Origin of the sequence: Clostridium carboxidivorans P7 (genome assembly GCF_001038625.1) — a bacterium.
Lineage (GTDB): Bacteria > Bacillota > Clostridia > Clostridiales > Clostridiaceae > Clostridium_AM > Clostridium_AM carboxidivorans.
The window spans coordinates 2,191,519-2,249,189 of sequence record NZ_CP011803.1; the positions used below are offsets into that span (position 1 = coordinate 2,191,519).

Here is a 57,671-nt window from a genome sequence, read left to right on the forward strand (position 1 = left end):
TACACACCCAATGCTTTAACGATCCAGTCTCCAGTTGGCTGCAAAACCAGTTTTAGCTTCTAAGGCTCTATCTACATCATAAAGTATCTCACTAAAAAATCTTTCTGGTACCTTTGATGGTAAAATAGTGTTTTCTTCTGTTACTTCATCATAAACATAACTTCCTCTTTCCACTGTACTAGCTTTGTAAAAAATCAATTCATAAATCGTAGTTTCTTCATTTTCATATCCAACACCAAGATAATTAAATTCAAGTTCTACTCCAATACCCACTTTTTCATCTTCTTTATAAAACTGATAATAACATCCTCCATCTTGCACAGAACCCCTATACCATCCCATTTTAGTAAGCTTGCCAACTAATGAGAGCCCATTAATTTTAGTACCTGCAAAACGTTCTACAACCTTCATTTTCTTTTCTTCTTCAGTTACTTTATAAGTCTTTCTTTGAAGCTGTGGAAAAGGTTGTACTATTTCATAATCTTCAAATTGTTGTTTCCAGTCTTCTAAAGCTTCTTTATCCATTTCTAAAGGGTGTACAAGTCCTATGTAGACTTCTTCTAACAATTCATATTCTTCTTCATCCTTTGTATTAAAACTGCCATCTTCCATATATCTAAAAGTATTTTTTAACTTTCCATCTTCATAAACTCCCCATACTAAACCAAGAGAAAAATTATGCATAATTGGATTTCTAACAAATAACTTTTCCCAAGCTTTTTTACTCCACAACCTATTTGAAGAAAGAGCCATTTCTAATCTTAAAGTTTGAGTTGAAACTACAGTTTTAATTTGTTTTTTCACTGCTTTAAACTCTGATAAAGCCTCACTAGATTTCAATTCATCATCAGCTTTACCTGGCTTTGGTAATGTCTTCATTGTTTTTCCATTGTTATCTTCAATTTTTAATGAAAAGTCCACTCCTAAGGTTACTGTAAAACTTCTACTTCCATAGTCAAATACTCTTTCCCCTCTTACATTAAAATCCAAATCAGGTATTATTCTATCTGCTAAATCCTCTTCTGTTAATTTAAGCATCTTTGCTGCAGAAATAAAGGCTTCTCCTGCTGCTTTTTTAATTTGCTTATGCTTAAACTTTCTTGATATAGTATCTAAAATCATTAAAGCTTCATCACTACCATTTAATGCCAAAGCTTTTATAGCCTCACAAGCAATTGCACCTCTAGCACTTTTAGACCAAATGTCTATTTGATCTTTTAAAGCATTTACTACATTGAATCCTCCTACAGCTGAAATTAAGGATAAAATCCACTTCTTTTTCGTGTCTGCACCAGCACTAACCCAATTATTCAAAATTTCCAATCCCATTGCATCTAAATCCTGTTTGTTACACTTTTCAATTACCCTTTCAGCAACAAGGTTTTTCTCAACAATATTTTCCAGGGAATATTTGCTTATTAAATAAATTAATACATCCTTTGATATTATTTTTCCATCTTCATACCTTACCTCTGGAAATGTGCTTACCGAAATCCACTCTGGAGAATTATAAGCAGTTTTTTTCAATCTTTCACTGCAATAATTGCTTATACTTTTTGCATTTTCAAGTATTTTATCATCTAAATAGTCTCTATTTATAATATTTAATATCAATACCTTGATTTTTTCATTTTTCTCTTTCTCTGCAAATTTTTTAAGCTCATCTGTAAAATTTCTCATATCAAAGTTTATTAAAATTCTTGCAGCAGCCTCCCTTACTGGAGTTTTTCTACTTTTAAAATTGTTTAATACCATTTCTTTGCAACCTTCATAAGTACTAAGAAGGTTAACTGCTTTATCTCTAATAAGCTTTGAATCATCTGATAAACTTTTTACTAAAATTTCAGAATACTTTCCCTTATCTGCATTAAATAAACCTTCAAGTACAAACTCTTTTGCAACACTTAAACTATCTATAGTATTTATAAGTTCTGTATTTCCCTCATTACATAGCTTTCTTAAATATTCCTTAGCTTTTGTGTTTGAACTTATATCTGCAGCAAGGATTAAATGTCTTTCATTTATACCTATATCTAAAAGTTTTTCAGCAAAGCTTATATAACTCATGGATTGGCTTTCTACTACATTAAATATTACTGAAGAAGCTAAACCATATTTTTCAGTATTAAGTACTAAGTATAAAAATCTATGTATAATTTCTTTAGTTTCGTCTAAAGAATAAATTAGTTTAAAGCAAATATTGTGGTAACGCCATATTGATTCCCCAATTGTTGCTTTTCCCACTTTAGAAATATAATTATCTATAACGTCCTTATTTTCACCATTCATTACATATTGTAAAGTTTTAGCTCTCTCTTTGCGTAGTGCTACATCAAAACCTTTAAAGCTAGCTATATATCCATTTAAAATATTTTCTATGAATTTCTTAGCTTGATTTAAATCTTCATCTTCCTTTGAATTTTTATATATAACTAAAGCAAGGGTAAGAGCTTCAACATCTTGAAAATTAGTCTTACCCATTCTTCTTTTAGTAACAAATTCCAAGCTTTCTCTAAAAACTGATGGCATTTCTTTTATTCTCTGTTCTATCTCTTTAAATACTTTATTATTTTCTTCTTCAATATATAAATTTATTAACCTAAGTACATATAATTTCTTATCAATATCAAACTCTCTTGCAATGTCATAACTTTTAATCTTATTATCATAAGAAGAGATAAAATCCACTAATTCATCAAAAATCATTCTTCTATTAGTACTGTTATTAACTGCATCCCTAACAACTTCTCGTAATATCTCACTCTTACTACGTACATAAGCTAAAATCTGAATTATAGCTGTTTGTTTGTCTCTTAAATATTTATTTATATCATCTGCATTTTCTAAATGATGCTTTATAAATTCTTCTCCATCTTCAGGAAGCTCGCAAGAATTTTTAATAGCAAAAGCAGCTAAAACTACCTTCACAAAGCCATCTTCTGTTTCTAAAAAAGCCTTTGAAAGTATTTCTCTATCTTCATTTATCATTTCTTCAACAATTGGTATTATTATATCAATAGAATTTGGACAAGTTCTTATAAGCCATACTAATATTCTTTCTTTGTTATCCATAGGTTTTAAATAATCAACAAACTTAGGAATAGAAAAGAATCTATTATATACTATTTTAAAGAAGCTTTCCTGTCCTATTGCCCAAAACACCTTTAAAATTCTCTTAAAGACTTCTTCATTATCCATAAATCCATCTACTAATTTCCAAAAATCTTTTCTTATATTGTAGTTTCCTCTAAATGTATTTTCTATGTTATACTTATGAATTTTATTTAAATCTAAATTATCATCACCATTTTCAATATATTCCTTAAGTTTAATTATTTCTTCCTTTTCTAAAGTACAATTACAAAGTTTAACTCTTAATAAATTTAATAATTCTTCCATATGTATTCACCTTTCCTATTTGGGTTTATTCCCATATGTAAATATTTTAATTATATTTTACCAAAAATGCCACACTTTTTTAATATTTAAATTAATTTAATTAAAATATTTAATAACTTTTTAAACAATCTAAATTTTTTTTGATGTTCACAAGTATATGTTTAGACATAAAAAAATAGATAGACTCAAAAGCCTATCCATTAAACAACAACTTCAAATATATTCTTATCTGATGATTCAACCCATTTCTATGAACTTTTTATCCATGCCAGATTTTAAATCGCTCTAATATATCTTTTAATTCATAATCCACTGAATACGCTGACAATCAATAAACCTGGTACTTTTACCTGTTTCCATATCCATAATATAAGTTTTACCAACCTTCCCTTTAATAAGTCCCTCTATCAAAGTTCCAATGGGAGTTAGATGCTCCATAGAAAAATATACAAGATACTTTCCATTTGGAGAAAAACCAATGGGTGAATAACCTGTAAACTTTTCATCATACATACCATTAAATTTTAGTAAACATTTTTCTTGTCCATCTTTCTCTATATAAATAGAACCCTTCTTTTTAATAGCCTTTACATCAGCAACTTCATTTTTTATATAATCAGTGTCAATCCTTGTTAACTGCTTAGAACTTTCCAAACCTAATTTGCTTATATACTTAACATCCTTATCACCATTTTTAATAGAAAATAAACTCCAATCACCATTATTCATAGCTTCAAAACTTATATTCCCACTTTTTATGTCATAGTAAAAATCATTGATATTATCATTATATCCTCCATCAGTGAGCTTACCTCTACCTTTATGGCTATATACAAGTTGCTCTTTTTGTGAATTGGTATCAAATTTATACAAGTTTAATATTCCATCTACTCTTTTTGTGTAATAAATTTGTCCTGTTAACTTTGTAATTATATCTGAATTAACTTTGTCTTTTAAACTTATGTAAATTTTATTTCCAAAAAAAATAAGCATTATTATGGTTGTAAAAATCAATAATTTCTTTTTCAATTTTGAAATCATTCTACTTTTCACCTATACAACAAAGCCAATTTTTCTCTTCCACCAAATCTATTTTTATATTGCTGTAACCAGCCATTTCTACTATATCTTTAAGTTCCTCAGGTGTATATATTTTCATATTCGATACAGAAACAAATTCATCGTTTCTCTCTTTAAATTTTTCACTCCAATACATTTCACATATTATAACAAGCTTTCCTGAAGGCTTTAAAACTCTTTTTACTTCTTTAAGATTTTGAAGCAAATCAGGCCAAAAATAAATAGTTTCCACTGCAGATATAACATCAAATTTATTATCTTCAAAAGGAATTTTTTCTACACTAGCATTAATAATTTCTACTCTGCCATCCTTTATCAATTCTTCATTATAATCTTTTGACCATTTTACACAATCCATTGAATAATCTATACCAAAAACTTTGCCTTCTTTTGCTATAGCAGCCAATCTATTTACTGTTCTTCCTCCGCCGCAGCCAATATCCAATATAGTATCCTTAGGATTTATATTTATCTTTTCAAGACCCCATCCAGTTAATTCAAAATGTGATTTATTCATATCATCTGCTACAATCTTTCCTAATTCACCATTAGGCTTCATGCATTGATTTAATCTTTTTGCAATTTCACTCATAATATTCCACCTTTCCATAATAATCATATGTTCATTATACACTTTTCTTAATGCAATATCTTCTTTTGTTTTAATCTGATATACTTTTTAAATATCTGCATAGTACCTTAACCGTTTCATTTAAAATACGTTCTCTTTCAATAAAATGCAATTACACTTGACTTCGCTTTGATGATAAAGAAAAAACTACAAAAAACCAAACAACATTTACAATTAATGATGTAATACAAATAGCTCCTATTAACGGATATAATGAACTTTTAGTAAGTGAGTTGGAAATAAGTACTATTATTGAAAAATCTGCTAACATTCCAACAACTAAAAAAGCTGCTATTACAAATTTCATTACATCTACTCCTAATGCATAAACAATCAAAGGTAATATATAAAGTAATGAAATAATACCTATAGCTGACCACATACCAATAGAATTAAATTTATTAGCATTAGGTCCAGAGTTAGCAAGTGGTGAAATAGAGCTTATACCTACTAGTAAACAAAAAAGTGCTGTAGATACTAATGTTATAAGTATAATTTTACACTTGTTTTTTTGTTTTATCATTATATTAACTTCCCTTCTTCATTCTATATTCATCTTATTCCACCAGAAAACAAATTGTCAATTTTATTATATTATTTATGATACAATGGAAAGATAAATGACATTGCTTTGAGAGGTGTATCAAATGTACAATATAATGATAATTGAAGATGATAAAAAACTGGACAATCTTATAAGAAATCACCTGCAAAAGTATGGATATAAAACTTATTCTGTAGATGACTTTTCTAATATAAAAAATGAGTTTATAAAAAACAATCCTCATCTTGTTCTCATGGACATTAACTTGCCTTTATATGATGGCTTTTACTGGTGCAGAGATATAAGAACAATATCAAATGTTCCTATAATATTTCTTTCAGCTAGAAATTCTGATATGGATCAAGTTATGGCTATTGAAAATGGAGGGGATGATTATATAACCAAGCCTTTTTCCTATGATGTGCTCATTGCAAAGATAAAAGGAGTTATAAGAAGAGTTTATGGAAGTTACTCAGAAAATAGCCTTAGTGAAGTGTTTGAATCAAATGGACTTTTTTTATATTTAAATCAAAATGTAGTAGAATATAAAAGTAAAAAAGTAGAGCTTAGTAAAAAAGAATTCCAACTTCTATATTCTCTTCTTAAAAATGAAAATAAAATTGTTTCCAGAGAAAGCTTACTGGAGATTTTATGGAATGATGTAGATTTTGTTGATGACAATACCCTGTCTGTTAACATGACTCGCGTAAGAAAAAGACTTGAGGAAATTGGAATTACCAATGTAATTGAAACCAAACGTGGACAAGGTTATAAAATAGTATCAAATTGGTAAAACAAAGCAGGTGAAATAAATGAATTTCAAACACTTTCTTAAGGATAAGATACCTTTTGCAGTGGTTTATTTTTTAGCTACTGCTGCAGTTATAGTTGTAATGTATCTTACTTTAATTATAAACAAAATTGAACTTATAAATAATAACATAATTTATGCCTGGTTAATTTCAATAATCTTTTTCATATTATTTTTGATATATGATTATTTAAAAAATAGAGATTTTTATAATCAACTTAACATAATGTTAAATTCAAAAGAAGACTTAGATAACATACTTAACATAGGAAGTTGCAGTACTCATGAGCAGGAAATATTTAAAAAGCTCCTACTTAAAACTTATAAAATATGCAGTGAAAGAACTATAAAATATGAAGAAACACACAAAGAATATATAAATTTTATAAATAAATGGGTACATCAAATGAAAACTCCTGTATCTGTTATAAACCTTATACTTCAAGATGAAATAAATGAAGATAATAGAGCTGTATTTGACAGTATATTAGAAGAAAATGAAAAGTTATCTCATGGTCTTGATATGATGCTTTGTAATGCAAGAGTTAATGAATTTAACTTAGATTTTAATGTAGAAAGCTTAAACATTATATCTATTGTTAGAAATGTTTTAAATGACAATAAGAAATCTCTCATAAGGAGCCATGTATTTCCTAAAATAACAGCTGATGAAGCTATAACAGTGGAAACAGATAAAAAATGGATTTATTTCGTAATAAATCAAATAGTTATAAATGCTATAAAATATTCAAAGCTGAAAATTCAGGACAACAAGTATATTATCTTTAAAATCAAAGATGAAAATTCAAAAATTATCTTATCCATAAGTGATGAAGGAATAGGTATACCAAAAGAGGATTTAAATAGAGTATTTAATGCTTTTTTTACAGGTAAAAACGGAAGAAAAAGCGATGAATCTACGGGCATGGGAATGTATCTTGCAAAGAAAATATGTGATAAACTTGGTCATGAAATTCTTTTAGAATCAAAAGAAGGCAAAGGTTCCACCTTTTCTATTGTATTTTTCAAGGGTAAAAACTTGTTTAAATTTTAATCTTTCAATATTGTAAGATTAAAATTGTATTTGAAAGAGAAATCGATACATTGATTTCTCTAATTTTTTTATAATATATACATAAAGTTCAATATATTTCTTATCTAAAAGAATGATAATATTATGGACATCAGCCATGAAATTAATAGATGAAAGGAATGATAATATGTCAGTATTAAAAGCTGAAAATATAAGTAAAATTTATGGTGATAAAAAAGGAAGCTTACAGGTAAAAGCCCTTGATAAATTTAATATTAGCATAGATGAAGGAGAATTTGTTGGAGTCATGGGGCCTTCGGGAAGTGGAAAGAGTACCCTTTTAAATATTCTTGCAACAATAGATACTCCAACTTCAGGGGAGCTTTTCATAAACGGAGTTAATCCAGAAAAACTTGATGAAAAAAAATCTGCACTATTTAGGAGAAAGGAACTTGGATTCATATTTCAAGACTTCAATTTACTAGATTCCCTATCAATAAAGGAAAATATAATACTTCCACTAGTACTGAACAAAACTAATACTCATGAAATAGAAAAAAAAGTAGGTGATATTGCTTCACTTTTAAATATAAAAAAGATTTTAGATAAAAGACCTTATGAAACTTCAGGTGGTCAGCAGCAAAGAGCCGCTTGTGCAAGAGCGCTAATTCACAATCCATCTATAATACTTGCAGATGAACCCACTGGAAATCTTGATTCTAAAGCTTCTCAAGATGTTATGGAATCTTTGACTAATTTAAATAATGAAAGAAAAGCAACTATAATGATGGTTACTCATGACCCTTTTGCAGCTAGCTTTTGTAAAAGAATAATAATGATTAAAGATGGAAGATTCTTTTTAGAAATTGTAAAAGGAGGTAATCGTCAAGCTTTCTTCAAGGAAATCATGGATTCACTTACTTTAATAGGAGGTAACTATAATGACATTGCATAATATCGCTGTTAAAAATATAAAGGGAAATTTAAATAAATTTATAATGTACTATTTAAGTAATACCTTTGTAGTTATAGTATTTTTCATATTTGCAAATTTTCTTTTAAGTCCTAAGGCTTCCAGTTTAAAAAACATGGGGCAAGCTGGCGCAATTATGACAGAAACAGTTTATCTTTGTGAGTTTGTAATACTCATATTCTCAGTTGTATTTACTAACTATTCTATATCAAGCTTTTTAAAATCCAGAGAAAAAGAATTTGGACTTTTATCAATGTTTGGACTGACAAAAAGCCAAGTAAGAAATTATGTTATGTTTGAAAACTTCATTGTTTCTTTATTTTCTATAAGCACAGGAATTATCTTTGGTATTCTTTTTTCTAAACTATTTTTTATGTCAATTTCAGCTATTTTAATTTTAAATGCTGAAATTCCCCTTACCATATCAATTAAAGCTGTAATATTAACTTCAGTGTGTTTTTTAGTATTGTTTCAAATAACCTGTTTAAAAGCAAGTTATAAGATAAAGAGCAACAATATAATAGAGCTTTTAAAAGGCTCACGGGTTGCAAAACCAGTACCTAAATTTTCCAGTAAAAAATCAATTTTATCCATAATATTAATTGGCTCTGGATACATTTTAGCAGTTTTTTCAGGTCAAGCTATTGTACTCACTATGTTCCCTATTTTAATTGTAGTAGTAACCGGAACCTATATGCTATACTCTCAATTCAGCATATATATTACAAGTAAGCTTAAAAATAATAATAAAATCTTTTATAAAGGCATCAATATGATAACATTATCTCAAATAATATATAAACTTAGTGACAATACAAAAATACTATTTGCTGTTTCAATACTTTCAGCTGTAACTTTGACAGCTTCTGCAAGTGTATACTCATTTCAAAAAACTGTACAAAAACAAACTGTAATAGACTACCCACAAGACATAAGCTTTATTGAAAATGGATTGAATACACACAATGTAATATCTCCTAAAGAAGTAGAAAAAGTTTTTAAATCCTATGGAAATAAAATAGAATATAAAAATAAAATTATTCTTATAAAAGCAACTAACAATGATTTATCTTCAAATGAACATTTAAATTTTAAAGAACTGATAAATAAAAAAGATTTCTATATTATGTCCAACACTGATTATAATACTTTAACAAGTGAGCAAAATAAACCATCTATTAAATTAAATAATGGTGAAGTAATTGTTCACTATCATAATGTAATTGCAACTAAGGATAAGGAATTATTTGCTGATAAAAATTATTTAAAATTAAATACCCAAAACACTTCCATAAACTTAAAGCTTAAAAATGAAATAAATGGTGGAATAATTAATGAAGATAGTAAGAACTCCAATACTGCAGTAGTAAGTGATGATGATTTTAACAAGCTTAAAGCTGATATTAAGGATGATAATCTTCAAGTGTATTATGGTTATACTATAAAAAATGGATTTAAAGCAGTAAACTCAGTATCAAACATAAAGAGCGAAATTCCAAAGGAAATGAAAAGCAGTTTTTCTGAAAGAGTATTAAGCTTTTCTAAAATGATGGAAGTTATGTCCACATTTTTCTTCATAGGAACCTTTATTTCAGTGTTGTTTTTCATAGCAACTTGCAGCATAATATATTTCAAGCTATTTAATGAAATTCAAAATGATAAACATGAATTTACAGCTCTTAAAAAAATGGGAATGTCTGTAGATGAAATAAAGAAAATAGTAAGTACTCAATGCTTTATAATGTTCTTTCTCCCTTTTGCAGTATCCTTTATTCATACTACTTTTGCAATAAAGGTCTTAAGCAATATATTACAAACAAGCCTTAGTCTTTATTTAATGATTATAGTAGGAATTTATTTTCTACTTCAGACAATTTACTTTTGCTTTTCAAGATCAATGTATGTAAGACAAATAAATAGCTGGCAGTAGTAATTAATCATTTAAAACCTTTTCAACTTTAAATTTAGTATTTGACAATTTATATCTTATTTATATATGATAGAATTATTTGTACAAGATTCTATTATGTAATATGTCAATATAAATTATTAAAAAGTTGGAAGGTTAATTTATGGAAATAAACACAGTAATAACTCAAATAATATCTTTATTTTTAGTTGCCTTAGTAGGTTTCTATGGCGGAAAGAAAAACATTATAGATGAAAATTTTTCAAATGGTTTATCCAAACTATTAGTAGAAATAACAACTCCTTTTCTTGTTATTTCATCTTTTAGTATATCCTATGGACCTGATGTTGCAAACAATGTTATAAAAGCTTTTATCTACAGCTTTGCAATATTTATACTAACTCCACTGTTAGTAAAACCCTTACTTATAAAAATTGATAAAAGTAAAAGAAATGTTCTTGAGTTTGCAATGATCTTTTCAAATTGCGGCTTTATGGGATTTCCCGTAGCTCAAAGCGTTTTTGGAAACGAAGGAGTAGTATATGCTGCCATTTTTAATATGATATTCAATATTTTTGTATGGACTTATGGAGTAATGTTATTTAATAATAAAAGTGACATTAAAGGCTTGAAAGAATCACTTAAAAATCCTGGGGTGGTTTCTTCAGTAATAGGACTTTTAATTATGATATTTTCAATAAAAATACCTCCTATACTGTTAAATACTACAAAAATGGTTGGAGGACTTACAACACCAATATCCATGCTCATAATAGGAAGTTTATTATCTAGAAGTGAACTTAAAAAAATTATTAAAGATAAGAGTATGTATTATGGTTCAATGATAAAACTTATACTATTACCATTAATATTATACTGGATATCCCTATTATTTAAAGAAAACTCCATGGTTTTAAAAACCTTCATATTGATGCAAGCTATGCCTGCAGGTGCATTAACCACAATTTTTGCGGAAAACTTCAACAAAAATAAAGAGTACTCTGCTTTTATAGTATCATTTTCATCACTTTTATCTGTAGTTACCATACCTTTAGTAATTAAGTTTTTTCTGTAATACTTTTGATAATATTTAACTCAACTTTCACAGTTTAAAAACTATGCTGCGCAACTTTTTAGGCGTTAAAGAATATGTTAAATACAATTTCAATTTATTAGAATTACCTATAACATCATAATTAAATGTGTACACATAAAGTTACTAGTTTGGATTTTAACTTTTATGTAGTGATATATGATAAGTGTGCCAACACATAAACTAAATTGTTTTAATATTATTCTTAGCTCGAAGTTTTTGAAAGTCTTAGAACTTTAGTCCTGTCTGAGGGAACCGAGTTTGACAAAGTTCTTAGGCTTTCAAAAATTTCGAGCTTTATTTTAAAATTGGAAACTCCTCTTCGTTTCCTCAGAGGAGTAAGCGATTCGCACAAAATCATAGATTTTGGCTCTCTGCTTAAAACATTTAGCCGTGCTGACACACTTATCATATATCACAGAATAAAAGTTAAAATTCAAACTTCCACTGCATTCTTGTGTCACATTATGCTTACATTAACTCAAACTTCATTTCTTTCCATGGCATATACTAGATGAAGAACAATTACTGCAACCACAGCCACAGCTGCTTTCTCCATTTTTAGCTTTCTTAACTTGTCTTACTATTACAAAGGCTACAAAACCAAATATAATACCAGACATTATAACTGTTGCTACCATAAATTTCACATCCCTTATATTTTATTTAAACCACTTTATTTTGTATAACTCAACTCTGCTTTAACTTCTTTTTCTCTATAATTTTTTCCTGTAGATATAGCAATTCCAATTACTATAACCGTAAGCAGCACTGAAGCTGCTGCTCCAATTAAGCTTCCTTTACCTATTATGAAGCTGCCAACTTGATTTATAATAAGGGCAACTAAATAAGCTGTAAAAGTTTGAAATCCCAAAGTAATCCATGTCCACCTCCAAGAACCCATTTCACGTCTTATTGCACCTATTGATGCAAAGCAAGGTGCGCAAAGCATATTGAAAGCTACGAAAGCAAATCCACTTGCAGCAGTAAACATTGCCGCTGTTTGAGTAATTAAAGCTGGAGTATCCTCAGCTGCATCCTTTATATTGAATAATACACCAAGAGTTCCAACTAAATTTTCTTTTGCTACCAAACCAGTAACTGTTGCAACAGCTGATTGCCAATTGCCAAATCCAATAGGTTTAAATATTGGAGCTATAACGTTACCTATACTTGCTAAAATACTGTTTTCAGCATCTACTGGAGCTAGTGACCAATTAAAGGACTGTAAGAACCATACTAAAATGCAAGAAACCAAAATTATTGTACTTGCCTTAACTAAGAACGCTTTTACCCTGTCCCACATATGCATTAGTACACCTTTTGCAGCAGGAATATGATATTGAGGAAGTTCCATAACAAAAGGTGATGGTTCTCCAGCAAATAACTTAGTTTTCTTTAATATAATTGAAGAAATTATAATCATTATTATTCCTAAAAAATATGCTGTTGGTGCTACCCAAGAAGCTCCACTAAAAAGTGCTCCTGCAATTAATGCAATAACTGGCAATTTAGCACTGCAAGGTATAAATGTAGTTACCATAATAGTTATCTTTCTATCTCTATCATTTTCCATAGTACGAGTTGCCATTATACCAGGAACACCACAACCTGAACTGATTAACATTGGTATAAAAGATTTGCCTGAAAGACCAAATTTACGGAAGACTCTATCCATTATAAATGCTACACGGGCCATATATCCGCAATCCTCAAGTATAGCCAAGAATAGGAATAAAAGCATTATCTGTGGTATAAATCCAATTACTGTTCCTACACCACTAATTATACCTTCTTTCACTAATCCTTGTAGCCAATCAGCAACATTGGCACTAGCCATTAAGTTTGAAGCACTATTTGTAATTATATCTCCAAAAAGAGTGTCATTTATCCAGTCAGTTCCTATTGTGCCAACTTTTATTGCTATGTAATATACTATGTACATGGTAGCAACAAAAATAGGAAGTGCTAAGAAGCGATTTGTAACAATTTTATCTATTTTATCTGATGTTGTTTCATTCCCTTTTCTATTTTTTCTAATAGATTTTGAAGCAACATCTCCTATAAAGGCATATCTATCCCCTGTAACAATACTTTCACTATCATCATCCAGTTCAGCTTCATATTTTTGTATTATAGTTTCTATTTCATCTAAAATACTTTTTGAGATATTTAACTTTTTAATTATGTTTTCATCACGTTCAAAAAGTTTAATGGCAAGCCATGAAGTTTCAATTCCATCATGTGGAATACTTTTTGTAATAATTTTTTCTATTTCCTGAAAAGCACTTTTAGCTTCCTTGGAGAAATTTAATTCAAAATCTGGTTTATTCTTACTCTTTGCAATTTCAATTGCTTTTTTCGCAGCTGCCGAAACACCAGTTCCTTTAAGGGCAGATGTTTCAACAACTGGACATCCAAGAGTTTTTGATAACTTATCTATATCAATTTTATCTCCATTTTTTTCTACCACATCCATCATGTTAAGTGCTATAACTGTTGGAATACCAAGTTCTAAAATTTGAGTTGTTAAGTATAAATTTCTTTCAATATTTGATGCGTCCACTATATTAATTACTGCATCTGGTTTATCGTTTATCATAAAATTACGTGTTACCACTTCTTCTAAAGTATATGGTGATAAAGAATAAATACCTGGTAAATCTACAATTTCTACATCTTTATTTCCTTTCAATTTACCTCCTTTTTTTTCAACTGTTACTCCAGGCCAGTTACCAACATACTGTGATGAACCTGTAAGTTCATTAAACATAGTTGTCTTTCCGCAGTTTGGATTACCAGCAAGTCCTATTTTGATTGTCATTTCTACTCCTCCTTATTACTCTACAAGAATCATTTCTGCATCGGCTTTACGAATGGATAATTCATATCCACGAATGGTTAATTCTATAGGATCTCCAAGTGGAGCTACTTTACGCACATAAATTTCAGACCCCTTTGTAATTCCCATATCCATGATACGTCTGCGAACAGCACCTGCTCCATCAATTTTTTTGACTTTAACAGTTTGTCCACATTTTATTTCTTTTAGTGTGCTCATTAAAACGTCCTCCTTCGCCTATACTATTATTCTACTTGCCATTCCTTTATCCAAGGCAACCCTACTATCCTTAACATTTATTATCAAGTTTCCTCCAATTTCTGAAATAATTTTAACACTTTCTCCAACTACAAAGCCTAAACTATTTAGAAATCTCTTTGTCTCATCATTTCCACTTATCTTTCTAATATTCATTGCACTTCCTTTATTTGCTAATATCAATGGCATAAATTATTACCTCCTCGCACAATCCTACTTTACATATTTAAATTTTAAAAAATTCACTAGTTATAATTTAATTTTTAATAACTTCGTTGGCTTAATTCCTTGCATCATTGATCTCATAATTGTATATTTTATTTCATCATATTTATTGAAAATAGATTTAGCTTTTTCAATATCATGATATACTTTCCAATATCCTACCATTTTACATTCAGCATTAGGACAATCAATAAAAGCTGTTACATCTTCTACCGGATATCCTAAAAAAATTCCAATCTCATGAGGACACATATGTTCAAATCTTTTACTTAGAAGAGTTAAGCACTGCTCAACACTCATATTTTCATCATATCCAAATCTTTTTAAGAACTCTATATTCTTAGCTTTTCTTACATTAAGCCCAACTTTTTCTTTATTAAAAAACAACACTATTGTACTTTCTTCATTCTTTTTCAATTCAAAGTAATCAATATCCAATCTTTCTTTAACTTCATTTTTATATCTTTCCCATATGCTGTTTAAATTTCTATTATTCTTACCAAAAGTAATTAAAGAAGATGCTTTATGCTTTTTTATAGTTGGTCCTGCACTGAACATTATTACCGAAAATAAATACTCCAAATCATCATAATTATTTGTAATGATAAAAAATTTTTTCAACTCTTCTTTACTCATAAAACATCCTCCATTACTTTATGTTTAATATATTTCTTAAACCTTTGCTAAAAGTTTACCTAGATCCTTGCATTTTTCAATTCCTTCTTCATCTGGTTCATTATTAACTATAAGTCCATCTTCTATAACTCTTGCTCCATAGGATTCCATCCTTTCTTGCCAGTCAGTCATCCATTCACCATTACCCCATCCATATGAACCAAATAATGCAGTATCCTTACCTTCAATTGCATCTGAAATTGATTCAATAAATGGTTCCATCTCCGATTCTTCAAGCTGTTCTGACCCCATAGATGGGCATCCAAGAGCTACTGCATCTGCTTTTAAAACATCATCTACCTTTGCTTCTTGTACACTAATTAATTTCACATTTGCACCTTCTGACTTTACACCCTCCATAACACCTGTTGCCATATTCTCCGTATTCCCTGTACCACTCCAATAAATAATTACTACATTTTTCAAATTAATCTCCTCCTCGTAAAAAAAGTATAAATAAGTACTTATGTACTTGATGATTTATATATTATTTTAAAATTAATTGCTTAGTTTCATTATCATCCATCTCTTCCTTTATTAGAATTTCTATTTAATATAATTTCACTTTTACATTTCTCACATATTACTGACAGCAGGATACTTGCACTATTAATCATACTTCCTCGTTCTTGCTTGATATTTTTTATTAACTTCCTAAAATTTTCTTCTAACTTCTCTTTTTTTATATCTACTATTTTGTTACACTTTATGCATTTTGCATGTATGTCAATCTCTCCTAGAGTTTGCAATTCATAATAGCTTGTGTTAGCTGTATTAATTCTTTTTATTGCCCCAACAGTTTCCAATATCATGAGATTTCTATATACTGTACTAAGTCCTATTTTCTTATGCTTTACCTTTTTATATATTTCATCAGCATTCATATGTACATTATTTTCATATATTGCCTTTATAATTTCGCATCTTTGTTTTGTGATTTTATATCCATTATCTGCTAATTTTTCACTTATGTAACTTACATCAGTAGTTCCTTTTTTCATACACATCACTACTTTCCAAAATTAAAACTTTAAATATAAAAAATCTCTTTTGCTATTCATATTGTATGGAATCTATTGATTTAATCTAAGCTTAAACCTATTAAATGATACAGATAATCATTCTCAATAGTCTTTTAAAAAAATAAATATATAAACAGTATTATTTATATATTTTAATTAATGGCGAATGTAATTATCGTACCAATCAATATAAATACATTATTTTTATAAATATTCTTTTCTATTTACATTTTAATCAAAATATATTACACTTCAGTATTTAAGTTAATTATCTATCTTTTTAAATATCCATTTTGTTTCAAATATTTAAGTTCCATCTCTATAACTGAAACATCTGTTTTGAAAAATTCAGCCATTTCTTTTAAAGAATAATTGTTATGATTTTTTAGTAAGTTTAAAAGTCCAATAATCATAAAGTTCACCCTCTTTCTTTCTATAAAATTACTCTATTATTTTGAAATTCAACTTACATAATGACTAATCAAAATTATTATCTTTAATCGTTTCTCTATTGATAATGATAATCAAATTCAATTATTTTGTCAATACCTAATTACAAATTATATTTTATTTATAATTGCATTAGACATAGATATATAAAAATATAAATCATCTTAATTATACTTATGCACATTTATTGATGATTTTCATAGTATGTTATTGGGTAAACACTTAAGTCTACATAGAAAATCAAACTAAAAATTGATTTTCTATAAAATAACTAAGGGGTGAATAAAATGAGTAACTCTCATTCACATTGTAAATCAAATTCTCTTTGTAAAGAATTTGCAAAAATACTTGGAGCAGAAATTATAACTTCTAACAAACGCGTTTGTGCCGTAGCTTTTACCAGAAATATACGTGCACGAATACTTGGTAGAAGAACTCGTTCTCCATTAGCACTATCTGCATTATTTTCCTTCGACATTAGATCTATGGATGAAAGTGGTAATGCACTTAATTTAGGTGAAACAGTTATTCTTGAAAATGAAATTAATGATTTTATTACTGCACTTAGAAAAGAGGGTATATTAGTTACTGCACTTCATAATCATTGGTTATTTGATAGACCAAGACTTATGTATATTCATTTTGAATCTATTGATAAACCTTTAGATTTTGCAAAAAAAGTAGCTAGAGCTCTTCGTGTTTTAAGCGTTTCCCAGGGACAATCTTAAATTATTTTTGTCATATAGTATTAGCAGCAAAAATTAAATTTTTTGCTGCTAATTGATTATATTTTTTTAAATCTATTCTTTGAGTATTCTATAAAGCTATTTTCACCTTCCATCATTTTTACCATTTCTAAATCAAATATCCAATTATAATCTTTATTATTAGTTATAATTTTCCATACTCTTTCTATTCCATTAGTATAATTAATACTTTTTAGTATCAAAGTATATAAAACTATTACTTTCAACTTTAAATGACACCATAACATACAATATTTACACTTTTTTGCAATAGTAGTATAATGAAACTGTATAAATCGTTTTCTCCATCTTGATTAGTTTGTAAATTTAAAAATGATTTGGAGGGATGTATATGTTAACCACTACAAGCCAAGTGGAGATATTTAATAGTTTTTAAAAAATATGAATTCTATAAATTCAGATAGCTAATGTTTATTAAAGCAACAAACCTAATTTAAAAAACAAAAATTACAATATACATAAATATTTACTTAATGGAGGAATTGCAATGGGATTTTTAGGAAACATAAAAGTTAGAACCAAGCTATTTACATCTTTTTTTATTATGTCCATATTAATTGCCATAGTTGGCGCTATTGGTATAACATCATTAAAAACAATAAATACAAATTCAGAAGAAATGTATAACAATAGATTACAAAGTACTTATATGTTAACAGATATGAGACAAAATTTAACAGAAATTAAAAGTGATTTGTTACAGCTTACTTATGTAAAAGATACTACTAAAAAAACTGACTTAGAAAAAGATATTAAACAGAACAATGACGAAAATGATGAATATATAAAAGCTTATGAAAAATTATCTATGAACGATACAGAAAAGCAAGTATGGTCACCATTTAAAACTCATTTGGGACTATATACAACCTCAGTAAAAAATGTTGTAAAACTTATTGATGCTGGAAACTTTGATGAAGCATTAAAGCAATCTCAATTATTACCTTCTGTAGAAAATTCAATGATTGAAGATATTGATAAGTTAATAAACGCAAATCTTGATGGTGCTAAAACCTTCAATACAGCCAATCACTTAATATATGTAAATTCAAACAAGATTATGACAACATTAGCAATAGCCGGCTTGCTAATTGCAATTGCATTTGGATTTATTATATCAAAAGATATAAACATTCCTTTAATGAAAACACTATCTTTAGCACAAAATTTATCTAATTTTGATTTAACACATAATTATTCAATTACAAGAAAAGATGAATTTGGAGAAACAGGAGGAGCACTTCAAAAAGCTCAAGAAAATATTAGAGAACTTGTAAGCTTAATAATTGAAAATTCACAGGACCTGAGTGCATCAAGTGAAGAGCTTTCTGCTACAGTGGAAGAATTATCTGCAAAAACTCAAGAAATAGATAGCTCAGTAAAAAATATAACCAATAGTGTTCAAGAATCTAGTGCATCATCTGAAGAAATAGCTGCATCTATAGAAGAAGTAGATTCCAGTATTAATGAACTATCTATAAAAGCTGCAGACGGAAGTAACAATGCAAATCAATCTAAAAAAAGAGCTACTACAGTTGAGGAAAATGGGAAAAATGCTATAACGAAAGTTAGAAACTTATATGAGGAAAAAGAGAAAAATATGATAATGGCAATTGAAGCTGGTAAAGTTGTAGATAATATAAGGGTTATGGCAGATACCATTGCAAGTATATCTGAGCAAACCAATTTACTTGCACTTAATGCAGCCATTGAAGCTGCTAGAGCTGGGGAACAAGGAAAAGGCTTTGCTGTAGTTGCAGACGAAGTAAGAGATCTTGCAGAACAATCTTCTCAAGCCGTAGCAGGTATACAAGATACCATTTTAAAAGTTCAAGACGCTTTTAAAAATATATCTGAAAATGGTAATGAAATACTAAAATTCATAAATGAAAGTGTTGATCCTCAATTTGAGGATTTTGAAAAAATGGGAAATCAATATTATAAGGATTCAGAAGTTGTAACAGAAATGTGCGAAGGTATAGCATCCATGTCAGAAGAGCTTACAGCAACAATTGGTCAAGTAAATAATGCAGTACAGAGTATGTCGGGAACTGCACAGAAATCATCAGAAAATACAGAAACAATAAAGACAAGTATAGATGAAACAACAAAAGCAATAAAACAAGTTGCCTTAACTGCACAAAGTCAAGCAGAACTTGCACAAAAGCTTAATGAGATGGTACATAAATTTAAACTATAATTTTAAGCAATTTAAATAAGCACTAGTGAAAATTACTAGTGCTTATTTAAAACAAAATAAAAATATTTATGCTAAGGGATTATCTTATTTTTTCTAAGATTCATTGTCCTAGAACAATTATTATTATAAACATCTTTTGTTACAATAACATAACACATATGTTACATTATAATATAAATTCACTATATTATATCTATACTCTTAATCAAATCTGGAATATCTTTTCTATAAATTCTTCCTGAAAAAGCTTCATGTGGAAGTGATATAAATTTAGTACCAGACTGAATAATTGTGCGATAAATAGGATCTGCAATGACAGCTTTTGCACTCTTCAAATATGTGATAATACTATCTTCATCTTCTGCCACAACATCCCCTTTTAATAACAAATCAGTTTCAGTTTCCAAAGGACATAAAACCTTAACCTTCATATTCTTTTCAATTTTAAGTGCTGCAGCTAAGGATTCTGAATAAATGCTTTCTCCAATAATAACAGTATCACCCTGGCAGACAGCTTGTTTATCATATGCAATTTGCGATTTTCCTGTATTAATTGCCCTATCTAGTGCTTTCATTACTACAGCTGCAAACTTATCTCCCATGGGAGCACCCACAACATATGGTGTTCCAAACTTCTTTTGTAATTCTTTTGCTGCTAAAAGTCCAGTGGAAGAAACAACTAAGTTTACTTCTGCAGCTCCAGCTTGTTTCATTTCTTCTAATGTGCTTCCCATTGCCCATACAGATAAAACCTGAAAACCTGCTTCAGTTAATCGCATTTTAATGCTATCTACACTGCTGTTCACAGAATAATCTAAAGGAGTAGCACCAAGTACATTTACACTTTTTGTTATCTTAGATATACCATCCACTGTAAATCGCTTTACTATTTCAGCAAGAGCTTGCCCTGCTCCACATATATAAGAATGCATTCCATTTGTTTCAATAGCAAATGTGGGAATTCCAGTTTCATTTTCAATCACTTCTGCAATAGCAGGAAAATCTGTACCCATCATCATTGGAATGGGTGTACCTGCAATAGCTATAAATTTAGGATGCAAGTCATTGGCAGCTGTCACAATGTCATTTATTAATTTTTCATCATCCCCCATAATAGCTTCCATTTCAGAAAGTCCTGTAATATAAATCATACTTTCCATATCATACCAGCGTGGTTCGTCGTGAGTAGTATATGTTGAATTACACCCTGATGCATCATGCATAACAGTCATTCCGCCTAATTCATACAGTGCGGAACAAACACCTGATACATCTGCGGTATATGTTGAAATAAATGCTGAAGCCTGTTTCATAGTAAGCAATCACACCCCAATCCTTTCATTTGTATAAGCTTACGTACATCTTTCGGAAATGTAAAAGCTTCTTTCATAAGTCCAGCTAATTTGACAATTCCATCAAAACCATACATTCCTCCGCCTTCTACTATATTTACAAAATATTGGCTTCCTGTAAAATAAGCAACCTTCTGCCCTATTGCAAGATTCTTCTCATCACATTTTCTATTTAATAGACGCATCTTTGCATGTACTGTAGCATACACTTTCATTTCAGGTTTGTTTTTTACAAGCCAGTTAAAATCTGTTTTGTCCCATTCTGTAAATGAATCTACATAAAGTCTATCCACATTAAATCCATTTTCAACAAGCAAACGTGCTAGTCCACAAGGTCTTGGAACAGCCGTATAATCTATGGAAATCTTTGCATCCCCAATTGCTTCTTTTGCTTCTTTTAAAGCATTTAAAGCTGCTAATTTTTCATCTTTATATTCTTTTTTTGACAATCCCAGGTATTCATTCAATGTATTCAAATTTTCTGTTATTTCATCAAACCCATAACATAAAGGTAAATGTAAATGTTTTTGTCCTAATTTTTCTTGCAAATAGTCTCCACCTGGTATTACAACAGGCAGATAGGATATATTAACACAACTTTCTGCCATTTTAAGGTATTCATCATAGGTTTTGCAAAGGGTAATATCTTTAAGTTCATATCCATTTTCACGAATGATCTGTATCAGCTCACTGCTTTCATCTGTAGGAATATTGTTGCCAATGATATTAATGCTTTTTTTATTAATCTCCATTGGCTCAAGTATGTTATATAATCTAAGCCTCATTTTCTGATCTGGTGTCAAACCGCTTTTCCTCATAATTGGGTCCATATAACAATCTACAAAATCCACATCTGGATATCTTTTTCTAAGTTTGCTGTAAACCAGCTCTAAATCACATCCCATAAAATGGTGTATGCAAGCAGTAAATATTAAAATTGCTGGAGGTTTTTGTGGAAGCTTTTCAAGTATATCTGACACACCCTCAATTATAAGCTCTTCCATGTCACCTTCAAGCACATTGTTCTCCTGTACAGCTATAGTTGAAAATCTATCTAATGTACCCATTTCTGCTGCTGTAAGAACAACACCTCTTAAACAATTTGCTGCACATACATATATCTGATGTGATTTTGGAATAAGCATTCCAACATGAACTATATTCCAGGTTCCCCTAGAAGGAGCATTATATTCAAGTCCGGATACAAAGGGTGCAGGAAATGCAGCATCTTTTATTGCAGTACAGGCACCTTTTTCATCAACATGTCCAGATACATTTACAAGCATAATATCTCCTTTCCACATATCCTCATGATAATTTCTGAAAGCTTTCTATATTGTTTTGCCATGTCACTTTGAGGAAATGCTTCTATTACTGTCTTATTGAAAATTTCTGCTTCTTGAACAGTTTCACTCATGTCCAAAGTACCAACTATTTCTGAATGAATATCCTCTGCCAATTCACTTACTTTTTCATATTCATTTTTCACATTCCTTTTGTTGAGAATAAGACCTCCAAGACCTGCATAACCTCTATTTTTAAAATTATCTATAGCCATGGCAATATTAGCTGCTGCATGAATAGCCATATTTTCACCTGAGGTTATAATAAATACTTTGTCTGCATACCCCTTACGCATTGGCATGGAAAATCCTCCACATACTACATCACCCAATACGTCATATATCACTACATCTGGTTTATATACTTCATAGGCACCTTTTTCTTTTAATTTTTCAAGAGCTGCTATAATCCCTCTGCCTGCACATCCTAAACCTGGGTTAGGACCACCTGCCTCCACACATATTACACCATTGTATCCAATGGTCACCATATCCTCCAAAGTAAAATCATCCTTATTTTTCCTTACAAGTTCAAGCACTGTATTCACTTTTGTTTTGTTATGAAGTGAAACTGTAGAATCAGCTTTAGGATCACATCCAATCTGCATTACCCTTATTCCTTTATCAGCAAGTGCAGCTGATATATTAGAAACTGTTGTAGATTTTCCAATACCACCTTTTCCATATACTGCAATTTTTATCATAATATTTTCCCCCATACTTTAACCAAATATATTAGCATATTCTTGGAAGTAATTCTCCTCCTGGAGGTGGCAGCAATGTTTCAGCACCAATTTCTGTTTTTACAATAACACGGCCTGCCATATCTTGAGTTACTTCACCAATAATAGCTGCATCCTTGGAATACTTGCCTTCATGTAATGTATCCACAAGCTTTGGTGCAACTTCTTTTGGAGCAAAAATAACAAGTCTGCCTTCACAAGCAAGATATAATGGTTCCAAACCAAGCATGCCGCATACACCTTTTACACCATCTGCTACTGGTATACTCTTTGAATCCAGTCTAATTCCAACTTTACTCTGCTCTGCAATTTCATATAATACTGTACCCACACCTCCACGGGTAGCATCTCTAATTACATGAATATCTTTTGACTCATCAAGCATAGCTTTTACTGTTCCCCATAATGGTGCACAATCACTTACTACATCTGCTTCAATTCCAAACTCATTTCGTGCAAGCAAAACAGTACATCCATGTCGTCCTATATCACCTGTTACAATAATTGCATCACCAGGTTTAGCATTAAATCCAGAGGTATTAACACCATCTATAATCTGCCCTATACCTGTTGTTGTTATAAAAACACCATCAACCTGTCCTTTTCCAGCCACCTTTGTGTCTCCAGCTACTATTTTAACCCCTGCTTCGTCTGCAGTCTTTTCCATAGCTGCTGCAATTTTTTCTAATTTTTCCATTGGGAAGCCTTCTTCAATGACAAAGGCACAGGATAAGTACAGTGGCTTAGCCCCCATACAGGACAAGTCATTTACTGTGCCACAAATACTCAATTTACCTATATTTCCACCCGGAAATTCTGATGGAGAAACAATAAATCCATCTGTGGTAAATGCCAATTTTCCTCCCTTAACATTCAATACTGCAGCATCATCTGCTGTGAGATCAGGATTTGAAAAATGAGCCTTAAAAACCTGATCTATTAATTCTGATGTTTGTCTTCCTCCAGCTCCATGAGCTAGTGTAACTATTTTATCCATTTATATTTCCTCCATACTGATAATATGCTGAACATGCTCCTTCATTAGATACCATACAAGCTCCAACAGGATGTAGTGGTGTACACCCTTTGCCAAATACTCTGCAATCTGACGGCTTGCATTTTCCCTGCAAGACATCACCACATCGGCATGCTGGATTGCTTTTTCCTGTGATTTTTGGTAAATTGAATTTACTTCTAGCATCAAACTCCTTATAAGCTTCTTTTAATTTAAGACCTGAATTTTCAATGACACCAAGGCCTCTCCATTCAGAATCACAGTTCTCCATAAGTTCAGATACGATGGTTTGAGCTGCTTTACTTCCTTCCCGTGTAACAACCCTTGGGTAACAGTTTTTAAAGAAACTGCCGCCTTCCTGTAATCTTGTGATTACTACAGCAAGTGCTGTCATGATTTCATTTGCAGTAAAGCCTGTTATTACTCCGCTAACGCCTTCATTAACCAAACTTTCACATAATTTTGTGCCTGTAATGGCATGTACATGGCCTGGATATAAAAATGCATCTGCGCTTCCTTTTAAAGTTTTGTATGCTCGTGGCATAGTTTTGTTTGCTGTAAGTAATGCAAAATTTTCAAGTCCTGCTTCCTTGGCTTTTTTTACCGATAGACAACTGGCAGGTGTGGTTGTTTCAAATCCTACTGATAAGAATACTACCTGCTCCTCAAGGTGATTTTTAGCATACTCATAAGCATCAATAGGTGAATAGACTATTTGAACCTTTGCCCCTTTTGATCTGGCTCCTGCAAGACTCATTTCCGAACCAGGTACTCTCACCAAATCTCCGAAAGTACATATTGTTACATTATGATGAAGAGCTAGCGTAATAGCTTCATCAATAAAGCCAACAGGAGTAACACAAACCGGACATCCCGGCCCTGATATCAATTCAATATTTTCTGGCAAGATACTTCTTATTCCAAGCCTGAATATTTCATGAGTATGAGTTCCGCAAACTTCCATAATACGAAGCTTAGGTCCATCATAAGCTTGAATAATCTCCTTTGCAGTTTTTTTTATGTTTTCAGTCATTATAATTCCTCCATGATTTTATCTGTTTCCTTCTTATCATCGTTTGTAATTTTAGCAATGGCAATTCCTGCATGAACCATAACGTAATCACCTGGTTCCAATTCATCAATTAATTCTGCAGACACTTCTCTTTTTGCACCTGAAGCATCAATAACTGCCATACCTTCTTTAATCTTTACAACTCTTGCTGGTAAACCTACACACATATTTATTCTCCTTTCTCCAATCTGTTTATATATTCCATTGCTGCTACAGCCTGCCCTAATGCAATTCCACCATCATTTGGCGGCAATAAACTATGTTTTAAAACTCTAAAGCCCATTTTTCTCAAACGTTCTATACTCATTTTTAATAATAACTGGTTTTGATATACTCCACCGCTTAAAGCTATTGTATTGATTCCACTTTCTTCTGATACATAAGCACATCCAGCTGCAATCATATCTGCCAACTTTTCATGGAAGAAATAAGCAAGCATTTGTACATCTTTTCCAGCTAAAGTTTCCTCTATAATTTTCCTCATTAAAATATCAGTTGCTAATATTAACTGTCCATCTGAATTTTCATAAACAAGCTTTGGCAATTCAATAGCATCTATCTCACAGAACTCTGCACATTTTTCTTCATAAGCTTCTGCTGCAAATTCAAGAGTCATTGAAGCTTCCCCTTCAAAGGATGACTGCTTCCTAATATTCAAAACAGCACTTACAGCATCAAACAAACGCCCTGCACTTGTAGATATTATGCTGTTTATTTTATTATCAGCCATCATAAATTGAACACTACAATTCTTCTCATCACACAATTTAAGCTGTTTTACAATTTCAGCTGCCTTTGCTTTGTCTTTGTATATACCATAAATCATAGACACTGCAATTCGCCATCCTTCTTTAGGTGACAAATCACCACCAATTTGAACAAAGGGTTTTATGCTGCCTAGTCTTTCAAATCCATCATAATTAGATTTTAATAACTCCCCTCCCCAAATGGTTCCATCTGTTCCATAGCCTGTTCCATCAAAGGAAACCCCTATAACCGGATCAGAATAATCATTTTCAGCCATACAGGATAAGATATGTGCATAATGATGCTGAACCTGCAGTACAGGAAGTCCAATTTCCTGTGCTACGTAAGTAGTATTATACTTTGGATGCATGTCACATGCCACAATGGTTGTCTTTGTCTCAAGCAGAGTTTCAAGTCTCGTAATGGATTCTTTTAAAGCTTTTACTGTTCTCAAATCTTCCATGTCACCAATATATGGTGATTGATAAAACAAATCATTTTTGCCTATACAAAAAGTATTTTTCAGTTCACCACCCACTGCAAGTACTTCTCCCTTAAATCCCTTTGAAACCATAAAAGGCAGCGGTGCATATCCTCTGGAACGCCTTATCATATAAGGTTTTTCTTCAAAGAAATCCATAACTGAATCATCTGCACGAATACGAATCATCCTATTGTGTGATAAAATAACATCACACAGCTTTGATAATTCCGTTATTGCATCATTATCATCTCTGCATATTGGTGCACCTGATGTATTGCCACTTGTCATAACCAGGCAATCCGGCATTACTATATCATCATCATATGTAAATATGAGCAGCTGCAAAGGAGCATATGGCAGCATAACTCCCACCTTTGGATTATCAGGTGCTACAGCATCACACACTCTTCCACTTGGTTTTCGCTTTAAAAGTATGATTGGTTTCTGATGTCCATCAAGTACTTCTTTTTGAACTTTTGTGACTTCACATTCGCGTCCTACTGTTTCCATGTCCCTCATCATAACTGCAAATGGTTTAGCAGGCCTTGTCTTTAATTTTCTAAGCCTCTGCACTGCTTCCCTATTTGTGGCATCACAACAAAGATGAAAACCTCCAATTCCCTTTATGGCTGCAATGCCTCCATCATGTATTACCTGTCTTGCATAAGTAATTGCAGCTCTTCCTCTCTCATCTCTCCCAATGATATAAACCTCAGGACCACATTCATTACAACATACTGGCTGTGCATCATATCTTCGGGTTTCTGCGTGAGTGTATTCATATTCACATTCTGGACACATAGGAAATTCACCCATACTAGTACGTACACGATCGTAAGGCATGGAATCTAAAATAGTAAGTCTTGGTCCACAGCAGGTACAGTTTATAAAGGGATGAAGATATCGTCTGTTATTCTTATCAAAAAGTTCCTTTATACATTCTGGGCAAATGGCAATGTCTGGAGATACAAAGATCTCACCTTGCACATGTTCACTTTCAATAATTTCAAAGTCCTTAAATTTTTTTGATTCTTCCACTTCATGCACATCAATTTTTAATATTGATGAACGCTTTGGAGGATTGTATTCTAAATCGTACAAAAAACCTTCTAATCTACTTTCTGTAGCTTGTGCCCATATTTCTACATAAGGTCCTTTATTACACACACTTCCAAGTATACGATTTTTATCTGCATGCCGGCTTACTGTAGGTCTGAACCCAACTCCTTGAACGATACCATAAACTCTAATAAGTAAAGTTTTATAATCTTTCATCTTACATCACATCTTTCCTGAAACTGCAAAATGGGGTACATCCACATACCTTCCCTTGAAGTCAGGTATTGCGCGTTTCAATATATTGTCACCTACAATTACATCATAATTTCCTTTTTCTATAAGCTTAACAAACTGGTCCTCTTCTGTAAGAGAAATATCCTGAACCTCTCTAAGCTCATCCTTTAACATAAACCAAGAAGCAACTGTTATATCTGAATTAACATTTCTATTTATTTCATCTCTGATAGAGTTAGCTATGACCTGCTGATGTATTACTAAAACCTTTTTACCTTCAAAATTTCTAAACTGTTCTTTCATTTCATTCTTTAATATATCTGAAACTAGTGGATAAAAGACTTCATAAGGTGTGCCAAACCTTTCCTTTAAATAATGTGCAGCCTTTAATCCAGCAGGTGATACTACTATATTTTTTGCAGCACTGCCAGCAGCTTCTACCTCTGACAAATCTGCTTTCATACCATAACAATAGACATTTTTAAAGCCTTTATTCTTTAGTTCAGATTCTATTTTATCTGCTGCCTTTAAATCGCTGATATCAAGTGGAATTGTTCCAATTACACCAATACTTCCTTTATCCACTGTGAGTCCATCTTTTACAAAGGTTTTAAACATTTTAACATAAGCTTTTTCAGCTCCCACATCATACAAATCCATACCAGTGGTTTCTACGGTAAAAACAGGTATTTGTAGTTTCTTTTCTGCCATTTTCTTTATTGCATTGTAATCAGTAGCAATAACTGATGGCACTGGGGTTCCAATAACCGCTGCAAATTTCACTTCCAATTTTTTAGCAGCATCTGCAAGTTTAGCCACAAGCTTGTCATCACGCCCCAGTATAGCATCCATATCACGAAGTCCTGCACTGAAAATAGCAGTTTTTTCTGCAGCCCATCTAGGCTCATCAAATCCACATACATTACCAGCACATCCTCCTGCATCACAGATAACTATAATTCCACCCAGCTTATAAAGAACAGCTGCCGCACCAGATTGGTCTGGTGCAAAAGGTGATATATATTTTCTTAACCCTTTCATCTACTATGCCTCCTTAAAAGAACAATCCAATGAATGCTTCAATTCCTCAAATAATTTTTTTACACCAGCATACCCAAATGGCTGAATATCCTGATTCCAAGGTACATTTACACAGTCAGGATGATAATACTCTGCATCCTTGCCTATGGTTATATCGATATTTTCTTCACTGCAATCATAATAGAGCATGGTAGGTTCAAGATTTGAATAAATCTTAGTACCTGGACTTAACTTGGCAATTTTTTTAATATAAACAAAGTCTTCAGAAGTAAGGCTAGCATATATTTCAGCTACCTTGAAACCATATCTTAAAAGTGCTAAAGATAGTTCAAAAGAATTAGCATTCATGGTTTCCCCTACTGCAAATGTTATATCAGGATAAGCAGCTTTCAATTCATCAATGCTCTTTTTCGCCTCATCATAATATTTTTGATCATCAAAGCTGGTATCAAGAGCACTTGCGAAAATTCGGTATTGATTTTGTACTTTATCTATCTGATACAGTCTTATAAGCTCTGCTGAAGGAATATTCAGCCTCTTCATAATGTCCTGTGCTGCAAATCTTGCTTCTGGATTTAATACAAGATTAAAATTTGCTTCCCCCATATGCATATATTCATCAAAGTCTTTTAATCTAGAAATTTCATTTATTTTCTTTATACCAATGTGGTGCAGCAAATCATACAATTCGCAGTTTTCTATAAGTGGCGCAAAGTATCCCAATATATTAACTGTATCTGGCCTTTTTTCCATTGGTTCAAGTAGGGAATAAATAGACTGCCTTACATGTACCATAGGAGGTTTACGACCTTCTCTTGTCAATGCATACATATAACATGGAAGAACAGGAATATGCACCCTATCCATAGCCTTTCTGCAAACACGCTCCATATCTGTTCCTAAGAGTGCATCCACACATGTGATACAAATCATAACTACTGATGGCACATTTTTCGTACATTTACATATCTCTTCCACTGCTTGAGGAATGTTCTTCAAGTGAGCTCCAGTAACAATATCAGTTTCATCCATTATCAAATAGAACATTCTTTCACTATATCCATCTGCTTCACTTAATGTTGCTGTATTCCTGCCACAGCATCCTGGAGCTACTAAAAGCATAACTGAGCCTGGTATTGCAAGAGCTGCACGCTTAACACCAAATCCTTTAGCACCAGGCGAATTAAAAGAAAGAGTTGCTGGTGAACTATAAATCAAATGGGTGCTTGAAATAAGTTCTGCAGGAATATTCTCTTTTCCTGATGCAGCTAAATTTTCCGCTGTAATATAATATGGTTCTTTTTTCATTTCATTCCCTCATCCTTAATTAATAATTTGGCTAAATTTAAAAAACACTGACTTATTGGAAGATTAGCATCTCCTTCAATAACTGTTTTTCCCATTTCCTCAAAATGATTGATATCCTGATTTCTTGGAATATCACCTACAATTGGAAGGCCAACTGAATCTGCAAAGCTTTTTACTTTTTCATCTTCATTTTCAACATTTCTATGATTGAATATGATACCAAGCACCTTTGCATAACCTCTATCTTCAAAATTTTTAACTGCACTATTTATATTATTGGCTGCATAAAGAGCCATTTTTTCACCTGAAGTAACAATGAGTACTTTTTCAGCATATCCTTCACGAATAGGTGCTGCAAATCCACCACAAACAACATCACCTAAAACATCATAAAGTACAATATCTGGCTTGTATGTTTCAAAAAGATCTAATTCTTCTAATAAATTAAATGTAGTAATAATTCCTCTACCAGCACAACCAAGACCAGGCGTAGGACCTCCAGTTTCTATACACAGTACTCCTCCAAAACCTATCTTTGAAATATCCTCAATTTTTTCTGGATCTTTATCAAATTCCCTCATATAATTCATTACAGGCATTAATGCTTCCCCGCTAAGCAAATTGATGGTGGAATCTGCTTTAGGGTCACATCCTATTTGAATAACTTTTTTTCCAAGCTTGGCAAAGGCTGCCGACAAATTACTAGTAATTGTAGACTTTCCAATACCACCTTTCCCGTATATGGCCATTTTTAGCATTTTTTAACCCCCTATGAAGTTTCATTATATAGTAATTTTTATTTTTTTATGTAAAAAAGCTCCTCCCAAGTTTGGGAAGAGCTTAAATGCGGTCATAGCATATAAATAATGCACTAATGCAAAATACTACTTTTTTACTGCCCGCTCTTTATCTCAGGATACCTTCGCTTCAGAGTGACAACAATATTAAATTTTAGTTAAAATATCAGATAACCGATTAACCGTTTTCTGAAATTTTTATATATTCAGTTTATCACTGAGAATTGGCATTGTCAAGAACTTACACCAAATTGTGTAAAAAAACAGGTGGAATTAAAAACTCCACCTGATTTAAGCTTTCATTTTATTTTTTATATCTATGGTTTATTAAAATATAACTATATTAAACAAAAACATTAAGCTTCTTTTGCCATACAAACTTTTACTTTTTCAATTCTTCTATCTTTAACTTCTTCAATTTTAAATATTATATTTTCATAATTAACAGCTTTTCGTTCACCATTATGTGGTATATGACCTAATAAGTCTACTACAAAACCACCTATGGTATCAGAATACTCTGAAATTAAGTTCAAATTAAGATAATTATTTAAATTATCAACTGATATAGAACCATTAACAACAAAAGTATCATTATCAACTTTTTTTATTTCTGGTTCAGTATCATCATATTCATCATCTATTTCTCCCATAACTTCTTCTATAAGGTCTTCTATAGTTGCTATTCCTGAAAAGCCGCCATATTCATCTATTAACACTGCCATATGATTTCTAGTAGTTTGAAGCTCCTTAAACAACTCATCAATGTTCTTGGTTTCAAGCACAAAATATGGAGTGTGCAGCATTTTACTTATATCAATATTCTTATTATGATTTTTATGAATCTCAATAAATAAGTCTTTCATGTACAAAATTCCTATTATATTATCAATATCATCTTCATACACAGGAATTCTTGAATACTTTTCTTCCATGAGCTCATCCATAAGTTCATCATGTGGGGTATTTACATTGATTAAAAACACATCTGGTCTAGGAGTCATAACCTCCTTAGCTACTTTATCATCAAATTCAAATATGCCATTTATCATCTGCTTTTCTGTCTCGTTAATAACACCATATTCTCTTCCAACTTCAACCAGGGATTTTATTTCTTCTTTAGATATAGTTTCTTCTGTATTCTTCTTATCCAATCCAAATACTTTAACTAAAATATTTATAGATCCAGAAAGCAACTTTACAAAAGGTGAAGTAATTTTAGATAGAAATACAATTACTCCTATAGACTTCATTGCAAATGCATCTGGTTTTTGAAGAGCTATTCTTTTTGGGAATAATTCACCAAATACTAGTGTTACATAAGACAATACAATAGTTATAGTAACTATTGATACTTCACTACTATAAGGTACTCCAATGTTAGTCAAAAACTTAGTAAATTTGTTTGCTATACCTGTAGATGCAGATGCACTAGAAAGAAACGCTGCAAGAGTAATTCCCACTTGAATAGTAGATAATGCTTTTGTCGGCTCCTTAATAAATTTTTCCAATAGTTGAGCTTTTTTATTTCCTTGCTCTGCCATTAACTTAATTTTATTCTTATTAACTGACACCAGTGCTATCTCAGCTAAAGAAAAAAATGCATTAATTAAAGTCAAAATGGCTATTAAAATAAATTGCCCCATTATACTCGGGTCGGGACTAGGGTCTGATTCCATTAATAATTCCTCCTCAAATGTAATATATAATAATCATAATAATAACATAAAAGTTTAAATTTATCCAGTCAAGCATGTAAAAGGAAATTAAAATATTTATAAATTAGCATTTTAAATTTGGTATAATAAAGAAAAAAGTTAAACATATGGAGGTTTAATATTACGTGAAAATTAACAGGTTACTGGCAATTGTAGTTACACTTTTAAATAGAGAAAAAATATCCGCAGCAGAGCTTGCTGATAAATTTGAAGTTTCTGTAAGAACAATTTATAGAGACATTGAATCAATTAACATGTCTGGAATTCCCATAGTTTCTCAAGCTGGAAATAATGGAGGTTTTTATATTGTAGATAATTATAAAATTAGTCATCAATTTCTAACATTAGAAGATATGATTTCTATAGTAGATGCTTTAAAAAATATGAACAAGTTTATAAATGATAAAAAAGTTGAAATAGCCATTGAAAAGGTAAAAAGCATTGTACCTGATGAAAAAAAGTCAATATTTGATATGCATTTTCAACAGATGGTTATAGATAATTCTCCCTGGGGTTTTAAAAAATGTGAAGATGAAATTTTAAAATATAAAACTGTACATCATGCTTTAGAAAATAAAAAATGTATATCCTTCGATTATAGAAATTCAAAAGGTGAACATGACTTTAGAAAAGTAGAACCATTAACCCTTGTTTTTAAAGGTTTTTACTGGTATTTATTTTCCTTTTGCAATTTAAGAAATGACTATAGATTGTTCAAATTATCAAGAATGGAAAATTTAAAACTTCTGAATGAAGAAATACAGTTAAATAGAATCTCCTATAAGGAATATATGAATAATAATAAAGTCCAAAGAACACCTGTAAGAGTTAAGTTAAAATTTTCTCCAAAGGTTAGATATAGAATAGAAGATTCATTTCATAAGGATGAAATGAAATTTGAAAAGGATGGAATCATAATTATAGATACATATTTTTTCGAAGATGAATGGGTTTATTCTATGATTTTAAGCTATGGAGAATACGTAGAAGTTATAGAACCTAATCACATAAGAGAAATTATAAAGAACAAATGTAAAAAAATCAGCCTTTTATATTCAAACCTGACATAATGCTGTCAAAGCTTTCCTATATAATAAAATCGTAGATAAAAAAAGTGATAATGCGAAACAAAGCTTTTCAAGTTAAGAACTAATAATGAAGAATTAATAGTGAAGGATGATTTTTAGCTTTCGCAAAAAATCTTTAAATTTATATAGGTAAAAGGAGAAAATTTATGGAACAAAAATATTGTCAAAGCTGTGGAATGCCAATGAGCGAGGAGGTTTATGGTACTGAAGTAAATAATGAAAAAAACAAAGAATATTGCATTTACTGCTATGAAAATGGTGCTTTTAAACATCCAGATTTAACTATGGAACAAATGATAGAGGCATGTGTGCCTTTTATGAAGGATAAAGGTATGGATGAAAATGAAGCAAGAAACCTAATGAAAAATTGCTTACCTGCTTTAAAAAGATGGAGAAAAGAAGATCCAGAAACAAGAATAACAGAAAAGAATAAGATTATGATAGTTGGGAAAGAAATAAGAACTACCAACAAAGATGGTCAGTGTGTAAAAGTAATTTCAGATCTTTGGAAGAAATTTAATGATGAAAAGCTTGGAGATAAAATATTAAATAAAACAAATCCTGATGAAATTTTAGGTTTATATTGTGATTATGAAAATGAAGAATTTGGAATGTATTCTTTTATAATTGGATATGAAGTTAGTAATATAAATTCTATACCAGAAGGCATGGTATATAAAATATTACCTGCTTCAAAATATTGTGTGGTAACTGCTAAAGGCAAGATGCCGGATACAGTTGGAGCAGCTTGGTCTTACATATGGAATTCAAATCTTCAAAGGACATATACAGGGGATTTTGAGCTTTATGGTAAGAAATATGATAGCAGTGAAAATGCTGAAGTAGATATATATGTAGCTATAAAATAAAATTTTAAAATTCACAGATAGTGAAAGAAATTATACAGAGATTACTTGTCCTATGTGTTAATAAGGAGTACTTATATGGTAAGAGAAATAAATGCAAAAAGTATTTTAGTAACAAGTAAAAATCCTAGCAGCTGGTTTGGGGTTAAATATACTATGAATATTTACCGGGGCTGCCAGCATGGATGCATATATTGTGATTCACGCAGTGAATGTTATCAAATTCAAAATTTTGATGATATTGATGTTAAAATAAATGCAGTAGAATTATTAAAAAGAGAACTTGTACGAAAAAGAATAAAAGGTACCATTGGAACTGGCGCTATGAGTGATCCATACATACCTATTGAAAAAAAGTATAAACTTACACAAAAATCTCTTCAAGTAATTGCTGATAATCACTATCCTATTCATATCACTACAAAAAGTAACATTATTTTAAGAGATATAGATATACTTCAAGAAATAAACAATATATATGCTCAAGTTGCCATTACAATAACTACTTGTGATGATTCACTTTCACAAAAAATAGAACCTAGAGCTCCAGTATCTTCTGATAGGTTTAAAGCACTAGGAATACTTTCAAGCTTGGGTATACATGCTGGCATAACCATGATGCCAATACTTCCCTTCATTGAAGATAATGAAGAAAATATAATTAACATTATAAAGATGGCAAAAGATTATGGTGTGAAATTCATTTATCCTGCTTTCGGAATGACATTAAGAGACAGACAAAGAGAGTATTACTATTCAAAACTGGATGAATTATTTCCAAACTTGAGAGCTAAATATGAAAAAAGATTTAAAAATTATTATTCCTGCAGTGTCAATAATTACACTAAACTTAAAAACGTATTTTTTGAAAACTGTGATAAATATGGTATTTCTACTAAAATGCCTTCATATGAAAATAAATTATCCAGTATTCAGCTTAGTTTTTTAAATAAAAGGCTCTAAAATATTAACAAAAGCCAGATAGTAAATGACCTATCTGGCTTTAACATATTATAGTCCTTTCTCGTAAGCTTCAACCATTTTCTTAACCATATTTCCACCTATTGATCCAGCTTCTCTAGCAGTCAAATCTCCATTGTAGCCTTGTTTTAAATTAACTCCTACTTCTGCTGCTGACTCCATTTTAAATCTGTTCAATCCTTCTTTAGCCTCTGGTACTAAAACTCTATTATTGTTTGACATAGTATATTCCTCCTCTTTAATAAGATTTGTACTACACTTGTATGGTCTTATTTTGTTCTTTTTTAAGTTTAATACTCTATTAAATTACAGACAAATGAGGATTCATATTCCTATTTTTACAATTTGTTTTTAACAATGATTTGATTACTTATCCAATGAATAAATTTCATCTCCCAAAAGCTTTGCTTCTTCTAAATCATGAGTTACCATTATAACTGTTCTTTTATCCTGTTTGTAAAGTTTTAAAAATTGCTCTATTATTTCTTTTTTTAATTTTTCATCTAGTCCCTTAAAGGGTTCATCCATTAAAAGCAATTTGCTTTTATAAGCAAAAGCTCTAGCTATAGCTACTCTTCTTTTCATTCCACCACTTAACTTGCTTGGAAGCTTATTTTTATATTCTGTAAGTTTAACCAAATTTAAATATTTATCTATAACACTATTCATTTCATTCTTGTTCATTATAGATTTTAGTACAAAAGCTATGTTTTCATAAACTGTAAGCTGCTCAATAAGTCTATCTTCTTGAAATATATAAGATATACCTTTATCATTTAAGATCACTTCTCCGCTATCTGCTTTAGTTAAACCGCTTATAATATTTAATAATGTGGTTTTCCCACAACCTGAAGGTCCTAAAATCACAGTAATCTTATCTTTTCTGAAATTTATATTTAAGTTATCCAAAACCTTATGTTCATCATAATGCTTATATAAGTTTTTTATTTTCACTTCGTAATCATCAATGTACTCCATAAATTACACCCTTAATCAATTTATATAATTTTTTTATAAATAACTATTTAACTTTTACATAATAAGTTTTTAATAATATAAACCATTAGCTATTGCTCTTGTCCTTTTATATAGTATTTAAATATTATTTCAAAAATAAAACTTAATGCTACTATTACAATAGTCCACGCAAAAAGCTCTGCAGTTTCCAAGGTTGACTTTGCATTTAAAAGATTTAAACCTATAGAATACTTAGGTATACTTAAAACTTCTGAAGCTACAGAAACCTTCCAGCCCATTCCTAAACACATTAACACGCCTGAAACAATATAATGCTTTATGTAAGGTAAATATATGTCTTTTATTATGTATTTATTTTTAACTTTATAAACACTGGCCATCTCAATTAAGTTTTTATCTACAGCTTTTATTCCTTCTAATACATTAGTATATATTATAGGGAAACAGGTTAGCACACTGGTAAATATAACTACGTTGGAAGCTTTAAACCAAACTAAAGCTAATATTATTATGGACATAACTGGAGTAGCCTTTATGCATACTATTAAGGGTTCCAATAATTCCTCAATAAACTTATTAACAGCTGCAATAATTCCAATGAATATTCCTATACCTATGGATAAAGATACACCTGCTATAACTCTTAAAACACTATTAAAAGCACACTCCCAAAAATAAATTTTTTTAACAAGTTGAACTAGAACTTCTATTACTTCCAAAGGTGAAGGAAGTAATAAAGAATTATTAATAAAAAGGGAGCAAAGCTCCCAAATTAACATCCAAAATATTAATATACTTATTTTTCTAATTTCCTTTGTAGTAGAAATTTTCATCAGGCATTTTTCCTCCAATGGATTTAGGATCACTTTCTTTTAGAACTTTATAAAAGTTATCTAAAGAAGCTTTTCCATCTTTAGCACTAATAAATACTATGTTACATTTTGGAATAGCCATTTCTGCTACTTTAGCTTTTGGCATTATTCCATATTTCTCTACTAACTTTCCTGCTTCTGCTTTATTTTTATTTACAAAGTCTACAGAATTTTTATATTTTGTAAGGAATTCATCTACATCTTTTCCTCTTTTATCTATAAAATCCTTTTTAAATACTAAAGTTCCCATTACCAATTTACTATCAGTTCCAGATACCTTTTCCCACTCTTTTGTCAAGTCTATTGGAATTTGCAAATTACTAACCTTCATCTTTGTAGTAGTTACAAATGGCTCTGGCAATACTGCTATAGTTCCTGGCTGTGAAGCTACTAATGCAGCTACATCACTATGCTGTCCTTTATACTCAATTTTAACATCCTTTTCTGGATCTATTCCATTTTTCTTTAATATGTAGTTCAAGGCAAATTCTGGTGTTCCGCCTTTTCCACTGGCATAAATAGTCTTACCTTTTAAATCCTTTATATTCTTTATGGTACTTCCATTTTCAACAACATATAAAATTCCTAAGGTATTTATTCCTACTAATTGAATATTACCTTTTGTTTTACTATATAAAATTGGTGCTAAATTAGAAGGTACTGCTGCTCCATCTATTTCACCATTTACAACTTTAGATACTATTTGATCTGGTGAATCAAACATAGAAATATCATAATCTTCCTTATTTTCATCCATAAGTTTAACCATACCCATGCCTGTAGGTCCTTTTAAAGCTGCTATTTTAATTTTTTCTTTTTTAGCTGGCTGTGTAGCTGCTTGTTTATCACTGCATCCCACTGCAAACAATGCTAAAATCACTAAAATTAAAGTTGTGGTCAGTACTGTTAGTCTTTTTTTCATGTTGTATTCCCCCTAATTATAAATATCAATGCATCTATAATTATATAACAAAACTTTATAGTTAACAAATCTAAGGATATATAATTCTTTAAAAACTATTTTGCCTGGCTTAGTGCATCCTCTACTGCACTCATAATTCCATTGCTGCTTCTTGTAGCTCCTGAAACTGTATCTACATTAGTTGATTGAGATTGTATAATTTCCTTTGGAACTATGTCAAAAGGCTGTTCATAGTAACCTCTAGATTCATTATGAGATACTATTTCTATATTACTTATTTTCCCACCTGATACTGTAACAGAAACCTTTAAATTGGGTCTAAATCCACGTCCAACACCAGTATAAGTTCCATCTTTATATTCTCCCTTAGTTGAACTTGTAGATGTACTATTACTTGTAGAAGATGAATTTTGACTTTCATTTGTGCTATTGCTTTCTACATTTTCAGAATTACTGCTGCTATTATCTGTTGATTTATTAGTATTGGTTGAATTACTATTTACTTTTGCTCCACTTAATGCATTTTCTACTGCCTGCATTATTCCATTACTACTTCTTGTAGCTCCTGATACTGCATCTACTTTTGTGGATTGAGTTTCTATTATTTCTTTAGGTACTACATTAAAAGGTTCTTCATAATATCCCCTAGATTCATTATGGGATAATATTTGTATATCAGATATTTTACCATTCTTAACTGTAACAGAAACCTTTAAGTCTGGTCTAAACCCATTTCCAACACCTGTGTAAGTTCCATCCTTATATTGTGCTTGTGATGAATTATTCACATTATTAGAAGCTGAAATAGTTGTACTATTAGATGTATTTGTACCTACAGCCATATTACTTTTAACAGAACCACCTAATGCAAAGCTAGCAGCATATAATCCTGTAAAAGCAGCTATTGCTACTGCTGATGCAAAAGCTGGATTAATTTCTTGATTTGCAACACTTGCTTGTGTATTCTTTCTTGGACAAACATCAATACATTTTAAACAATTTATACATTCTCCACTGTTTACTTTATTTACCTTATAAAGTTCTATACCCATTGAACAATTATTTGTACATAATCTGCATTTTCCGCATTTATCATTAGGTTTCTTTATTTTAAAAATCCTAATTTTTGATACTATTGAAAATATAGCTCCAAGAGGACATAAATATCTGCAGAAAAATCTTTCAATAAACATTGCACCTACTGCTATAAGTATTAACAACATAAATCCAAAAGTATACTGAAATATGGCATCAGGGAAGTTTCCTATTTGTGCAAAAGCATTCCAAGGACTATAATCATTCAGCGTACTGTTTCCCATTGTCCATACAAAACACACTATAAGTGCTAAAATTGCATACTTTACATATTTTAAAATAGAATCTACTTGTTTATTTACTCTAAACTGCTTTTTAAACACCTTTTGAAATGCCATGTATATAAAATCATTAAAGGTTCCAAAAGCACACATCCATCCACAAAAGAATCTACCAAATAATATAGTTATAGGAACTACTGCAATTGCTGCAGTTAAACCTGGTAGTGCTTGAACTAAATTAAAATTACCCTTTATAATCATGGAATAAAGCTTTCCAATTTCACTAAAACTTAAAGTAAATAATCCTGGAAGTACAATTAAACATATAATTTGTACTATGGTTCTTAATATTTGTAATTTAGATATTTTTTTCTTCATAATAGTTTTTTCCTCCTGCAAAATTTATTTTCCATACGAAAATTCTGTATTAGTAATGTTAAATTTATCTTTAATACCCGATGTGGTACATACTTTCTTATCTTCAGTTATAAATATAGCTTCTACTCCATTTATGGATTCTATTAATTCCATTCCATCTTTAACTCCCATAATATAAACTCCAGTTGATAATCCATCGCCATCAATAGAATAATCAGATATTATAGTAGTACTTATAACTTCACCTTCTGAAGGATATCCTGTTCTAGAGTCTATTATGTGATGAAACCTTTTTCCATCTTTTATTGAATATCTTTCATAATTTCCCGAAGTAACTACAGACTTGTTTGAAATACTTAGTACTCCTACAAATTCTCCTCTTTCTTTTAAAGGGTTTTGAATGCCAATGTTCCAATTACTTCCATCAGCTTTATTGCCTACAGCAAGTATGTTGCCACCAAGATCAATCAATGCACTTTTTATACGATATTTTTCAAATACTCTTCTAACTTCATCTGCTGCATAGCCTTTGGCAATGCCCCCAACATCAAGTTTTTGATTTTCTTTTTTTAACTTAATGGAAACATCTTTTTCATCTAAGCATATATCTTTGTAGTCAACAAGATTAAGATTATTTACAATTTCACTTTTATCTGGTATTTTAAAATTTTCTTTACCTATGTTCCATAAATTCACTATTGGCCTAATTGTAGGATCAAAAGTTCCATGACTCATTCTGCTGTATTCTACTGCTTTGTCTATTACAAAATAAGTATCATAACTGACCTTCTCATAGCATTTACCAGCACTTCTATTGATTTTTGAAAGCTCACTATAATCTTTAAATGCTGACATTTTATCATCTATATCATTAACTCTTTTCATAGCTTCACTTATTGCTATTTCAGATTTATTTCCATATGCTCTTAATTGTATTATGGTTCCAAGAGAATAAAATTCCTTCCAAGCTAGCATTTCATTCTTCTTAATATTTTTTGAAAATATGCTAAGCAGTTTTTTAGAATTAAACATATTATTCATACCTCCTTTTGCTGTATTTAAAATCACTGTTATTACAATAGAGTTTTTATCATCAAATAACGCTGTTCCTATGTATTTTCTATTTATTTCTTCTCTAAAAATCAAAAATATTATAACTGGTTGTTATCTGATAAATACATTCTATATCACTTACCTTAATTTAAGTTTAGAGTTTGCTGAGAGTTTGCTGAGAAATAAGAAAACAAATTTTGAATAAAAAAATAAAGCTATATTAGCTCGCTAAACTAATCATAGCTTTATTTCTAAATTAAAATATAATGTTACTCCCATTCCTTCCAAATTTCTGGTTCATATCCTACTGTAGCTTGTTTACCGTTGCGTACTATTGGAGTTTTACAAACTTTAGGATTATTTAAAAGTATTTCTTCTTTCATATTGCTGTCTCTAATTTTATCAAGATTTAATCTTGTATATTCTTTTGTTTTAGTGTTTATTAAATTGTTTAATCCAACAGCTTCTTTAACACTTTTAAGCTCTCCTTTACTTAACCCCTTCTCATTTAAATCAATAAGTTGATATTTAATTTTTCTCTCCTTAAAATATCTTTCTGCCTTTTTTGTATCAAAGCATTTTTTTACCCCGAAAATTTGAATATTCATAAACTAAATTCTCCCTTCTAGAAATGTATTATCCAACTTCCACAGTTTAAAAATAAATTAGTTTTCTGATGTAAGGAGGAAAACTCACCTTCATTGTCCTCTGTTCTCTGTCAATTGTCCTCTATTAATTTTCAAACTATCTTCACATTTTTTCAAACTTACAATGCAAGTCCAAATACGATATGAAGAAGAAACAAATGCAGCAAAAGTTATAATGTACATAAATGAATAAACTATATATAGATATCTAGCATTCATAATATGAAAAGTTATATAGGAAAATACAGGAATAACATAAAACATTGCAGCAGCAACTCTACCTAAAAAATCAAAAATAAATATAGATTTTTTGCTGCAAGTCTTTTTAATAAAATATGAAGTAATAATAAACTCTGCAAACTTAAATAATATAACAAATAAAAACCATAATGGCAAAACGTGTAGAATATATAATACCATATATGAAATGATAATGTACAGTAAATCTGAAGCTACATCAAGAACAGCTCCTAATTTTGATATACTGCCATTAAATCTAGCAATCCTACCATCTAAAAAATCAGTTAGAAATATTATAGAAGTAATCATTATAGGTATCAACATATCACCAAAATGTTTAACAATGTAGAAATTTAAAAATACTGATAATATTACTCTAAGTAATGTTATGATATTGGGAATGTTCATCATAAGTTTTTTCATAATTTCACTATTCCTTCGATAATTCTTTACCTAAATTATAAGCTTTACTTTCACTTTCCTTTTTTGAACTTGAAAGAAACTTTACTTTTTTATATGGTTTTGTGCTATTAAGAGATTTTTCCATAATTTCAAGTTCATCTTTTTTCGAAGCATCTGCTCCAGTTGAAAATACTATAATTTTCTTAGATGAAAAGTCTTTTATTTTTGACATATAATCTGTTACTACTGTAAGTGGTTTTCCTCCATAGTTTGGTGAACCAAAAACCACTATAGAATATTTTGATATATCATATTTTAGATCTTTTTCTGGATAATTCAATGTAACCTCATAACCTTCATCATTTAATCCTTTGGCTATTGAATTTGCCATTAAACTTGTAACATCAGATAATGAAGGTTGAAAAATGATTAATGCCTTTTTAGGAGATGCATTTTTGCTTGTAAGCATCTTTTCGTTACTTCCTTTTATTTTATTTGCATATCCAACCATCATCACCATACTAGCAACCGCAACTATTGCTAAAATTACAACCCCGATTAAAATTTTCTTTAACATTCTTATTTCCTCCTTACTAAACCATCAATTTATATATGTACTTTATATTTGATAAAAGCTTTGTTTTTATTTCCTGTCTATTGTTCATAAAGCTTCGATTGTTTATCCATTTACACAATTCACCATGTAAATATCCATGTAATATATTTGCAATTAAACTTGCCTTTTCCTCTGAAAGTTTATCATTGCTTACTTTTATAATTATTTCAATAAGTTCTTTACCTGGCTTATTTAACATTTTAATTACCTCATCAGGAGGATTTCCACCTATAGTATCAAACCATATAAGTTTATACCAACCAGGATGATCCATTGAAAAATCAATGAGATTATCGAAAAGTTCATAAAGTCCTTCTTCACAATCAATTTTAACAGTTAAATTACTTTCGGAATAACACAGCATTTTTAATAATGCCTGTCCAAGCGCTTCCCAAAAAATTTTCTCCAAGCTCTTAAAATAATTGTATAAGTTTGTATGAGCACATCCAAGCTTTTTTGCAATATCTCTTAAAGTTACATTTTTGCTTCCCTCATTTTCATCTATTAAAGCTAATGTAGTCTCTAAAATAATTTCCTTACTTAAATTATTTTTAATATTTTTCATTTTATCCCCTCCATTACCAATGGTAATTACCATTGGTAATATAATAACAAAAACAAACTTACCTGTCAATAAAATGGCATCCAAATTATTTATAAAATAATAATTCGGATGCCATAGAATGTTGCAATACTCTAAGCTTAAATGTTTCAAACATGCTTTTCTATATTTTCACTTACATTTTATCAATTTCTTCCTTATGTTTATTGTAATATGCTACAGGTTCCTTTAATCCAAATGTTGTATTATCAAAATCCTTAGGCACTACAGTTCTCACTATTTCAGAAAAATACTCTTGAAATAGCTTATCAAAATCAATGAGCTGCTTTTTCCACTTTTCAGTATCTACACTTATTCTACTTATCATAGGTATTGTCTTATTATCAATGGAAAACATCATGCTGCTGCTATCATTTAAGCCTAGAAAGCTAAAATAGTATGTTCCTCTATGCTTTAAATAATTATATTTTTGTCTTATATATTTTACTAAAGGATTTTCCAAAAAGCCTTTTACATAATAATCTCTTAACTTAATTTCTTTAGCAAGGGTTAATCTATAAAGTAATTCATTAAAATTACACTTTTTAATTGATTTATAATATAACTTGTTTTCTGGCAATTTACCTTCTAGATTATAATCTAAATACAGCCATAATACTTGCCATGACAAACTAATACAAGTATTATAATAAATCAATGCATTTTGTAATAATATGGACTTAATAAAGGAAAAACTTGTACTACTCCTAAAAAAGTCTTCAAATTACTCATCCTCTAAATAATCTAAGTTAGATCTTGCAATGCTCATAGTTTGATATACATCTACTATATTATGACAAGCAAAAATAATATTTGTTTCATATTTAAAATAATGTGCTTCATAAGGATTAGCTTTGCTCCATCTAGTAATGTCTTGAAAATTGTTATATATATTCATAAATTATCCCCCACCTAAATGATAAAAAATCATTCTACAATAATAATATTAACAAATTAGTATCATATAAAAATAATATTAATATAGTCTAAATATTATTCCAAAAGAAAAACCCTCTGCATTAATGCAAAGGGCTGTTTATATACTTTTTTAATTATATATAATCCACTTCTTCTGTTTCTAATTTGAAGCCATTTATTTGTACATCTTCATTTAGCTCTATCAAAAGACACTTTCTGCCTCTCTTATCTTTTATTTGCTTTATAGAACTTAAATCTCTTGGAGTTATTGTAATATTGGTATTTTCATTTTCTATTTTTATGGATTTACTCTTAAAATCAGGTACTATATTTTTTACCTTAAATTCATAATCACTTCCACATAGTTCTTCAAAAGCACTTTTTACTACTTCAGTATTTTCTATACCGCTCTCTTTTAAAACCTCTTCCACTTCTTTCATATCTACAGTTGGTTCTTCATCATCTTCAATTTCCTCTTCCATTTCTAGCTTTTCATTCATTCTTTCATATATTTCCTGCATAGTATCTGGTTTAATACTATCTCCTACCACTGTATTTAATATAGCATGAAAAGTTTCTTTTTCCTCTATGGCAGTAGCTTTAACATTACAACCTAATACTTCTTCCACAAAAACACTGTTCATCTGTTTAGCCTTAGATGAATAATAAACTGCCTTATTTACATCTGTGTATTCTGCAGAAATGCTTGGGAACATAAAACCATCTAATGGGGATTTTAAATTTATTATCATATCCAATGCCGAATTTGGTTTAAAGGTCAAATCCGAATAATCAAGCTTTAGTGCTTTCTTTGGCACATCAACCTTATTCACACTACATAATAAGAATTCTATGGATTGCATAAAATCATCTATGGACTCTTCAGCTTCCATACTTTTTTTCTTATTTCCCTTATAGTACTCTGCTCTTAAAAAGTTTATAACTACGTCAGTTTCATAAGTATAATTTTCAGCTATCTTATCTACTACTTTATCTGCATAAGCTGCAATACTTTCATTATTCTCATTTAATGCTTTATACAAAATTTGCTGGGTACTATCTATATCTTCTTCTTGTCCATCTTCCACTTCTAAATCATCATTGTTATCAAGCTGTTCTATGGTAGTCTTATTTTTAAAATCCAATTCAAATATTTTAGAATCCAAGGTACCTGTCAATATTTTTTTAAAATTCTCTAAGTAAAGCTCTTGTTTTTCTATATCCATCATTTCAAAGTGATTTAATTCCCTTGTTATAATCTCTCCATTGTCCTTTTTTAAATATACGCTGTAAACTTCTTTTATTGGCAGCATGTATGCTCCAAGTTTAAATTCTTTTCTTATGTCTGCTAAATCCTTTTTATTCATGTTCATTAAACCTCTTTCTTTATTTGTAATACTCTACTTTTTCTATACCATATATAATTATATCAGAATTACTGAACATTTTTAAATTGATTAAAATACATGTTATGGTATATTCCTTTATTTTTAATGAGTTCTTCATGACTTCCCTTTTCTACTATTTCACCACCATCAATTACCATGATATTATCTGCATTTCTAATGGTACTAAGTCTATGTGCTATTATGAAACTTGTACGCCCCTCCATAAGCTTTAGCATTGCCTCCTGTATGTTCATTTCAGTACGGGTGTCCACACTACTTGTAGCTTCATCTAAAATCAATATAGATGGATTAGCCAAAATAGCCCTAGCTATAGCAATTAACTGTCTTTGTCCTTGACTCAAGTTTTCTCCACTGTCTTGTAAAAAAGTGTCATATCCTTTGGGAAGTCTATTTATAAATACATCTGCATTAGCCATAGCTGCAGCTGTCTTCACTTCTTCAAAGGTAGCATCCAGCTTACCATATTTAATATTTTCCTTAATTGTTCCAGAAAAAAGGTAGGTATCTTGAAGCACTATACCAAAACACTTTCTCAAACTATCTCTAGTGTATTCTCTTATATCTCTGCCGTCAATTAAGATTCTTCCATTAGTTATATCGTAAAATCTTGTAAGTAAATTTATAACGGTTGTTTTTCCTGCACCAGTAGGCCCTACTATAGCTGTGGTGCTCCCTTTTGGTGCATTAAAGCTTATATTTTTCAGTACAGATACATTTTCTCTGTAACCAAAATTAACATTTTCAAATTTTACATTTCCTTCTACATTTTCTAATACATCAGCTTCTAATACATCTGAAGCTTCCTCTTCTTCATCAAGTATTTCAAATACTCTTTCTGCTCCTGCTACAGCAGATTGCAGTGTATTAAATATATTAGCTAAATCATTTAACGGTCTTGAAAACTGTCTTGAATAACTTAAGAAACTTGCTATAATGCCTACAGTAATCAAATTTTTTACTGCCAGCATACCTCCAACTCCAGCTACTACAGCAAAACCTATATTATTAATTACATTCATAAGTGGCATTATAAATCCTGATAATATTTGAGCTTTTATACCTACCTTGCACAATTTTGAATTAGTTTCTTCAAACTGTTCAATTACCTTATCTTCATAATTAAAAGCTTTTACCACTTCAATGCCTGATATTGTTTCTTCTATGTATCCATTAAGCTTTCCCAATTCTATTTGCTGGTCTTTAAACAAAGGGGCTGTATTTTTCGCTATAATACGGGTAAGCACAAGTACCATAGGTACAGTTATCATAGTAGCTAGTGTAAGTATAGGGCTTAAAATTATCATCATAAAAAGTGACCCAATTATGTTTATAAGTCCAGACATTAATTGCACTGTAGACTGTGATATTGTACTGCTTACATTGTCAATATCATTAGATAAACGGCTCATAACCTCTCCATGAGTATGTATATCAAAAAATGATATTGGCAGCTTTTGAAGTTTTTTATATAGGTGGCTACGTAAATTCATAACTATCCTCTGTGATACTCCTGCCATAATCCAACCTTGAAGGAAAGTAATAATTGCATCACCTATATAAGCTGCTACAAGAGCAATAGACATTATTTTAAGTACTGCAAAATTCACTTTCCCATTTATTTGAGACATTGCATCTACAGATTTTCCTATAATATATGGTACTGAAAGTGAAAGTGCAGCATCAATTATAATAAAAATAAATATCAAAGTTAAAAATTTACGTTCACTGCCAAAATATTTCCATAATCTAGACATAGTTTCTTTGAAATTTTTTGGTTTTACAACAGGCATCATTCTACCATGTCTTTTACCTGGTCTTCCCATTATATTTCTACCAACACCTATTGGGCCTTTATCTCCTTGAGCCACGTTACACCACCTCTTTACCTATCTGTGAATAAAATATTTCTTTATAGATATTGCAACTTTTCATAAGCTGCTCATGTTTACCAACACCAGCTATTTCACCATTATCCATTACAATTATTTTATCAGCTTCCATAACACTTGTAATACGCTGAGCTATTATAAAGCAAGTAAGATTTTTAAAATGCTTCTTTAAAGATAATCTAATTTTTGCTTCTGTTGCTGCATCTACAGCACTTGTACAATCATCTAATATTAGAATATCTGGTTTTTTAATTAATGCACGGGCAATGGAAATACGCTGTTTTTGACCTCCTGAAAAATTTACGCCTCCCTGACCTATTTTCGTTTCATAACCTTCTGGAAAGGAAGAAATAAAATCATGAGCCTCGGCCATAATTGCTGCATTCCTTATTTCTTCATCTGAAGCATTTTCCTTTCCCCAAATTATATTATCTTTAACAGTACCTGTAAACAATATAGATTTTTGAGGAACAATTGATATTTTTTGTCTTAAATTTTTCAAATCAATATACTTGACATCTATTCCATCTACCTTAACTGCTCCACTAGTTACATTGTAAAAACAAGGTATCAAATTAACAAGACTTGTTTTTCCTGCGCCTGTAGCTCCTATGATTCCTATTGTTTCCCCTGGCATACAGCTAAATGTAACATCTTTAATTATAGGTTCTCCCTTATTTGTAGCATATGAAAAATAGACCTTTTCAAAATCTACCCTACCCTTTGTTTTAGCATTTATTTTAATAGCTCCAGAGTCATTCCTTTCGTTTTTTTCCATAAATACTTCACCTATACGCTCAGCAGAAGCCCTAGCTCTAACAAATACTGTAAAAACAAAAGATATCATCATAAGAGAAAAAAGAATTTGTGTCATATAATTAATAAAGGCAATTACTTGACCTACATACATATTTCCATCATTTACACGAAATCCTCCAATCCAGATAACTGCTACTATCCCTAAGTTCACTGTTAACCTTATGCTTGGTGAAAACACAGACATCAATCTCATTGCATTAGTAGATGCTGATGCCAATTCCCCATTTGCACCTTCAAATCTTTTAATCTCATAATCAAACTTATTAAAGGCTTTAACTACTCGAACTCCAGATAAATACTCTCTCATTACAGTATTCACCCTGTCTAAAGCCTTTTGAACCTTAATGAAAAATGGATAACCAATTTGCATGTTAGTAAATATGAAAATTATTACAATTGGCACAACTACAACTAATACTAAAGACATGCGAGGATTAAGTTTAGCAGCCATTATAATACTTCCTATACATACAAGAGGAGCCTTCACAAAAATTCTCATAAGTCCATTACAAAAATTCTGCAGTTGAGTTACATCATTAGTTAACCTGGTTACAAGTGATGCCCCTTTAAATTTATCCAAATTATCAAAGGAAAAACCTTGTATTTTCTTAAAAAGATCCAGTCTAAGTTCTGCTGAAAATTTTTGAGATACATAATTGGATAAAATATTTCTTCCACAAGCTGCTGCTGCACCAAGTGCTGTAATTAAAAGCATTATAAGTCCTTTATTCATTACATAATCCATTTGTTTATTTGCGACACCTATATCTATTATCTTAGACATTATTGTAGGCTGCATTAAATCACACAAGGCCTCAATAGTTAAGAATATTACTGCTGCTATAAACAATTTCCAGTAGTTTTTTATGTACTTTATTAAGAATTTCACTTCATTCACCTCTTTTTTTAATTTTACATTATAAGCAAATTACGACGCAATGTTTTTACCATATGAACCTTTAGCAATTTAATTATATAACATATTTTCAAATCTTTATATCCAAAAAATCTCATCAGCATATTATGTAATATGACTAAAGCTGTATACATCAAAGCAATAAATTTAGGAGATGATATTTTTGATAGAAATACTTTTACCTATAGAAGACACTTGTATAAGCAAGTATAGCTCAACGATTAATTTTGGAAAATCAGATTCATTACTAATTGGAAGTTCTTCATCAGGAAATGATTACTATAAAACCCTTTTAAAGTTTGATATTTCTTCAATATTTTCAAAAGTAAGCATTGTAAGAGTATTACTAAGATTATATGTATATAAAAAAGATAAAGCAGGCCGTCAGGAAGTAACTGCTTATAAATTACTTGAAAATTTTAAAGAAATGGAGGTTAACTGGAACAATCAGCCTTCTCACGACGAAATAGGTTATAATTCAATGCTAACTGATGGTAATTTGAATGGATATTTTGATATTGATGTTACATCAATTGTTAAACAGTGGCTAAATAATAAAACTGAAGCTGTTCATGGAATAGAAGTAATAGCATCTGAGAGTGCTTCATCCTTTATATGGTTCAGAAGTAGAGAATATACTCAAGCTTCTATGTGGCCCAGTCTCATCGTAGAATATGATGATTCAAAATTAGTTACTGACAGCGAGCAAAATGGAGATGTATCAATAGAAAGCACTAATTTATATCAACTTGGTAATAATTTTTCAGCAGCTTATAAAATTAAAAAAGCTGGAATGAAAGAAACTTTAGCTGTTTTGGAAATAAGCGATGATGGTTTAGTATGGTTTTCAGAAAAGTCTGTGGAAGTTGTTAATGGAGAGTATAAAGTAATTGCTACTTCATCTTCGAGAAAATATGACAGAATATCATTAGTAATTATAAAAGAACCTAAATTATTCTTGCCTACAGGAAGTCCTGTTATGGCACAAAGCAATATTATAAATGAAAATTCTGTAGCTTTAAAATATAGTTCTAATGATATTAATATACCAGTAGATGAAAGTGGACAAATTACGATAAATAAAACTGGAACTGCGAATATAAGCATAAATCCTAAATCAGTTAAACATTCTCCAAATATATCTTTTAATGTAGTTGGTCAGGTTAAAGATAATGAAGAATTATCCAATGCATTAGATGATGCTTCTATAAATAACATTAATATTCCAGCAGGTAATTTTAGTATATCCAATCATTCTATTGATGCTTCAAGAAATATCACCATTTCAGGAATGGTTGATGATGATGGTAATCTCCTTACTAATTTAATTTTATCTAATATGAATATGTATGTAAATTCCTTTACAGATATAAAAATTACTTTGGAAAATTTAAATATTATAGGTTTACCAAATACAAATGGTGCTAATTTTATAGGACAATTTTTAACTAAGAGTTCAGTAAGCTTAAAAAATGTGCACATGAAAGATTTTAAGACTGCATTTAATTTTAAAAATTTATCTAATATAGAAATTACAGAATGTGAATTTACAAATAGCAGTGAAGCTTTAGTATTTAATAATGTTACAAATTGCAGCGTATCTAAAACTAAATTTAAAGATAACAGTAAAGCTTCTATTACAATTGAAGACAGCTGCAGCAATATGGATATAAGCGCAGAATTTGAAAATTCATCTAATAACGATTTTATAGGTATTTCAATAATTGACAATCAAGGTATACCTTCCAATATAAATATTACAGGCAGCAGCTTTAAAGGTTTTGATTTGCATAAACGTGTAACGTATACCAATATTCCTGAATTACCAAAAAATCATATAATATATGGTGTTTCTACAGAAAGTGATTTAAGATATGCACTTGCAAATTGGACAGAAATAGGTACTATTAATGTTTTACAGGATATATTAAATATATCTACTCCAATAGAAATAAAAAGATCTGTTATACTAAGTGGAATATCTAGACAAGTTACAATATCAGCAAGACAAAATATAAGCAACTTAAGTTTTATTCCTTATAGTGCAGTTATTGGAGCAGACAGCAGTAATGTAACCATTGAAAATTTAACTGTAGATGGTAATAACTTTGCACAAAATGGTATATACGTTCATGGAGATAACTGCAGTATTTACAACAATATAATCAAGAATATAGTAAGACCTGAAGGCAAAGCAGCTTGTGGTGATGGTATAATAGCTTACAAAGAAGGAACTAAAGCACTTCCTTCACCTATTAACACTTTAAATGCAGCTTTAAATATTATAAATAATACAGCAAGACATGGTATATTTGTAGAAACCTTAAATACTGAAACTAAACAATTCTTTATGTCAACTAATATTAATGTTACAAATAATGTAGTGGATAATGTATGGAATAATCCACTTACTCCAATAGAAACACAGGAACCAAATGGCATATTTAGTGCAGCAATAGAACTTCAAGGTCTTCAAAAGTCTACTACTGAATTTAAAGATAATTTAATATCTAATGTAAAATATAATTTAAAAGAAAGTTTTATATATTTTATTGATACCAATGAAACTTTAATAAATGGTGTACTTGAAAGTCACAATGCTAATTTAAGTTCTATAAAAATAGAAAATTACAGTGTAGATTTAAGTCAAGCTTTAATAACAGATATCAATCCTGATGGTGCCGTTTTAGAGGTAGGTACTGATACTACAACAGGTATTAGCATAACACAAGATGAGCCTAATACAACTGTAATAGTAGAAGTAGTAAGAAATGGAGAAATTACTGTAATTGATAAAACACTATGGATTTCCTATGATTTTAAAATTAATGATGTAATTTCAGTAAAATCCACATCTCAAGATAAAGTAGTATCCAATGTGTATAAAATAAAAATATCTAAAAAAACCTTAAAGGATGTTACTGTAAGTAATGAAACAGAATTAACAAATGCACTTTCAGATGATTCTGTAGGCCATATATCCTTATTAAATAATATAACATTGACCAAGGCTCTTTCTATAAATAAATACGTTATTTTAGATAGTGATGGAACTAATAAATTCACTTTAACAACTCCAAATGTAACCTTGGGTATTGGTGCTGATGAAGGTAAACTAAACAATTTAATTATAGATGGAGAGTTAATTATAGATATAGGACCATATGCAAGTATAACTTTGCATAATGTAACTGCTTCTTTAGGAACAAGAGTACTTTCAGGAGATGTTAATAGTATTCATTTATATGGAATAAACACTCCTATATTGCGTTTCTTTGGTAATGCAAGAGTCATATTAGATGAAGATACTTCATCTGGAACACCTATAAAAAGTGTAGTTGGAGAAATTATTCTTAACCCTCCAGCACAAGGTACACCAGTACAAATACTACAAATAATTGGCTCTGAAGTTACTAATTTAGAAGTACAATCACAATATTCTAATATTTCAATCGAGCATGATGCTTCAGTCACTAATTTAAATATCCAAGCAGAACATTCAAGCATTTTAATTGATCAAGGAGCATCAGTTAACAATTTAGCAGTAGATGGTTCTAATACAAATATTGAAATAACTAAAGGTGGAAATGTTAAAAACGTTCAAATTGATGCTGGAAATACAAGCTTGACTTTAGATAATGGATCTAGTGTTGAAACTTTAAATTTAAATTCTAACAATTTGACCATCGATGGAAAAAATATCACCCATGTTACTATACAAAGTGGAGTTACAGATATAAGTACTATTGATGTAAAAGGTTTTGAACAAACTGATCCTAGTATTGCTGAAGCAAATAACTCTTTAGCAGTGGTATTTGCACTTACTCAATCAAATATTACAACTATTAAATTAGATGGCGTTTTTGAAGGCATACCTATAACCGACAAAAGCATAACCAACATCAGTGGACCAGTAGATAACAAAATAGTTGCAGTAGATGATACTAAAGTATTAAAATTTGCTATAATTGTATATTCCATAATAAAAGTTAATTTACTTCCAGGAATATATGATGAAGCCTTAGAAATAAAGAGATCTATAACATTACAAGGCAATTCTGGTGTTATATTAAAGCAAAAAAGCGAAAAGATAGCCACAGAAACAGCTATCACTATATCAGCAGATGATGTAAAAATTATAGGCCTTGAAATTAGAGATTGGAATATAGGCATTGAAAATAAACAAGATAAACAGTCCTATAAAAATATAATAATATCAGACAATATAATCTATTCACCTCAAGGCAGTAACTATGGAATTTATATGGGATATGATGCTGAAGCTTTCCTTTATCCTCCTGATGATCCAAAGCACTTAGATGATATGATAGATTTTAAAGGTTTAACAATTATTAATAATCAAATATCAGGCTACAACAATCATGCAATGATCATTGAATCAGTTAAAGCTTCTGAAGGTAAACTTTTAATTGATAACAATGATATATACGATTCCAAAGGATATGGTATTTGGATAAACACCTCAAAGAATATAAATGTTGAAAATAATAAAATTCATGAAAATGCTGTATATGGAATATATCTCAGTTCTACAGCCGCAGGAATTCACAGCATCTCAGGTAAGGTACCTTCTGATATATCTATAATTAACAATGAACTAACTGATAATATGAACTCTGATTTAAGTTTTGATGGTGCTGACTTAACAACTATTGAAATAGATAAAAACAGCATAACAAATAAAGTTTTAAATGGCAATCTAATTGAAAATAACCTTGCTACAACTACTAATGCACCTAACAATTGGTGGGGAACTGCTTATAAGCCTACTATACAATCTAAAATAATAGGTCCATCAAACTTTGTACCTTATTATGTTAATCCTTCAAAAACTATTTTAAGTAACGTAAAAACGGATATACACGTAAATCCTAATTATACAGATGGTAACAGTGGATCTTATATCTACGGTTACAGTGCTTTCTCAACTATTAAAGAAGCTTTAGAAAAAGCAAAAGAATTTAGTTAAATTATAATATTATGGAGAGATGCGTTATGATAAACAATAAAGCCTTAAGTGAAATTTGTGTTACTACTACTGAAGAATGTAAATTAAAAATAGATTCTAAACTAAAGGAAGCGTTTTTATTAAAAGCACAAAATAAGAAAGATTTGTTAAAAAACCTTGTGTTTTCAGATGAAGAAGTAAAAGAATACAATTATAATAAAAAAATTAATTCACCTAATAATTCATATTTAGCTGCTTCTACTGATATACCGATTATTTATTTAGAAGAAGGTACTTTTTACGAAGATAATTTTGAAATAACATTTCCAGTAATAATAAAAGGTTCGGATACTATAGATAGCAGTGGAAACCATATTTCAAAAACCATTGTTAGCGTGGAAACTAAAGGTCCTACTATAGTATCTTGTCATGATTGTGAAAATGTGGAGTTAAGGAACATTACCTTTGATAGAAATAGCACTTCTGGCATAGCTGTATTGTTCTTAGATCAAAATTTCAAAAATGGTATTGTAAGTCAATGCAGGGTAATAGGTACTCCAGGTGAACCAGGCACAAATCAATTTTGTGCATTAGAAGTTTTAAATGGTGCAAGCAATATCACTTTTGAAGAAAATGTAGTAGAAGGGTTCCATTCAGGTAAATATGCAGCTGGTATTGGTTTTATTTTTGGACGTGACATAATTATTAAAAACAACAAAATTGATGGTTTAGATTCTACTGGTAATGGAATAGAAGGCCTTATATATGGTCCAGGTACTTTTGAGGGAAACGATATAAAAAACTGTAACTGCGGCATATATGAAAACCAAGCTAATCTTAATATTACTAACAATAAATGTATTAACAATGCTTGTGGTGCCACTTTGGATCATTGGAGTATAACGTTAAAAAATAACAATTTTAAAAATAATACAGTAAGTCTTAATTCCTATGATGGATTTGATGCTACCCAAAACTATTGGGGAACAACTAATCCAACCACACTTAATTTTGAAAATTCAACACCAAAATTAGCACCTTGGTTTATGGATGAGTCTATGACAACTTTATCTACTCCTGTTAGCAGCATTACTGTTACTAGTTCAATTTCCCTCATGTATTACGGCAGCACATTGAATATGACTGCAAGTATATCTCCATCTAATCCAACAATTTCTGGAGTAATTTGGTCTGTGGAATGCGGCATAAAGGACAGCGCCTCAATAGATGAAAATGGCGTGCTTAAATCCAATTCAACAGCAGATACAGTTACTGTAAAAGCAACTGCAAAAGATATGTCTGGAGTAATAGGAACTAAAACTATAACTATATTATCTGTTTAAGTATTTATATTCAACTCAACTTTTGCATTATGCTTATATTAACTCAAAAAATACATGTGCAAAAGTTGAGCATTTAATTAATCTAATAGCTGTTTTAATATTAACTTTAATTATTTTTATGTTACATTAGTATTTATAGAACATTTATGAAATTTGTGGTACAAATTTGTATAATAATATACAATATTGTATACTCCTTCATATTAATGTATAATAATATATATGAATATAAAATTTACTATTTGTAAAAGTATTTTATATGATAAGGGGGAGAACAAAGACAATGGAACTACATTCATTAAAGGTTCTTATTTGTGATGATTCAAGTCTAATAAGAAAAAAACTAAAAGAACTGTTATTTAAATATGGCTGCACTGAAATTTTTGAAGCCTCAGATGGACAAAATGCCATAGATATGTATAAAAAATATATGCCTAATTTGGTTTTTATGGATATAGTTATGCCTGTAAAAGATGGCATTACAGCCTTAAATGAAATTATTGAATTTGATGAAAGTGCAAAGGTTATCATGTCATCATCATCAGGTACTAAAACATTACTTAAAAAAGCTCTTGAAGCAGGAGCTTGTGAATTTATACAAAAACCTTTTGCAAACATAAAAATTGAAAGTATATTAAAGGAGTTTAATGAGGAGGTGCAGTAATTTATGCTTACACAATTATTTAGCAATTACCTTTTAAATGAGAAATTACTTAAACCTGAACAATTAAAAAATTTGTTAGATTTACAAAAATCCATACATGTTAGATTAGGTGAGTTAGCTGTTAATTCAGGATTTATGACCAAGGATAATGTTGACGAGGTACATAAAACGCAATATAGAATTGATAAAAAATTTGGTGAACTTTCAATTGATATGAGCCTTTTAAACGAAGAACAGTTAGAACTTTTACTTTTTGAACAGGAATCAAAGGATATGCTTGTTAGACAAGCAATCTTAGATAAGAATTATATGACTCTTACTGAATTTGAGCAAGCACTTGATAATTATAAAATGTCATATAGTATTAGTAATGAAGATTTCAATTTTTTAATAAATGAAAATTTAGATGAAATTATATACAAATTTTATAATTTTGACAGTTGTTCCTATGGTGCCATTTATAAAAAATATTTTTCTCTTTTGCTTAAAAATATTATTAGGTTTGTTGATAGCGATTTTAGACCTATAGAAATTATGCCTATAGATGAATATGAATTTAATTACATTGCTTCACAAAAAATTAATGGAGATTTTGAATTATATATATGTATTTCTGCTGACCAAAAAACATTATTAGAATTTGCCAAAAGGTACACTGAAGAAAATCTAGATGAAAATGATGGATATACTCAAGAATCTATAGGAGAATTTTTAAATTTAGTTAATGGAATATTTATTGTAAATATGTCTGAAAATAATACTGAACTTCAGCTAAATCCACAAGAAATGCACTCTAAAGGTGTCTTAACTAATTTAACAGAAGCTTATCGTATACCTATTGTATTTTCTTTTGGAAAAGTTGACTTTATTATTTCAAAATCTACTCCAATTATTGAATAATTCAACTACCATATTCCAAAATTTGATTATTATACTTAATTGTGGTATAATTTAACATA

The 57,671-nt window shown here is 30.1% G+C and carries 53 protein-coding genes; 14 read left to right on the plus strand and 39 right to left on the minus strand.

Translation table 11 applies throughout. The features are described 5' to 3' along the window. Positions 1–15: 15 nt before the first annotated feature. The 4 genes from Ccar_RS09490 to Ccar_RS09505 form a co-directional block, all read right to left on the minus strand. Entirely contained in the window at positions 16–3,399 is a 3,384-nt protein-coding gene (locus Ccar_RS09490; RefSeq protein WP_007063802.1) for a DUF4132 domain-containing protein, read from the minus strand. Between the two features lie 297 nt (positions 3,400–3,696). Next, complete coding sequence (locus tag Ccar_RS09495) at positions 3,697–4,440, minus strand: hypothetical protein (protein ID WP_007063801.1); 744 nt, start codon at positions 4,438–4,440, stop codon at positions 3,697–3,699. Position 4,441: 1 nt separating this feature from the next. Next, positions 4,442–5,071, minus strand: coding sequence for a class I SAM-dependent methyltransferase (locus Ccar_RS09500; RefSeq protein ID WP_007063800.1), 630 nt, complete (start codon positions 5,069–5,071; stop codon positions 4,442–4,444). 151 nt (positions 5,072–5,222) lie between these two features. Continuing rightward, on the minus strand, positions 5,223–5,633 hold the full coding sequence (locus tag Ccar_RS09505) for a DUF5391 family protein (protein ID WP_007063799.1): 411 nt from the start codon (positions 5,631–5,633) through the stop codon (positions 5,223–5,225). Positions 5,634–5,757: 124 nt separating this feature from the next. Here Ccar_RS09505 and Ccar_RS09510 point away from each other — a divergent pair, with 124 nt between their 5' ends. The 5 genes from Ccar_RS09510 (at position 5,758) to Ccar_RS09530 (ending at position 11,455) form a co-directional block, all read left to right on the plus strand. Then, positions 5,758–6,447: a response regulator transcription factor gene (locus Ccar_RS09510; RefSeq protein ID WP_007063798.1), complete on the plus strand. Its 690-nt coding sequence runs from the start codon at positions 5,758–5,760 to the stop codon at positions 6,445–6,447. A 19-nt stretch (positions 6,448–6,466) separates the two neighbouring features. Beyond that, positions 6,467–7,519, plus strand: a complete 1,053-nt coding sequence (locus Ccar_RS09515; protein WP_007063797.1) for a sensor histidine kinase — start codon at positions 6,467–6,469, stop codon at positions 7,517–7,519. A 166-nt stretch (positions 7,520–7,685) separates the two neighbouring features. After that, the gene (locus Ccar_RS09520; protein WP_034826008.1) at positions 7,686–8,453 is read left to right on the plus strand and encodes an ABC transporter ATP-binding protein; all 768 of its coding nucleotides are present in this window, start codon (positions 7,686–7,688) and stop codon (positions 8,451–8,453) included. After that, positions 8,440–10,401 (plus strand): FtsX-like permease family protein, encoded by a 1,962-nt coding sequence (locus tag Ccar_RS09525; RefSeq protein WP_007063795.1) that lies wholly within the window; start codon positions 8,440–8,442, stop codon positions 10,399–10,401. The genes Ccar_RS09520 and Ccar_RS09525 overlap by 14 nt, the downstream gene beginning before the upstream one ends. A gap of 142 nt (positions 10,402–10,543) precedes the next feature. Next, on the plus strand, positions 10,544–11,455 hold the full coding sequence (locus Ccar_RS09530; protein WP_007063794.1) for an AEC family transporter: 912 nt from the start codon (positions 10,544–10,546) through the stop codon (positions 11,453–11,455). Positions 11,456–11,961: 506 nt separating this feature from the next. Here Ccar_RS09530 and Ccar_RS26320 read toward each other — a convergent pair. From Ccar_RS26320 to Ccar_RS27015, 8 genes are all read right to left on the minus strand, one after another. Next, the gene (locus Ccar_RS26320) at positions 11,962–12,114 is read right to left on the minus strand and encodes a FeoB-associated Cys-rich membrane protein (RefSeq protein ID WP_007064311.1); all 153 of its coding nucleotides are present in this window, start codon (positions 12,112–12,114) and stop codon (positions 11,962–11,964) included. A 35-nt stretch (positions 12,115–12,149) separates the two neighbouring features. Continuing rightward, positions 12,150–14,297 carry a ferrous iron transport protein B gene (gene feoB, locus Ccar_RS09535; protein ID WP_048030044.1) on the minus strand — a complete coding sequence of 716 codons (2,148 nt, stop codon included), beginning with the start codon at positions 14,295–14,297 and terminating at the stop codon, positions 12,150–12,152. Between the two features lie 15 nt (positions 14,298–14,312). Further along, positions 14,313–14,534, minus strand: coding sequence for a FeoA family protein (locus Ccar_RS09540; protein ID WP_007059754.1), 222 nt, complete (start codon positions 14,532–14,534; stop codon positions 14,313–14,315). A gap of 18 nt (positions 14,535–14,552) precedes the next feature. Then, complete coding sequence (locus Ccar_RS09545) at positions 14,553–14,762, minus strand: FeoA family protein (RefSeq protein ID WP_007059753.1); 210 nt, start codon at positions 14,760–14,762, stop codon at positions 14,553–14,555. A 60-nt stretch (positions 14,763–14,822) separates the two neighbouring features. Then, entirely contained in the window at positions 14,823–15,434 is a 612-nt protein-coding gene (locus Ccar_RS09550) for a DUF3793 family protein (RefSeq protein ID WP_007059752.1), read from the minus strand. Positions 15,435–15,470: 36 nt separating this feature from the next. Beyond that, positions 15,471–15,899, minus strand: coding sequence for a flavodoxin (locus tag Ccar_RS09555; RefSeq protein WP_007059751.1), 429 nt, complete (start codon positions 15,897–15,899; stop codon positions 15,471–15,473). A gap of 92 nt (positions 15,900–15,991) precedes the next feature. Then, complete coding sequence (locus Ccar_RS09560; protein WP_157132465.1) at positions 15,992–16,474, minus strand: Fur family transcriptional regulator; 483 nt, start codon at positions 16,472–16,474, stop codon at positions 15,992–15,994. A gap of 293 nt (positions 16,475–16,767) precedes the next feature. After that, on the minus strand, positions 16,768–16,908 hold the full coding sequence (locus Ccar_RS27015) for a hypothetical protein (protein WP_007059749.1): 141 nt from the start codon (positions 16,906–16,908) through the stop codon (positions 16,768–16,770). Positions 16,909–17,232: 324 nt separating this feature from the next. On the opposite strand from Ccar_RS27015, the gene Ccar_RS09565 reads away from it, so the two are divergent. Next, positions 17,233–17,673 carry a DUF1259 domain-containing protein gene (locus Ccar_RS09565; RefSeq protein ID WP_007059748.1) on the plus strand — a complete coding sequence of 147 codons (441 nt, stop codon included), beginning with the start codon at positions 17,233–17,235 and terminating at the stop codon, positions 17,671–17,673. 56 nt (positions 17,674–17,729) lie between these two features. On the opposite strand, the gene Ccar_RS09570 is transcribed toward Ccar_RS09565, so the two are convergent. Then, the gene (locus Ccar_RS09570; RefSeq protein ID WP_007064622.1) at positions 17,730–17,918 is read right to left on the minus strand and encodes a hypothetical protein; all 189 of its coding nucleotides are present in this window, start codon (positions 17,916–17,918) and stop codon (positions 17,730–17,732) included. Between the two features lie 281 nt (positions 17,919–18,199). Here Ccar_RS09570 and Ccar_RS09575 point away from each other — a divergent pair, with 281 nt between their 5' ends. Continuing rightward, positions 18,200–19,912: a methyl-accepting chemotaxis protein gene (locus tag Ccar_RS09575; RefSeq protein WP_007059746.1), complete on the plus strand. Its 1,713-nt coding sequence runs from the start codon at positions 18,200–18,202 to the stop codon at positions 19,910–19,912. A 182-nt stretch (positions 19,913–20,094) separates the two neighbouring features. On the opposite strand, the gene Ccar_RS09580 is transcribed toward Ccar_RS09575, so the two are convergent. The 11 genes from Ccar_RS09580 to Ccar_RS09630 all read right to left on the minus strand — a co-directional run bounded on the left by Ccar_RS09580 (position 20,095) and on the right by Ccar_RS09630 (position 32,786). Then, positions 20,095–21,225: a nitrogenase component 1 gene (locus tag Ccar_RS09580; protein ID WP_007059745.1), complete on the minus strand. Its 1,131-nt coding sequence runs from the start codon at positions 21,223–21,225 to the stop codon at positions 20,095–20,097. After that, positions 21,222–22,550, minus strand: a complete 1,329-nt coding sequence (locus Ccar_RS09585) for a nitrogenase component 1 (protein ID WP_007059744.1) — start codon at positions 22,548–22,550, stop codon at positions 21,222–21,224. The genes Ccar_RS09580 and Ccar_RS09585 overlap by 4 nt, the downstream gene beginning before the upstream one ends. Then, entirely contained in the window at positions 22,541–23,311 is a 771-nt protein-coding gene (locus Ccar_RS09590) for a nucleotide-binding protein (protein WP_007059743.1), read from the minus strand. Before Ccar_RS09590 ends, Ccar_RS09585 begins: the two co-directional genes overlap by 10 nt. Before the next feature lie 31 nt (positions 23,312–23,342). Next, complete coding sequence (gene hypE, locus Ccar_RS09595) at positions 23,343–24,347, minus strand: hydrogenase expression/formation protein HypE (RefSeq protein ID WP_007059742.1); 1,005 nt, start codon at positions 24,345–24,347, stop codon at positions 23,343–23,345. Further along, positions 24,340–25,398 carry a hydrogenase formation protein HypD gene (gene hypD, locus Ccar_RS09600; RefSeq protein ID WP_007059741.1) on the minus strand — a complete coding sequence of 353 codons (1,059 nt, stop codon included), beginning with the start codon at positions 25,396–25,398 and terminating at the stop codon, positions 24,340–24,342. Before hypD ends, hypE begins: the two co-directional genes overlap by 8 nt. Then, positions 25,398–25,604 carry a HypC/HybG/HupF family hydrogenase formation chaperone gene (locus Ccar_RS09605; RefSeq protein ID WP_007059740.1) on the minus strand — a complete coding sequence of 69 codons (207 nt, stop codon included), beginning with the start codon at positions 25,602–25,604 and terminating at the stop codon, positions 25,398–25,400. Before Ccar_RS09605 ends, hypD begins: the two co-directional genes overlap by 1 nt. 2 nt (positions 25,605–25,606) lie before the next feature. Further along, positions 25,607–27,943: a carbamoyltransferase HypF gene (gene hypF / locus Ccar_RS09610; protein WP_007059739.1), complete on the minus strand. Its 2,337-nt coding sequence runs from the start codon at positions 27,941–27,943 to the stop codon at positions 25,607–25,609. Between the two features lie 6 nt (positions 27,944–27,949). Next, the gene (locus tag Ccar_RS09615; protein WP_007059738.1) at positions 27,950–29,002 is read right to left on the minus strand and encodes a nitrogenase component 1; all 1,053 of its coding nucleotides are present in this window, start codon (positions 29,000–29,002) and stop codon (positions 27,950–27,952) included. A 3-nt stretch (positions 29,003–29,005) separates the two neighbouring features. Then, positions 29,006–30,310, minus strand: coding sequence for a nitrogenase component 1 (locus tag Ccar_RS09620; protein WP_007059737.1), 1,305 nt, complete (start codon positions 30,308–30,310; stop codon positions 29,006–29,008). Continuing rightward, positions 30,307–31,068 (minus strand): nucleotide-binding protein, encoded by a 762-nt coding sequence (locus Ccar_RS09625; protein ID WP_007059736.1) that lies wholly within the window; start codon positions 31,066–31,068, stop codon positions 30,307–30,309. Before Ccar_RS09625 ends, Ccar_RS09620 begins: the two co-directional genes overlap by 4 nt. Positions 31,069–31,463: 395 nt before the next feature. Next, the gene (locus tag Ccar_RS09630) at positions 31,464–32,786 is read right to left on the minus strand and encodes a hemolysin family protein (protein ID WP_007064621.1); all 1,323 of its coding nucleotides are present in this window, start codon (positions 32,784–32,786) and stop codon (positions 31,464–31,466) included. 164 nt (positions 32,787–32,950) lie between these two features. Here Ccar_RS09630 and Ccar_RS09635 point away from each other — a divergent pair, with 164 nt between their 5' ends. From Ccar_RS09635 to Ccar_RS09645, 3 genes are all read left to right on the plus strand, one after another. Beyond that, complete coding sequence (locus Ccar_RS09635; protein ID WP_007059733.1) at positions 32,951–33,895, plus strand: helix-turn-helix transcriptional regulator; 945 nt, start codon at positions 32,951–32,953, stop codon at positions 33,893–33,895. Between the two features lie 164 nt (positions 33,896–34,059). Further along, positions 34,060–34,782, plus strand: coding sequence for a zinc ribbon domain-containing protein (locus tag Ccar_RS09640; RefSeq protein WP_007059732.1), 723 nt, complete (start codon positions 34,060–34,062; stop codon positions 34,780–34,782). A gap of 75 nt (positions 34,783–34,857) precedes the next feature. Beyond that, a complete protein-coding gene (locus tag Ccar_RS09645; protein WP_007059731.1) occupies positions 34,858–35,742 on the plus strand; it encodes an SPL family radical SAM protein in 885 nt (294 codons plus the stop codon). Positions 35,743–35,790: 48 nt separating this feature from the next. Here Ccar_RS09645 and Ccar_RS09650 read toward each other — a convergent pair whose 3' ends face one another. The 15 genes from Ccar_RS09650 to Ccar_RS09715 form a co-directional block, all read right to left on the minus strand. Further along, positions 35,791–35,982 carry an alpha/beta-type small acid-soluble spore protein gene (locus Ccar_RS09650; protein WP_007059730.1) on the minus strand — a complete coding sequence of 64 codons (192 nt, stop codon included), beginning with the start codon at positions 35,980–35,982 and terminating at the stop codon, positions 35,791–35,793. A gap of 144 nt (positions 35,983–36,126) precedes the next feature. Continuing rightward, positions 36,127–36,738 (minus strand): ABC transporter ATP-binding protein, encoded by a 612-nt coding sequence (locus Ccar_RS09655; RefSeq protein ID WP_007059729.1) that lies wholly within the window; start codon positions 36,736–36,738, stop codon positions 36,127–36,129. A gap of 89 nt (positions 36,739–36,827) precedes the next feature. Continuing rightward, positions 36,828–37,571: an ABC transporter permease gene (locus tag Ccar_RS09660; RefSeq protein ID WP_007059728.1), complete on the minus strand. Its 744-nt coding sequence runs from the start codon at positions 37,569–37,571 to the stop codon at positions 36,828–36,830. Next, positions 37,543–38,532, minus strand: coding sequence for an ABC transporter substrate-binding protein (locus Ccar_RS09665; protein WP_007059727.1), 990 nt, complete (start codon positions 38,530–38,532; stop codon positions 37,543–37,545). Before Ccar_RS09665 ends, Ccar_RS09660 begins: the two co-directional genes overlap by 29 nt. Before the next feature lie 95 nt (positions 38,533–38,627). Then, positions 38,628–40,226 carry an FMN-binding protein gene (locus Ccar_RS09670; RefSeq protein WP_007059726.1) on the minus strand — a complete coding sequence of 533 codons (1,599 nt, stop codon included), beginning with the start codon at positions 40,224–40,226 and terminating at the stop codon, positions 38,628–38,630. Positions 40,227–40,250: 24 nt separating this feature from the next. Then, entirely contained in the window at positions 40,251–41,258 is a 1,008-nt protein-coding gene (locus tag Ccar_RS09675) for an FAD:protein FMN transferase (protein WP_048030046.1), read from the minus strand. Between the two features lie 290 nt (positions 41,259–41,548). Then, positions 41,549–41,887, minus strand: a complete 339-nt coding sequence (locus tag Ccar_RS09680) for an arsenate reductase family protein (protein ID WP_007059724.1) — start codon at positions 41,885–41,887, stop codon at positions 41,549–41,551. A gap of 90 nt (positions 41,888–41,977) precedes the next feature. After that, a complete protein-coding gene (locus tag Ccar_RS09685) occupies positions 41,978–42,589 on the minus strand; it encodes a CDP-alcohol phosphatidyltransferase family protein (protein WP_007064619.1) in 612 nt (203 codons plus the stop codon). A 7-nt stretch (positions 42,590–42,596) separates the two neighbouring features. Continuing rightward, positions 42,597–43,145 (minus strand): flavodoxin family protein, encoded by a 549-nt coding sequence (locus Ccar_RS09690; RefSeq protein WP_007059722.1) that lies wholly within the window; start codon positions 43,143–43,145, stop codon positions 42,597–42,599. A gap of 16 nt (positions 43,146–43,161) precedes the next feature. Next, positions 43,162–43,749: a TetR/AcrR family transcriptional regulator gene (locus tag Ccar_RS09695; protein WP_237737323.1), complete on the minus strand. Its 588-nt coding sequence runs from the start codon at positions 43,747–43,749 to the stop codon at positions 43,162–43,164. Between the two features lie 172 nt (positions 43,750–43,921). Further along, positions 43,922–44,365 (minus strand): hypothetical protein, encoded by a 444-nt coding sequence (locus tag Ccar_RS09700; RefSeq protein WP_007064618.1) that lies wholly within the window; start codon positions 44,363–44,365, stop codon positions 43,922–43,924. Positions 44,366–44,509: 144 nt separating this feature from the next. After that, positions 44,510–44,683, minus strand: a complete 174-nt coding sequence (locus Ccar_RS27020; RefSeq protein WP_007059719.1) for a hypothetical protein — start codon at positions 44,681–44,683, stop codon at positions 44,510–44,512. Positions 44,684–44,837: 154 nt separating this feature from the next. Beyond that, entirely contained in the window at positions 44,838–46,070 is a 1,233-nt protein-coding gene (locus Ccar_RS09705) for a DUF4317 family protein (RefSeq protein ID WP_007059718.1), read from the minus strand. Between the two features lie 68 nt (positions 46,071–46,138). Continuing rightward, positions 46,139–47,935 (minus strand): ABC transporter ATP-binding protein, encoded by a 1,797-nt coding sequence (locus tag Ccar_RS09710; protein ID WP_237737331.1) that lies wholly within the window; start codon positions 47,933–47,935, stop codon positions 46,139–46,141. Between the two features lie 46 nt (positions 47,936–47,981). Next, entirely contained in the window at positions 47,982–49,709 is a 1,728-nt protein-coding gene (locus tag Ccar_RS09715) for an ABC transporter ATP-binding protein (RefSeq protein ID WP_007059716.1), read from the minus strand. Positions 49,710–49,890: 181 nt separating this feature from the next. Between Ccar_RS09715 and Ccar_RS09720 the strand changes: the two genes are divergently transcribed. The 4 genes from Ccar_RS09720 to Ccar_RS09735 all read left to right on the plus strand — a co-directional run bounded on the left by Ccar_RS09720 (position 49,891) and on the right by Ccar_RS09735 (position 57,612). After that, complete coding sequence (locus tag Ccar_RS09720) at positions 49,891–54,726, plus strand: DNRLRE domain-containing protein (RefSeq protein ID WP_156184566.1); 4,836 nt, start codon at positions 49,891–49,893, stop codon at positions 54,724–54,726. Positions 54,727–54,752: 26 nt separating this feature from the next. Continuing rightward, positions 54,753–56,048 carry a right-handed parallel beta-helix repeat-containing protein gene (locus tag Ccar_RS09725; protein WP_007059713.1) on the plus strand — a complete coding sequence of 432 codons (1,296 nt, stop codon included), beginning with the start codon at positions 54,753–54,755 and terminating at the stop codon, positions 56,046–56,048. A 283-nt stretch (positions 56,049–56,331) separates the two neighbouring features. Beyond that, positions 56,332–56,712: a response regulator gene (locus Ccar_RS09730; protein WP_007064615.1), complete on the plus strand. Its 381-nt coding sequence runs from the start codon at positions 56,332–56,334 to the stop codon at positions 56,710–56,712. Between the two features lie 3 nt (positions 56,713–56,715). Next, positions 56,716–57,612, plus strand: coding sequence for a chemotaxis protein CheX (locus Ccar_RS09735; protein ID WP_007059711.1), 897 nt, complete (start codon positions 56,716–56,718; stop codon positions 57,610–57,612). Positions 57,613–57,671 lie beyond the last annotated feature (59 nt).

What these genes read in the sequence shown, in the direction of transcription:
- Ccar_RS09490 (WP_007063802.1), bottom strand. Translation starts at nt 3,399, where the DNA reads ATGGAAGAATTATTAAATTTATTAAGAGTTAAACTTTGTAATTGTACT.
- Ccar_RS09495 (WP_007063801.1), bottom strand. Translation starts at nt 4,440, where the DNA reads ATGATTTCAAAATTGAAAAAGAAATTATTGATTTTTACAACCATAATA.
- Ccar_RS09500 (WP_007063800.1), bottom strand. Translation starts at nt 5,071, where the DNA reads ATGAGTGAAATTGCAAAAAGATTAAATCAATGCATGAAGCCTAATGGT.
- Ccar_RS09505 (WP_007063799.1), bottom strand. Translation starts at nt 5,633, where the DNA reads ATGATAAAACAAAAAAACAAGTGTAAAATTATACTTATAACATTAGTA.
- Ccar_RS09510 (WP_007063798.1), top strand. Translation starts at nt 5,758, where the DNA reads ATGTACAATATAATGATAATTGAAGATGATAAAAAACTGGACAATCTT.
- Ccar_RS09515 (WP_007063797.1), top strand. Translation starts at nt 6,467, where the DNA reads ATGAATTTCAAACACTTTCTTAAGGATAAGATACCTTTTGCAGTGGTT.
- Ccar_RS09520 (WP_034826008.1), top strand. Translation starts at nt 7,686, where the DNA reads ATGTCAGTATTAAAAGCTGAAAATATAAGTAAAATTTATGGTGATAAA.
- Ccar_RS09525 (WP_007063795.1), top strand. Translation starts at nt 8,440, where the DNA reads ATGACATTGCATAATATCGCTGTTAAAAATATAAAGGGAAATTTAAAT.
- Ccar_RS09530 (WP_007063794.1), top strand. Translation starts at nt 10,544, where the DNA reads ATGGAAATAAACACAGTAATAACTCAAATAATATCTTTATTTTTAGTT.
- Ccar_RS26320 (WP_007064311.1), bottom strand. Translation starts at nt 12,114, where the DNA reads ATGGTAGCAACAGTTATAATGTCTGGTATTATATTTGGTTTTGTAGCC.
- feoB (WP_048030044.1), bottom strand. Translation starts at nt 14,297, where the DNA reads ATGACAATCAAAATAGGACTTGCTGGTAATCCAAACTGCGGAAAGACA.
- Ccar_RS09540 (WP_007059754.1), bottom strand. Translation starts at nt 14,534, where the DNA reads ATGAGCACACTAAAAGAAATAAAATGTGGACAAACTGTTAAAGTCAAA.
- Ccar_RS09545 (WP_007059753.1), bottom strand. Translation starts at nt 14,762, where the DNA reads ATGCCATTGATATTAGCAAATAAAGGAAGTGCAATGAATATTAGAAAG.
- Ccar_RS09550 (WP_007059752.1), bottom strand. Translation starts at nt 15,434, where the DNA reads ATGAGTAAAGAAGAGTTGAAAAAATTTTTTATCATTACAAATAATTAT.
- Ccar_RS09560 (WP_157132465.1), bottom strand. Translation starts at nt 16,474, where the DNA reads ATGAAAAAAGGAACTACTGATGTAAGTTACATAAGTGAAAAATTAGCA.
- Ccar_RS27015 (WP_007059749.1), bottom strand. Translation starts at nt 16,908, where the DNA reads ATGATTATTGGACTTTTAAACTTACTAAAAAATCATAACAATTATTCT.
- Ccar_RS09565 (WP_007059748.1), top strand. Translation starts at nt 17,233, where the DNA reads ATGAGTAACTCTCATTCACATTGTAAATCAAATTCTCTTTGTAAAGAA.
- Ccar_RS09575 (WP_007059746.1), top strand. Translation starts at nt 18,200, where the DNA reads ATGGGATTTTTAGGAAACATAAAAGTTAGAACCAAGCTATTTACATCT.
- Ccar_RS09580 (WP_007059745.1), bottom strand. Translation starts at nt 21,225, where the DNA reads ATGAAACAGGCTTCAGCATTTATTTCAACATATACCGCAGATGTATCA.
- Ccar_RS09585 (WP_007059744.1), bottom strand. Translation starts at nt 22,550, where the DNA reads ATGCTTGTAAATGTATCTGGACATGTTGATGAAAAAGGTGCCTGTACT.
- Ccar_RS09590 (WP_007059743.1), bottom strand. Translation starts at nt 23,311, where the DNA reads ATGATAAAAATTGCAGTATATGGAAAAGGTGGTATTGGAAAATCTACA.
- hypE (WP_007059742.1), bottom strand. Translation starts at nt 24,347, where the DNA reads ATGGATAAAATAGTTACACTAGCTCATGGAGCTGGAGGAAGACAAACA.
- hypD (WP_007059741.1), bottom strand. Translation starts at nt 25,398, where the DNA reads ATGACTGAAAACATAAAAAAAACTGCAAAGGAGATTATTCAAGCTTAT.
- Ccar_RS09605 (WP_007059740.1), bottom strand. Translation starts at nt 25,604, where the DNA reads ATGTGTGTAGGTTTACCAGCAAGAGTTGTAAAGATTAAAGAAGGTATG.
- hypF (WP_007059739.1), bottom strand. Translation starts at nt 27,943, where the DNA reads ATGAAAGATTATAAAACTTTACTTATTAGAGTTTATGGTATCGTTCAA.
- Ccar_RS09615 (WP_007059738.1), bottom strand. Translation starts at nt 29,002, where the DNA reads ATGAAAGGGTTAAGAAAATATATATCACCTTTTGCACCAGACCAATCT.
- Ccar_RS09620 (WP_007059737.1), bottom strand. Translation starts at nt 30,310, where the DNA reads ATGAAAAAAGAACCATATTATATTACAGCGGAAAATTTAGCTGCATCA.
- Ccar_RS09625 (WP_007059736.1), bottom strand. Translation starts at nt 31,068, where the DNA reads ATGCTAAAAATGGCCATATACGGGAAAGGTGGTATTGGAAAGTCTACA.
- Ccar_RS09630 (WP_007064621.1), bottom strand. Translation starts at nt 32,786, where the DNA reads ATGGAATCAGACCCTAGTCCCGACCCGAGTATAATGGGGCAATTTATT.
- Ccar_RS09640 (WP_007059732.1), top strand. Translation starts at nt 34,060, where the DNA reads ATGGAACAAAAATATTGTCAAAGCTGTGGAATGCCAATGAGCGAGGAG.
- Ccar_RS09645 (WP_007059731.1), top strand. Translation starts at nt 34,858, where the DNA reads ATGGTAAGAGAAATAAATGCAAAAAGTATTTTAGTAACAAGTAAAAAT.
- Ccar_RS09650 (WP_007059730.1), bottom strand. Translation starts at nt 35,982, where the DNA reads ATGTCAAACAATAATAGAGTTTTAGTACCAGAGGCTAAAGAAGGATTG.
- Ccar_RS09655 (WP_007059729.1), bottom strand. Translation starts at nt 36,738, where the DNA reads ATGGAGTACATTGATGATTACGAAGTGAAAATAAAAAACTTATATAAG.
- Ccar_RS09660 (WP_007059728.1), bottom strand. Translation starts at nt 37,571, where the DNA reads ATGAAAATTTCTACTACAAAGGAAATTAGAAAAATAAGTATATTAATA.
- Ccar_RS09665 (WP_007059727.1), bottom strand. Translation starts at nt 38,532, where the DNA reads ATGAAAAAAAGACTAACAGTACTGACCACAACTTTAATTTTAGTGATT.
- Ccar_RS09670 (WP_007059726.1), bottom strand. Translation starts at nt 40,226, where the DNA reads ATGAAGAAAAAAATATCTAAATTACAAATATTAAGAACCATAGTACAA.
- Ccar_RS09675 (WP_048030046.1), bottom strand. Translation starts at nt 41,258, where the DNA reads ATGTTTAATTCTAAAAAACTGCTTAGCATATTTTCAAAAAATATTAAG.
- Ccar_RS09680 (WP_007059724.1), bottom strand. Translation starts at nt 41,887, where the DNA reads ATGAATATTCAAATTTTCGGGGTAAAAAAATGCTTTGATACAAAAAAG.
- Ccar_RS09685 (WP_007064619.1), bottom strand. Translation starts at nt 42,589, where the DNA reads ATGAAAAAACTTATGATGAACATTCCCAATATCATAACATTACTTAGA.
- Ccar_RS09690 (WP_007059722.1), bottom strand. Translation starts at nt 43,145, where the DNA reads ATGTTAAAGAAAATTTTAATCGGGGTTGTAATTTTAGCAATAGTTGCG.
- Ccar_RS09695 (WP_237737323.1), bottom strand. Translation starts at nt 43,749, where the DNA reads ATGAAAAATATTAAAAATAATTTAAGTAAGGAAATTATTTTAGAGACT.
- Ccar_RS27020 (WP_007059719.1), bottom strand. Translation starts at nt 44,683, where the DNA reads ATGAATATATATAACAATTTTCAAGACATTACTAGATGGAGCAAAGCT.
- Ccar_RS09705 (WP_007059718.1), bottom strand. Translation starts at nt 46,070, where the DNA reads ATGAATAAAAAGGATTTAGCAGACATAAGAAAAGAATTTAAACTTGGA.
- Ccar_RS09710 (WP_237737331.1), bottom strand. Translation starts at nt 47,935, where the DNA reads ATGGGAAGACCAGGTAAAAGACATGGTAGAATGATGCCTGTTGTAAAA.
- Ccar_RS09720 (WP_156184566.1), top strand. Translation starts at nt 49,891, where the DNA reads ATGATATTTTTGATAGAAATACTTTTACCTATAGAAGACACTTGTATA.
- Ccar_RS09725 (WP_007059713.1), top strand. Translation starts at nt 54,753, where the DNA reads ATGATAAACAATAAAGCCTTAAGTGAAATTTGTGTTACTACTACTGAA.
- Ccar_RS09730 (WP_007064615.1), top strand. Translation starts at nt 56,332, where the DNA reads ATGGAACTACATTCATTAAAGGTTCTTATTTGTGATGATTCAAGTCTA.
- Ccar_RS09735 (WP_007059711.1), top strand. Translation starts at nt 56,716, where the DNA reads ATGCTTACACAATTATTTAGCAATTACCTTTTAAATGAGAAATTACTT.